General features: G+C 36.8%; 56 protein-coding genes and 1 riboswitch (1 of these 57 only partly in view). Of the genes, 40 read left to right on the forward strand and 16 right to left on the reverse strand.

From position 1 onward, the window contains the following. The 9 genes from ACIQLB_RS07125 to ACIQLB_RS07165 all read left to right on the forward strand — a co-directional run. Window positions 1–1,134, forward strand: a 1,134-nt coding sequence (locus ACIQLB_RS07125; RefSeq protein WP_400722910.1) for a BC_2427 family protein, incomplete at its 5' end; no start/stop codon positions are given. 136 nt (window positions 1,135–1,270) lie between these two features. Then, a complete protein-coding gene (locus ACIQLB_RS07130; protein ID WP_400722913.1) occupies window positions 1,271–2,050 on the forward strand; it encodes a CsxC family protein in 780 nt (259 codons plus the stop codon). 500 nt (window positions 2,051–2,550) lie between these two features. Further along, a complete protein-coding gene (gene mtaB / locus ACIQLB_RS07135) occupies window positions 2,551–3,900 on the forward strand; it encodes a tRNA (N(6)-L-threonylcarbamoyladenosine(37)-C(2))-methylthiotransferase MtaB (protein ID WP_400722916.1) in 1,350 nt (449 codons plus the stop codon). A gap of 352 nt (window positions 3,901–4,252) precedes the next feature. Further along, window positions 4,253–4,555, forward strand: a complete 303-nt coding sequence (locus ACIQLB_RS07140; protein WP_400722919.1) for a hypothetical protein — start codon at window positions 4,253–4,255, stop codon at window positions 4,553–4,555. Window positions 4,556–4,655: 100 nt separating this feature from the next. Next, a complete protein-coding gene (deoC, locus tag ACIQLB_RS07145; RefSeq protein ID WP_400722922.1) occupies window positions 4,656–5,327 on the forward strand; it encodes a deoxyribose-phosphate aldolase in 672 nt (223 codons plus the stop codon). 635 nt (window positions 5,328–5,962) lie between these two features. Further along, on the forward strand, window positions 5,963–6,448 hold the full coding sequence (locus ACIQLB_RS07150) for a DedA family protein (RefSeq protein ID WP_400722925.1): 486 nt from the start codon (window positions 5,963–5,965) through the stop codon (window positions 6,446–6,448). 270 nt (window positions 6,449–6,718) lie between these two features. Beyond that, the gene (locus ACIQLB_RS07155; RefSeq protein ID WP_400722927.1) at window positions 6,719–6,946 is read left to right on the forward strand and encodes a spore coat associated protein CotJA; all 228 of its coding nucleotides are present in this window, start codon (window positions 6,719–6,721) and stop codon (window positions 6,944–6,946) included. After that, a complete protein-coding gene (locus ACIQLB_RS07160) occupies window positions 6,939–7,202 on the forward strand; it encodes a spore coat protein CotJB (protein ID WP_134018446.1) in 264 nt (87 codons plus the stop codon). The genes ACIQLB_RS07155 and ACIQLB_RS07160 overlap by 8 nt, the downstream gene beginning before the upstream one ends. Before the next feature lie 85 nt (window positions 7,203–7,287). Continuing rightward, complete coding sequence (locus tag ACIQLB_RS07165) at window positions 7,288–7,857, forward strand: manganese catalase family protein (protein ID WP_370042103.1); 570 nt, start codon at window positions 7,288–7,290, stop codon at window positions 7,855–7,857. Window positions 7,858–7,919: 62 nt separating this feature from the next. On the opposite strand, the gene ACIQLB_RS07170 is transcribed toward ACIQLB_RS07165, so the two are convergent. Beyond that, complete coding sequence (locus ACIQLB_RS07170; RefSeq protein WP_400723119.1) at window positions 7,920–8,576, reverse strand: potassium channel family protein; 657 nt, start codon at window positions 8,574–8,576, stop codon at window positions 7,920–7,922. Window positions 8,577–8,599: 23 nt separating this feature from the next. Next, on the reverse strand, window positions 8,600–9,937 hold the full coding sequence (locus ACIQLB_RS07175) for a TrkH family potassium uptake protein (protein WP_400722932.1): 1,338 nt from the start codon (window positions 9,935–9,937) through the stop codon (window positions 8,600–8,602). Window positions 9,938–10,067: 130 nt separating this feature from the next. Next, window positions 10,068–10,209, reverse strand: a riboswitch (cyclic di-AMP (ydaO/yuaA leader). 251 nt (window positions 10,210–10,460) lie between these two features. Here ACIQLB_RS07175 and rpsU point away from each other — a divergent pair. From rpsU to recO, 13 genes are all read left to right on the forward strand, one after another. Beyond that, on the forward strand, window positions 10,461–10,634 hold the full coding sequence (gene rpsU / locus ACIQLB_RS07180; RefSeq protein ID WP_004227078.1) for a 30S ribosomal protein S21: 174 nt from the start codon (window positions 10,461–10,463) through the stop codon (window positions 10,632–10,634). A gap of 328 nt (window positions 10,635–10,962) precedes the next feature. Then, entirely contained in the window at window positions 10,963–12,291 is a 1,329-nt protein-coding gene (locus ACIQLB_RS07185; RefSeq protein WP_400722941.1) for an NfeD family protein, read from the forward strand. A 3-nt stretch (window positions 12,292–12,294) separates the two neighbouring features. Then, a complete protein-coding gene (floA, locus tag ACIQLB_RS07190; protein WP_053484661.1) occupies window positions 12,295–13,299 on the forward strand; it encodes a flotillin-like protein FloA in 1,005 nt (334 codons plus the stop codon). A gap of 27 nt (window positions 13,300–13,326) precedes the next feature. Continuing rightward, window positions 13,327–13,815, forward strand: coding sequence for a hypothetical protein (locus ACIQLB_RS07195; protein ID WP_400722944.1), 489 nt, complete (start codon window positions 13,327–13,329; stop codon window positions 13,813–13,815). Window positions 13,816–13,870: 55 nt separating this feature from the next. After that, window positions 13,871–14,131: a hypothetical protein gene (locus ACIQLB_RS07200; protein WP_400722947.1), complete on the forward strand. Its 261-nt coding sequence runs from the start codon at window positions 13,871–13,873 to the stop codon at window positions 14,129–14,131. Further along, complete coding sequence (locus ACIQLB_RS07205; protein ID WP_400722950.1) at window positions 14,121–15,239, forward strand: sporulation protein YqfD; 1,119 nt, start codon at window positions 14,121–14,123, stop codon at window positions 15,237–15,239. Before ACIQLB_RS07200 ends, ACIQLB_RS07205 begins: the two co-directional genes overlap by 11 nt. A 2-nt stretch (window positions 15,240–15,241) precedes the next feature. Beyond that, window positions 15,242–16,198: a PhoH family protein gene (locus tag ACIQLB_RS07210; RefSeq protein WP_400722953.1), complete on the forward strand. Its 957-nt coding sequence runs from the start codon at window positions 15,242–15,244 to the stop codon at window positions 16,196–16,198. Window positions 16,199–16,497: 299 nt separating this feature from the next. Beyond that, window positions 16,498–18,618: an HD family phosphohydrolase gene (locus ACIQLB_RS07215; protein ID WP_400722956.1), complete on the forward strand. Its 2,121-nt coding sequence runs from the start codon at window positions 16,498–16,500 to the stop codon at window positions 18,616–18,618. Between the two features lie 8 nt (window positions 18,619–18,626). Continuing rightward, window positions 18,627–19,100, forward strand: coding sequence for an rRNA maturation RNase YbeY (gene ybeY / locus ACIQLB_RS07220; protein ID WP_400722959.1), 474 nt, complete (start codon window positions 18,627–18,629; stop codon window positions 19,098–19,100). Beyond that, window positions 19,101–19,451 carry a diacylglycerol kinase family protein gene (locus tag ACIQLB_RS07225; RefSeq protein ID WP_400722962.1) on the forward strand — a complete coding sequence of 117 codons (351 nt, stop codon included), beginning with the start codon at window positions 19,101–19,103 and terminating at the stop codon, window positions 19,449–19,451. Window positions 19,452–19,555: 104 nt separating this feature from the next. Next, window positions 19,556–19,969 carry a cytidine deaminase gene (locus tag ACIQLB_RS07230; RefSeq protein WP_400722965.1) on the forward strand — a complete coding sequence of 138 codons (414 nt, stop codon included), beginning with the start codon at window positions 19,556–19,558 and terminating at the stop codon, window positions 19,967–19,969. Continuing rightward, window positions 19,956–20,873 carry a GTPase Era gene (gene era / locus ACIQLB_RS07235; RefSeq protein ID WP_400722968.1) on the forward strand — a complete coding sequence of 306 codons (918 nt, stop codon included), beginning with the start codon at window positions 19,956–19,958 and terminating at the stop codon, window positions 20,871–20,873. Before ACIQLB_RS07230 ends, era begins: the two co-directional genes overlap by 14 nt. Window positions 20,874–21,291: 418 nt before the next feature. Further along, window positions 21,292–22,086, forward strand: a complete 795-nt coding sequence (gene recO / locus ACIQLB_RS07240) for a DNA repair protein RecO (RefSeq protein WP_400722971.1) — start codon at window positions 21,292–21,294, stop codon at window positions 22,084–22,086. A gap of 42 nt (window positions 22,087–22,128) precedes the next feature. On the opposite strand, the gene ACIQLB_RS07245 is transcribed toward recO, so the two are convergent. Continuing rightward, window positions 22,129–23,547, reverse strand: a complete 1,419-nt coding sequence (locus ACIQLB_RS07245) for an S-layer homology domain-containing protein (RefSeq protein WP_400722974.1) — start codon at window positions 23,545–23,547, stop codon at window positions 22,129–22,131. A 1,209-nt stretch (window positions 23,548–24,756) separates the two neighbouring features. On the opposite strand from ACIQLB_RS07245, the gene ACIQLB_RS07250 reads away from it, so the two are divergent. Further along, window positions 24,757–26,502 (forward strand): HD-GYP domain-containing protein, encoded by a 1,746-nt coding sequence (locus ACIQLB_RS07250; RefSeq protein ID WP_400722977.1) that lies wholly within the window; start codon window positions 24,757–24,759, stop codon window positions 26,500–26,502. Window positions 26,503–26,551: 49 nt separating this feature from the next. On the opposite strand, the gene ACIQLB_RS07255 is transcribed toward ACIQLB_RS07250, so the two are convergent. Beyond that, window positions 26,552–27,937: a glycine--tRNA ligase gene (locus ACIQLB_RS07255; protein ID WP_400722981.1), complete on the reverse strand. Its 1,386-nt coding sequence runs from the start codon at window positions 27,935–27,937 to the stop codon at window positions 26,552–26,554. A 452-nt stretch (window positions 27,938–28,389) separates the two neighbouring features. Here ACIQLB_RS07255 and ccpN point away from each other — a divergent pair, with 452 nt between their 5' ends. The 13 genes from ccpN to ACIQLB_RS07320 all read left to right on the forward strand — a co-directional run bounded on the left by ccpN (window position 28,390) and on the right by ACIQLB_RS07320 (window position 38,580). After that, window positions 28,390–29,022 (forward strand): transcriptional regulator CcpN, encoded by a 633-nt coding sequence (gene ccpN / locus ACIQLB_RS07260; RefSeq protein WP_400722984.1) that lies wholly within the window; start codon window positions 28,390–28,392, stop codon window positions 29,020–29,022. A gap of 19 nt (window positions 29,023–29,041) precedes the next feature. Beyond that, a complete protein-coding gene (locus tag ACIQLB_RS07265) occupies window positions 29,042–29,854 on the forward strand; it encodes a pyruvate, water dikinase regulatory protein (RefSeq protein WP_400722987.1) in 813 nt (270 codons plus the stop codon). A gap of 207 nt (window positions 29,855–30,061) precedes the next feature. Then, window positions 30,062–31,894, forward strand: coding sequence for a DNA primase (dnaG, locus tag ACIQLB_RS07270; protein WP_400722990.1), 1,833 nt, complete (start codon window positions 30,062–30,064; stop codon window positions 31,892–31,894). Window positions 31,895–31,926: 32 nt separating this feature from the next. Next, on the forward strand, window positions 31,927–33,054 hold the full coding sequence (gene rpoD / locus ACIQLB_RS07275; protein WP_053484645.1) for an RNA polymerase sigma factor RpoD: 1,128 nt from the start codon (window positions 31,927–31,929) through the stop codon (window positions 33,052–33,054). 252 nt (window positions 33,055–33,306) lie between these two features. Next, window positions 33,307–33,870, forward strand: coding sequence for a hypothetical protein (locus tag ACIQLB_RS07280; RefSeq protein ID WP_400722993.1), 564 nt, complete (start codon window positions 33,307–33,309; stop codon window positions 33,868–33,870). A gap of 463 nt (window positions 33,871–34,333) precedes the next feature. Further along, on the forward strand, window positions 34,334–34,684 hold the full coding sequence (locus ACIQLB_RS07285) for a c-type cytochrome (RefSeq protein WP_400722996.1): 351 nt from the start codon (window positions 34,334–34,336) through the stop codon (window positions 34,682–34,684). A gap of 181 nt (window positions 34,685–34,865) precedes the next feature. Beyond that, window positions 34,866–35,558: a tRNA (adenine(22)-N(1))-methyltransferase gene (locus ACIQLB_RS07290; RefSeq protein WP_400722999.1), complete on the forward strand. Its 693-nt coding sequence runs from the start codon at window positions 34,866–34,868 to the stop codon at window positions 35,556–35,558. Window position 35,559: 1 nt separating this feature from the next. Next, the gene (locus tag ACIQLB_RS07295) at window positions 35,560–36,681 is read left to right on the forward strand and encodes a Nif3-like dinuclear metal center hexameric protein (protein WP_400723001.1); all 1,122 of its coding nucleotides are present in this window, start codon (window positions 35,560–35,562) and stop codon (window positions 36,679–36,681) included. A 15-nt stretch (window positions 36,682–36,696) separates the two neighbouring features. Next, on the forward strand, window positions 36,697–36,921 hold the full coding sequence (locus tag ACIQLB_RS07300; RefSeq protein ID WP_400723004.1) for a hypothetical protein: 225 nt from the start codon (window positions 36,697–36,699) through the stop codon (window positions 36,919–36,921). A 117-nt stretch (window positions 36,922–37,038) separates the two neighbouring features. Further along, complete coding sequence (locus tag ACIQLB_RS07305; protein WP_400723007.1) at window positions 37,039–37,281, forward strand: DUF2164 domain-containing protein; 243 nt, start codon at window positions 37,039–37,041, stop codon at window positions 37,279–37,281. Window positions 37,282–37,495: 214 nt separating this feature from the next. Continuing rightward, window positions 37,496–38,029 (forward strand): NADPH-dependent FMN reductase, encoded by a 534-nt coding sequence (locus ACIQLB_RS07310; protein ID WP_400723010.1) that lies wholly within the window; start codon window positions 37,496–37,498, stop codon window positions 38,027–38,029. Window positions 38,030–38,315: 286 nt separating this feature from the next. Continuing rightward, window positions 38,316–38,456, forward strand: a complete 141-nt coding sequence (locus ACIQLB_RS07315) for a PhzF family phenazine biosynthesis protein (RefSeq protein ID WP_400723013.1) — start codon at window positions 38,316–38,318, stop codon at window positions 38,454–38,456. After that, entirely contained in the window at window positions 38,404–38,580 is a 177-nt protein-coding gene (locus ACIQLB_RS07320; RefSeq protein ID WP_400723016.1) for a hypothetical protein, read from the forward strand. The genes ACIQLB_RS07315 and ACIQLB_RS07320 overlap by 53 nt, the downstream gene beginning before the upstream one ends. Window positions 38,581–38,649: 69 nt before the next feature. Here ACIQLB_RS07320 and ACIQLB_RS07325 read toward each other — a convergent pair whose 3' ends face one another. The 5 genes from ACIQLB_RS07325 to ACIQLB_RS07345 form a co-directional block, all read right to left on the reverse strand. Then, window positions 38,650–38,829 (reverse strand): hypothetical protein, encoded by a 180-nt coding sequence (locus tag ACIQLB_RS07325; protein WP_400723019.1) that lies wholly within the window; start codon window positions 38,827–38,829, stop codon window positions 38,650–38,652. A gap of 260 nt (window positions 38,830–39,089) precedes the next feature. Beyond that, on the reverse strand, window positions 39,090–39,329 hold the full coding sequence (locus ACIQLB_RS07330) for a hypothetical protein (protein ID WP_400723022.1): 240 nt from the start codon (window positions 39,327–39,329) through the stop codon (window positions 39,090–39,092). Between the two features lie 56 nt (window positions 39,330–39,385). Continuing rightward, window positions 39,386–39,922 carry a tubby C-terminal domain-like protein gene (locus ACIQLB_RS07335; protein ID WP_400723024.1) on the reverse strand — a complete coding sequence of 179 codons (537 nt, stop codon included), beginning with the start codon at window positions 39,920–39,922 and terminating at the stop codon, window positions 39,386–39,388. A 121-nt stretch (window positions 39,923–40,043) separates the two neighbouring features. After that, the gene (locus tag ACIQLB_RS07340; RefSeq protein WP_400723027.1) at window positions 40,044–41,309 is read right to left on the reverse strand and encodes a dicarboxylate/amino acid:cation symporter; all 1,266 of its coding nucleotides are present in this window, start codon (window positions 41,307–41,309) and stop codon (window positions 40,044–40,046) included. A gap of 288 nt (window positions 41,310–41,597) precedes the next feature. Further along, a complete protein-coding gene (locus tag ACIQLB_RS07345; RefSeq protein WP_400723029.1) occupies window positions 41,598–42,647 on the reverse strand; it encodes a TRAP transporter substrate-binding protein in 1,050 nt (349 codons plus the stop codon). Window positions 42,648–42,759: 112 nt separating this feature from the next. Here ACIQLB_RS07345 and ACIQLB_RS07350 point away from each other — a divergent pair, with 112 nt between their 5' ends. Next, window positions 42,760–44,340 carry an ATP-binding protein gene (locus ACIQLB_RS07350; RefSeq protein ID WP_483869704.1) on the forward strand — a complete coding sequence of 527 codons (1,581 nt, stop codon included), beginning with the start codon at window positions 42,760–42,762 and terminating at the stop codon, window positions 44,338–44,340. Window positions 44,341–44,552: 212 nt separating this feature from the next. Continuing rightward, window positions 44,553–45,254, forward strand: coding sequence for a response regulator (locus ACIQLB_RS07355; protein ID WP_400723032.1), 702 nt, complete (start codon window positions 44,553–44,555; stop codon window positions 45,252–45,254). 225 nt (window positions 45,255–45,479) lie between these two features. Here the strand turns inward: ACIQLB_RS07355 and ACIQLB_RS07360 are convergent, their stop codons facing one another. Both ACIQLB_RS07360 and vrrA read right to left on the reverse strand, forming a co-directional pair. Further along, window positions 45,480–46,448: a 4-hydroxy-3-methylbut-2-enyl diphosphate reductase gene (locus ACIQLB_RS07360; RefSeq protein WP_400723034.1), complete on the reverse strand. Its 969-nt coding sequence runs from the start codon at window positions 46,446–46,448 to the stop codon at window positions 45,480–45,482. Between the two features lie 73 nt (window positions 46,449–46,521). Beyond that, window positions 46,522–47,064 (reverse strand): VrrA/YqfQ family protein, encoded by a 543-nt coding sequence (vrrA, locus tag ACIQLB_RS07365; RefSeq protein ID WP_400723037.1) that lies wholly within the window; start codon window positions 47,062–47,064, stop codon window positions 46,522–46,524. Between the two features lie 333 nt (window positions 47,065–47,397). Between vrrA and ACIQLB_RS07370 the strand changes: the two genes are divergently transcribed. Beyond that, window positions 47,398–49,086 carry a methyl-accepting chemotaxis protein gene (locus tag ACIQLB_RS07370; RefSeq protein WP_400723041.1) on the forward strand — a complete coding sequence of 563 codons (1,689 nt, stop codon included), beginning with the start codon at window positions 47,398–47,400 and terminating at the stop codon, window positions 49,084–49,086. Window positions 49,087–49,307: 221 nt separating this feature from the next. On the opposite strand, the gene ACIQLB_RS07375 is transcribed toward ACIQLB_RS07370, so the two are convergent. The 5 genes from ACIQLB_RS07375 to ACIQLB_RS07395 all read right to left on the reverse strand — a co-directional run bounded on the left by ACIQLB_RS07375 (window position 49,308) and on the right by ACIQLB_RS07395 (window position 55,608). After that, the gene (locus ACIQLB_RS07375; RefSeq protein ID WP_400723044.1) at window positions 49,308–49,487 is read right to left on the reverse strand and encodes a FeoB-associated Cys-rich membrane protein; all 180 of its coding nucleotides are present in this window, start codon (window positions 49,485–49,487) and stop codon (window positions 49,308–49,310) included. A gap of 10 nt (window positions 49,488–49,497) precedes the next feature. Continuing rightward, window positions 49,498–51,477, reverse strand: coding sequence for a ferrous iron transport protein B (feoB, locus tag ACIQLB_RS07380; protein ID WP_400723047.1), 1,980 nt, complete (start codon window positions 51,475–51,477; stop codon window positions 49,498–49,500). Next, entirely contained in the window at window positions 51,474–51,701 is a 228-nt protein-coding gene (locus tag ACIQLB_RS07385) for a FeoA family protein (protein ID WP_400723050.1), read from the reverse strand. Before ACIQLB_RS07385 ends, feoB begins: the two co-directional genes overlap by 4 nt. 123 nt (window positions 51,702–51,824) lie before the next feature. Further along, window positions 51,825–52,529 (reverse strand): response regulator transcription factor, encoded by a 705-nt coding sequence (locus ACIQLB_RS07390; RefSeq protein WP_400723053.1) that lies wholly within the window; start codon window positions 52,527–52,529, stop codon window positions 51,825–51,827. A gap of 361 nt (window positions 52,530–52,890) precedes the next feature. Continuing rightward, complete coding sequence (locus ACIQLB_RS07395; RefSeq protein ID WP_400723056.1) at window positions 52,891–55,608, reverse strand: ATP-binding protein; 2,718 nt, start codon at window positions 55,606–55,608, stop codon at window positions 52,891–52,893. 375 nt (window positions 55,609–55,983) lie between these two features. Here ACIQLB_RS07395 and kdpA point away from each other — a divergent pair, with 375 nt between their 5' ends. Beyond that, window positions 55,984–57,671 carry the 5' portion of a potassium-transporting ATPase subunit KdpA gene (gene kdpA / locus ACIQLB_RS07400; protein ID WP_400723059.1) on the forward strand. 16 nt of this gene lie beyond the right edge of the window, so the window shows 1,688 of its 1,704 coding nt (coding positions 1–1,688); the start codon lies at window positions 55,984–55,986; its stop codon lies off the right edge, out of view.

Here is a 57,671-nt window from a genome sequence, read left to right on the forward strand (position 1 = left end):
GTAGCCCATCTAGATTCCGATCGTGAACTACTTATTCCTTTTGAAACTAATGTAGGGGATGAAATGAATGATCCTCTTGATTCAGAAGATACAGATGAAACCAAGCCTGTGGAAGAACAGAATTTTGTAGCTTGTCTAGATTCCGATTGTGAACTACTCATTCCTTCTGAAACTAATGTAGGGGATGAAATGAATGATCCCCTTGATTCAGACAATGCGGAAGAAATCAAGACTGTAGTAGAACAGGATTTTGCAGCACAACTAGACTCTAAATGTGAAATTTGCAGTCCTTCTGAATCCGATGTTGGCAAGAAAATAATAGGTCTTATTGATACAGAAGAGATGGAGAATAACAATTTTACAGATCGTGTTAATGCATTTCCTGAGTCAGTACAAGGGAAAGTATATTCTAAAACCAAAAAAAGCCCATTCTCTACTCACGTAGAAATTGATAATTTTCTTCATGCTCCTATCTGTGGTGAGGTTGTTAAAAATACATTTGATTTTCTTGATCCAGACAATCATCTTACTCCGCAATTTGAAACCAAACTATTTAGTACTACAACGGATTATCCTGTACAACCTGATTGTCGGTTGGTTCACTCAAAAATTAATCAAATTATATTTTTAATGAAAACGGATACTGATGATAAAAATAATCAGAAGAGTAATCCGTCTAAATCAGTTGTAGTTCCCTTACATAACACACAATCAATTAAAAAAGGAGAAACCAATTATCACTCTTACAGTTCCGATGACTTTATGCACATAAGAGCTCCAGTTGTAGTAGGGGAATATAAAATAGAAATATGCCTTGAAGAGAATATCGTATTTGAAAAAGGGATTGTGGGAGTTAAAGATATCTCGAATGAGGTAGTATTAACCAATTGTAGATTCGTTCCTAATCAGTTTTCTCAATCATTAGGTAATGGGACATGTTCAGCATTGAGGGGGAATTTGTTTATTGAAGGTTATATTCATCAGAGTATTGAATATACAGCATCTCCCATTGGGAATGCAGTACCTGCACAAAATGAGTCATTAATTCATTCAAATCAAATGTGTCAAAACATAGTATTAGAAATAATCATCCATATGCTACAAGCACAGAAAATTCGAGTGCCAAGGATCTAAAAGATGCTTGAACTTTTATCTCTGCTCAAAAAACTCTTTTTAAAAAAACTAGTGTATATGTCCATGTATGGATTAAATACCTACATATTCTAGCGATATGAGTACTCTCATAAAAAAAATGAAAAGAGGGAACATTTTGAGTGATCAATTAGATAGTCAAGTTAATCAAGTTTGTAAAGCAGAGCCTTGCCCAGTGGCATCAACTGAACAAATGCCATTAACTAGTGCTACTACTTCAGTAGTCGCTACACCGATTACAGCTCCAACTATTAAAGTTCCAGTGGTACTTTCAGAACCAACAGTTCAAATCGTTGTGGAGTCGGATATTACGCTCACTCCTGCAGCAACTGAAATCAAAAGAGTGAAAAAAAATGTATTCTTAAATCAAGTTAAATTAGTACCGGTTGCTTTTGCACGTATTGACAACACTGACTTTTTTGCGGTAACAAGAGCTAAATTATTTGTAGCAGGACATATTCGCAAAAATATAGAATATGCTTCATCTGCATGTAATGGGGCACTTCGTGATAGAATTGCCGATGTTCCATTTTCTGGTTTTACAGACCTTACTTTCCCACAAACACCTGGAGGCACTACTCCGATCTTAGGAATTTCCGAGTTTGCCGAAGCGAACTTCCTTAATGAAAAAACGCAAATGGATGCTCGATTGGATAAGGCTTTCTTCCAAAATCTAGTTAAATACAATGAGCAGCCATTTGGCGAGTTAGTAGCTGCAAACTTCTTTGAACTTGATTTCTCACCAATTATGGCAGCACCAGAAGGTACTTTCAGCACATTGCGTGAAAAAATTGTGCTGGAGCTTACTGTAAAAGTACTGCAAGTTCAACAAGTCCGCCTTGGAGCTGGCACTAATGTAATCACTCCTAATCTTTTCGGCCTTACTCCTCCTTGCTAAACTCTAGTTTTTAGAGGAGCAGAACAAGTAAAGGTAGTTCTCTATAAAAAATGTATTTGGAAAAACAACCATGGAATATATACTGCACTGATAAAATCCAATATTTGAGTAGGCAGTTGAAGGTTAGGGTGAATCTAATTTTCAACTGCCTTTTTGCAATTTAATAACCAAAGGGATTGATTTCTTACAGAGGTGTATTGGGAGGAGCTAGAGGGTTGTAAAATGATGTGGGGAATAGCAGGTGCCTTAATTAAAATAAATGGGCAAGAAGGATAAAATAGCTGTTTTTGGTTATAGTGGAACAGCCTATTAACAAGCAGGTACTCAATACTGAACTGCCCCGTAAAAGTTAGACATCAATCTAACTTTAAACGGGGGTTTTTTATTCAAAAATTTAAGCTTAGCCAAAAAGCTAGGCTCATCATATTTATTTGTGCTATTATAAGACACGTTGATAATTTAATTTATTGTAGTGTACTCTTGAAAGGATGATATATATTATGAGTAACGAGCGACCGAAAATCGTGAGTTTCCATACTCTAGGTTGTAAAGTGAATCATTATGAAACAGAAGCGATTTGGCAGCTATTTAAAGAAGAAGGCTATGAACGTACGGAGTTTGATCGTCAAGCAGACGTTTATGTCATTAATACATGTACAGTAACAAATACAGGGGATAAAAAATCACGTCAAGTTATCCGTCGAGCTATTCGTCAAAACCCAGACGCTGTCATTTGTGTTACAGGATGTTATGCTCAAACATCTCCAGCTGAAATTATGGCGATTCCTGGTGTTGATATTGTTGTAGGAACACAGGATCGTACAAAATTACTTGGCTACATAGACCAATATCTTACTGAACGCCAACCAATTAATGCTGTACGCAACATTATGAAAAATCGTGTTTATGAGGAATTAGATGTGCCTGCATTTACAGACCGTACACGCGCATCTTTAAAAATACAAGAAGGCTGTAATAACTTCTGTACGTTTTGTATTATTCCGTGGGCACGTGGGTTGATGCGCTCTCGAGATCCTCAAGAAGTATTGAACCAAGCCAAACAACTAGTGGACGCGGGGTATCTTGAAATTGTTCTAACTGGTATTCATACAGGTGGTTATGGACAAGACTTAAAAGATTACAATTTAGCTCAGCTACTACGTGATTTAGAGGCAAATGTGAAAGGCTTAAAACGTCTTCGTATTTCTTCGATTGAGGCAAGTCAATTAACAGATGAAGTGATTGAAGTTTTACGTGAATCAAAAATCGTTGTTAATCACTTACACATTCCAATCCAATCTGGCTCTGATACAGTTTTAAAACGTATGCGTCGTAAGTATACAATGGAGTTCTTCGGTGAACGCTTAACTAAACTACATGAAGCTTTACCAGACTTGGCTGTCACTTCTGACGTAATCGTAGGTTTCCCAGGAGAAACTGAGGAAGAATTCATGGAAACATATAACTTTATACGTGATCATAAGTTTTCGGAATTACACGTATTCCCGTTCTCTCCACGTACAGGTACACCAGCAGCGCGCATGGAGGACCAAATTGACGAGGACATTAAAAACGAACGTGTTCATCGATTAATCGCATTAAATGACCAATTAGCAAAGGAATATGCTTCTCGCTTTGAAGATCAAGTACTAGAGGTAATTCCTGAAGAATTCGTGCATGATGGAAGCGATGAGGCAGGACTTTTAACTGGTTATACAGATAATTACTTAAAAGTAGTCTTTGAAGGTCCTGAAAGCCTAATCGGTCAACTTGTGAAGGTGAAAATTACTCAAGCTGGATATCCACATTCTAAAGGACAATTTGTTCGTGTATTAGAAACTGTAAAATAATATAGGGTAACTATGAATAAAAACACCGTTCAATTTTGGACGGTGTTTTACTATATGTTCAATTAAAGATATCACGTATTTTTCCTACAAATAACATGCTAAAATAGTATAAAAGTGTAATTAGCTTACACTAAATGTTTATTTAAATGAACTGAATTTATCTCAGCTTAAAGGAAGTTGGTAAACAGCATGTACAAAATTGGATGAGTTGGACTAAAGCCTTCTATCGCACAAATATTAGACTTAGCAGAAGAATATTATTGAAGTTGGTGTTGTACTAGGAACAGCTCCGATAATCATTCGTATGGGTACACTAATTCCACTTAATACTATTCGTAGTCAATGGAGGGCAGTGGTCATTTCTTTGATGGGCATTATTGTTGGTGCAAGTTTAATTCTTCTTTTGATTCCTATGATTTTTGATTATGAAAGCGCTGTTGCGGGAACAGGTCCACTAACTGGTGGAATTATTGCTTTTCTTGTGACCTCTGAAGGGTTAAAAGAAATGGGCATGACAAGTCTTGTGACAATTTCAGCTTTAATACTATCGTTACAATCTCTATTTGGTATGCCGCTTTCGCAATTGAGGAGCATCTATCGTTGGCTTTCCAAAATCTTTAATTACACAAGTTTAATGCTTTTTAAAAATAATTAGAAGTCATCTAACTTCAGTAAGAAATTAGACGGCAACGTTAAAAAATGTTATGATTCAGAGAGGTACGTACAACTTGTTGATAGAGGAGAGTTTAATAAAAATGGAACAAAATTTCGCGCGTATGATTGATCACACGTTATTAAAAGCTGAAGCAACAAAAGAGCAAATCGAAAAACTATGTGCAGAGGCAAAACAATTTAACTTTGCTTCTGTTTGTGTAAATCCAACTTGGGTGAAATATAGCAGCGAGCTTTTACAAGGCTCAGACGTTTTAGTTTGTACTGTAATTGGCTTCCCTTTAGGTGCTAACACGCCAGCTGTTAAAGCGTTCGAAGCGAAAGATGCGATTGCTAACGGTGCAAAAGAGGTAGATATGGTTATCAATATCGGTGCATTAAAGGATAAAAACTATGACCTTGTGCAAGCAGATATTGCAGCAGTTGTTGAAGCGGCAAAAGGCAGCGCACTTGTAAAAGTAATTATTGAATCTTGCCTTCTAACTGAGGAAGAAAAAGTAAAAGCATGTGAACTAGCTGTGGCAGCAGGTACTGACTATGTGAAAACATCAACAGGTTTTTCTACTGGAGGCGCGACAGCAGAAGATATTGCCTTAATGCGTAAAACAGTAGGCCCAGATTTAGGTGTAAAAGCTTCTGGCGGTGTACGAAGCTTAGAGGATATGAAAAAGATGGTTGAGGCTGGAGCCACTCGTATTGGAGCAAGCTCTGGTGTTGCTATTATGAACGGATTAATTGCAGATTCTAATTATTAATAATAATAAAAAATACTTATAGTAAATGTTATGGGGCTGTTCGTTATGGACTAGCCCCATGTGCATGTTTACGATTCTAGTATTGTACAATGCGTGTGTCGTAACCTCTTTAATCCCCGCAATTTGAAATCCCTCAACATTAAAACAAGTTGATAAATCTCCTTAATTAGTGATGATTTATATCAAAAATTTTATCCAATTGATTCATTGTAATTGTTTCATCCACAATACCCCTCTTTTTAACTCAGAGTAGATGATGTATTATGAAGAGTAATTGCAAAAAATGATAGGGAGAAATTTTATAATTTTATGGTTTTATCAATATAAATATCTATGCTATCTAAAAAGTCCTAATTTGTTTATTGGACTGATTAATTTTTTCTTTATAAGAACATTGTATAGATACGGAACAAATTCTTACATAATCTAGTAACATCGATAACATAGAAAGATTGAATGTGTATTGCTGGGTCGTTCATCCATTATTACTATTATTTAATCTTAATTGCCTCTCCGTTATTAATAATCATTCCAGGGGTTTAATTCTTTAGCGGAAAATGGGGAAATATATGATGTTTGATGATAATGGTAACGAATAAAGGTAACGAATTGTACTAAAAAAGGAGAAACTATCCGTGGAATTCATAAGCAGTTTTATAAGTCAATATGGATATCTTGCAATATTTTTACTATTATCTTTAGGGATAATTGGCTTACCCGTTCCCGATGAGATCTTGATGACGTTTGTGGGATATATGTGCCATGAAGGGCATTTAAGTTTTCTATTGAGTATACTTTTAAGCTTTCTTGGCTCAACTACTGGTATGATTATTAGCTATTTAATTGGAAATAAATTAGGGAAACCTATAGTGTTGAAATATGGAAAATGGATTGGTCTCAATAATAAACGGTTTACTAAAGTTGAACGATGGTTTCATCGATTTGGACCATGGACAATTATTATAGGATATTATGTACCAGGTATTAGACATGTAACAAGTTACATGTCTGGAATAACCCAGATGAAGTTTAGGACTTATCTTGCTTTCGCTTGTTTTGGAGCTTTAACATGGGTAATTATTTTTATTTCTATAGGATATTTTTTAGGTGTAACTATATAAAGATTTTGGTCAAATTCTAAATGCATAATAGGTACAAAAACAGCCGCATTTTTCAAAAAGCGAGCTGTTTTTTGTGTTCGTATTGATCTTGTCAAGTGATCGTCTAAATTTTGTTTGAGCATGACATTAACTTCTTTCTGCAGAAGTCTCCCACCAAGTTCAATAGTAACGGTTATGGGACTTCCTCCAGATCATAACACTAGTCTGAATAATAATTTAATCTACCTCATATACTCCACTGATGTAATGGATTATAGAAGGGAGGATACAATGTTTTCGCAATATAAATACTGGAAGCCTTTTATTAGCCGATACGATCCATGTCCACCTATAAGAGTTAAAAGTTTTTCTACACCGCCTCAATTATATATGGGTTTTCAACCGCCTGGGCTACCACAATATCAAACCTCTAGAGAAGCTCTCAGATCTGGCACGTTATGGCCTCAATTATTTAGCCCCTATCCAAATCCTCAAGAAGGAGGGATAAAGAATGAGTAAAGAGATGCCACCCGAATTTTATAAGCTACTTGAAGAAATACAAGCCATTGATTTTGTAATAGTGGAATTAAATCTTTATTTAGATACTCATCCTCACGATTATGATGCTATCCAGCAATTTAACGAAAACACTGAAATAAGTATGCGACTTAAGGTTGAATTTGAGCAAAAATTTGGTCCACTTATGAATTTTGGGAGAAGTTATTCAAATTATCCTTTTAATTGGGTAGATACACCTTGGCCATGGCAAGTCTAACTTCTTTCAGCGAATGTTTTTTGTAGCGTTCTGGAAGCAATTATGTCTCGGCATAATTGATTATGAGTAACTAGGAGGAATTTTTTTGTGGTATTACGAAAAGAAGCTCCAGTATCCAGTAAGGGTGAGTACATGTAACCCTATGCTAGCTAAGTATTTAATTGAGCAGTATGGTGGTGCAGATGGAGAATTAGCAGCAGCACTTCGATATATGAATCAGCGCTATACTATTCCTGATAAAGTGGTCGGTTTGTTAACAGATATAGCAACAGAGGAATTTTCTCACTTAGAAATGATTGCCACGATGGTCTATAAACTTACGAAGGATGCTACTCCAGAGATGCTAAAAGAGGCAGGTCTTGGAGAACACTATGCAAATCATGACAGGGCATTATTTTATCAGAATGCAGCTGGATCACCGTTTACGGCAACTTATATTCAGGCTAAAGGGGATCCGATTGCTGATTTGTATGAGGATATTGCAGCTGAAGAAAAAGCACGAGCGACATATCAGTGGATTATTGATTTATCTGATGACACTGATTTGAATGATAGCCTGAAATTTTTACGTGAACGAGAAATCGTCCATTCTCTACGTTTCAGAGAGGCTGTAGAGATTTTAAAAGACGATAGGGATAGTCAGAAAATCTTTTAAAAGTATCCAGAAATAAAAATAGGCTGTTCAGAAAAAACTTCTTTTAACAGCCTAATTGATTGCTATTCAATATTTGAAAATGAAGCAAGATCCTTCCGATGACCAATCATGACTAATATGTCTTCTTCTTCAATAATTTGCTCAGGAGAGGGGGAAATAATAATGTTTCCTTCTCGAACAATAGCAATTACACTTACATTATACTTCGCTCGAAGATCTAAATCTCGAAGATTTTGTTTCGCCATTTTTGAAGGAATCATAATTTCTTCTATACTGTATTCTTTTGATAATTCAATATAATTTAGCATATTAGGTGAGAGAAGCTGATTGGCAACTCTCTCTCCCATATCTCTTTCGGGATAGATAACCCAGTCGGCTCCTACTTTTTCTAAGACTTGCCCGTGTCTTTTTCCAAGAGCTTTTGCAATCACTTTTTTGATTCCGAGTTCTTTTAATAAAGATACGGTTAAAATACTCGATTGCATTTCACTTCCGATTGCAACAATGACACAATCAAAATTGCCTATTCCAATAGAGGTAAGGGCCTTTTCTTCAGTCGTATCAGCGACTACTGCATGTGTTACATATAGTTCGGCATCTTCGACTCTTTCTTCGTTAATATCAATTCCTAAAACTTCTTGCCCAGCTTCTTGTAATTTGCGAGCTACACTTGTTCCAAATCTACCTAGACCAATTACAGCATATTGTTTAATAGTCATCATTCAGCACTCCCTTTGCGTGTTTACCCAATCATTATATTTCCTTTAGGATGACGGAATGCCTCAGATTTCCGTCGTTTTGTAATGGCAAAAGCAATAGTTAATGGACCTAATCTACCTGCAAACATTGTAAGTATGATAATTAGTCGGCCAACAGGTGATAACTCAGTAGTTAAGCCCATTGAAAGTCCAACTGTACCAAAAGCAGAGGTTGCCTCAAATAAATACATCATAAAACTATGACTTTGTTCTGTAATACTTAAGCTAATTGTGACGAGTACAACTATCATCATTCCACACATTGTGACAGTTAAAGCTTTTAAAATTGTTTCGTTAACTATTCTACGTCTATAGAGGACAACATCTTCTTTTCCTCGAATTTGTGACCACATCGTGGCAACTAAAACAGCGAAGGTTGTTATTTTTATTCCCCCAGCAGTTGAACCAGAACCTGCTCCAATGAACATTAGTAGAATTGTTAAAAATAGTGTTGAATGTGTTAAATCACCGATAGACAGTGTATTAGACCCGGCAGTCCTCGGTGTAACAGCTTGGTATAATGAACCAAGGACTTTGCCCCATTCAGATAATGGTCCGAGGGTACTACTATTTCCATATTCAAATAAGAATATTAAAATAGTTGAGCCTACTGTTAAAATAAGTGTTGTGGTTAATACAATTTTTGTATGCACGGAAAGGCGTTTTGTATTTCGATATTCATATAGTTCATTGATGACGATAAATCCTAAGCCACCAATTGTAATAAGTGTACAAATAGTTAATACGATAAACGGGTCATCTACATATTCTGTTAATCCTTTAAAGCCCCCCATTATATCAAATCCAGCGTTGTTAAAATTCGAGATCGAATGAAATAAACCAAAATAAATAGCTTGACCTACAGGCATGTCAAATGAAAAACGGATAGATAAAATTAAACCACCTATCATTTCAATTAGTACTGTAAATAACAGTATCCTTTTAACTAATTTAACAAGACCGGCAATTGATATATTATTGAAGGCCTCCTTTAATAAAAGTCGTTCTTTTAAAGAAATTTTTTTTCCTAAAATTAAAAATACTAATGTTGCAAACGTCATAAAGCCTAATCCACCAATTTGGATAAGTGATAAAATAACTAATTCTCCAAATACAGAAAAAGTATCACCGGTATCTACAACAACCAATCCTGTTACGCATGTTGCAGAAGTAGCAGTAAATAAGGCGTTTAAAAATGTAAGCCCTTCACCATTCTCTGTTGCTATAGGGAGAGTCAATAAAAATGTTCCAATTAGGATAATAGCTGCAAAACCGAGTACGAGTATTTTTGGAGGATTTAATTTATTTTTAATTGTTTTCATCATATTCTCCTTAATGCTTGTGAAAAAATTTTTAACTCGACACTAAAAATAAGACATAATAAAAAGACCAACTGTTTTAGTATTTTATGAAAGCATAAAAATAAACATACTAATAATGGTGGTCTAATATGACCTCCTTCGCTTAAGCCGACGAAGTTAGCTGACGGGTAGAATGGCGAAAGAGTGTCTCATCCCTTCTGCAAATGCAGGATTAACCCCAAATATTGGGTCCTCCGTTCTCATAAATTATTGAGATTAGGCAGATATTTAATTGAATGTGATTATTCTACGCCCATATTCTATTTTTTGTAAACCCCGAATTATTAGGAAGAAATATTTATATTTATTGTTGTCCAAAAGTAAGTTGAAAATTCTTAAGGTAATAACACCAAAAATTCATCAGATTAATTCGTATACTTTCTATTGACCATTTTTAGACAATACGTTATAATTCTTTAGTACACAACAGTTGGTTATTTGCCTACTTGTGTATTGACGTGTGTTCGGAGGGAGGGAAAGAGAGATGTCAAAAACTGTCGTTCGCAAAAACGAATCGCTTGAAGATGCTCTTCGCCGCTTCAAACGTACTGTATCAAAAAGTGGTACAATTCAAGAAGTTAGAAAGCGCGAGTTCTACGAAAAACCTAGCGTTAAACGTAAAAAGAAATCAGAAGCTGCACGTAAACGTAAGTGGTAATTTAATTTCCCATTAAAAATCCCTACGTTCATAACACGCAATTGTATGATTCACTGAGCAGACAAAAATATACCTGAAATTAATCGTGTTTCGATTAATTTCAGGTATTTTACTTTAAGAGCTCTCAAATTTACGTACATATTGGAGAAGCCGAATGTGATCCCTGAGATTCATTCGGCTTTTATGTTATATACTAATTCTATATACGGTTATTAAAGCCCCGTAAATTAAAAATTCATTGTATAATAAAATTATTAGGATTTCTGAAACTTTTCGCATAGTTAGTCGTATATACAGGAGAGAAGCATGTTAGAAGGGAGGGAAAAAGATGCGAAGACGAAGAATCCTCAGTTATTTATTAGTTATTTGGATGATATTTTTGTTAGCGTTTCCATTAACGTCGGCTTTTGCAAGTAGTAAGGTCTACCACATACCTATTCATAATGAAGTAGAACGAGGACTTCACGCATTTTTAGAACGAGCTTTTAAAGAGGCGGAAGAAAATTATGCAGAGGCGATTATTTTAGACATTCATACGCCTGGCGGTTTCGTGAATGCAGCAGGTGACATTGCTATGCTTATGGATGCAACAGATATACGTACGATCGCGTATATTAACAAAGATGCGCATTCTGCAGGTGCCTTTTTAGCCTTACATGCGGATGAAATCTATATGGTGCCAAATGGAACGATCGGGGCGGCTGCAGTTATTGACTCAGCAGGAAATGCAGCAGACTTAAAGGCTCACAGTGCATGGGTTGCTCAAATGGAGGCAGCTGCAGAATCGAAAAACCGCATTCCAAAATATGCACGAGCAATGGCTGATGCATCTGTTGATTTACCAGAATTTCGAGCAGAAAAAGGGAAATTATTAACTTTATCTGCTTCGGAGGCAAAAAAGGTTGGCTATTCTAATGGGACGGTTTCGAATTTCCAAGATCTTTTAGAAGAAACGCAATTAAAAGGCAGTGACATCGTTCCAGTTGAACCTACGTTTGCTGAAAAACTTGCTCGTTTTATTACGAATCCGATTATAGTTCCAATTTTATTGTCGATTGCAAGTTTGGGACTTGTAGTTGAGCTATATTCGCCAGGTTTTGGTGTTCCAGGTATAATGGGATTGTCAGCACTTGGATTATTTTTCTTCGGTCATATGGTGGCAGGCTTGGCAGGTTATGAAACATTACTTTTATTTATTGTAGGCTTGGCGCTTGTTATTGCGGAATTTTTTGTCCCCGGGGGTATTGTTGGTATTTTAGGTGGTGTGCTAATATTACTAAGTCTAATACTGGCAGGTGCGAACATGATGCAAATGATTATAGCGATTTTCATTGCGCTTGTTGTAGCGATAATAGGAATGGTGATCCTGATGAAATTTTTCGGTAAAAAATTGCATGTTTTAAACAAGCTAGTCTTGATGGATGCGACAACGACGGAAGAGGGCTATGTATCTAACGTGAATCGCACAGAGCTGCTTGGAAAAGTGGGTACAACGATTACACCACTTCGTCCAGCAGGTACAATGCTATTTGGTAATGAACGCATTGACGTAGTATCGGAAGGTGGCTATGTTGATGCCGAGAAACATGTAGAAGTTATTAAAGTAGAGGGCTCACGTATTGTTGTGAGACAAACAGAAAAAGAGATGGAGGAATAACAAATGGGATTTGATTTGGCTTTAATAGGTCCAATTGTAGGGCTAGTCTTATTATTCATTGTTGTCGCGGTATTCTTTACCTTTGTACCAGTGGCGTTGTGGATTTCTGCACTTGCTGCAGGTGTCCGCGTTAGTATTTTCACATTAATCGGTATGCGTTTACGTCGTGTAGTCCCATCACGAATCGTAAATCCATTAATTAAAGCGCATAAAGCAGGTTTACCTGTAACGATCAATCAACTTGAAAGTCACTATTTAGCAGGTGGTAATGTTGACCGTGTAGTAAATGCGTTAATCGCGGCACATCGTGCAAATATTGAGTTAACATTTGAACGTTGTGCGGCAATTGATTTAGCTGGACGTGATGTATTAGAAGCGGTACAAATGTCTGTTAACCCGAAAGTTATTGAAACACCATTTATTGCAGGTGTTGCTATGAACGGGATTGAAGTAAAAGCGAAGGCACGTATTACAGTGCGCGCAAACATTGAACGTTTAGTCGGTGGTGCTGGTGAAGAAACGGTTATTGCCCGTGTAGGTGAGGGGATCGTTTCTACAATTGGTAGCGCCACTAGTCATACGACAGTTCTTGAAAATCCTGATATGATTTCTCAAACAGTATTAGCAAAAGGCTTAGATTCTGGGACAGCATTTGAAATCTTATCGATCGATATTGCCGACGTTGATATCGGCAAAAACATTGGTGCTGAATTACAAATTGAACAAGCGCAGGCTGATAAAAACATTGCCCAAGCGAAAGCTGAAGAACGTCGTGCAATGGCTGTAGCGAACGAGCAAGAAATGATTGCACGCGTACAAGAGATGAAGGCAAAAGTAGTAGAAGCAGAAGCTGAAGTACCACAGGCGATGGCAGAAGCTCTACGTTCAGGTAATCTTGGTATTATGGACTACATGAACTACCGCAACATTCAAGCAGATACAGCTATGAGAGACTCCATTTCTAAAGTAAGCTCAGATAAAACAGAATCAAATGAACCTAACGAATAAAAAAACTGAAAGGAGCGGTACTTATAAATGGAACAATTAATTATAGTCGTGATAATTGCCATAGTCAGCTCTATTTTCGGTAAATCAAAAAAGAAAGAACAAAAACCAATGCCTCCTTTCAATAAGGGTTCACATGTTGAGCCTCCTGTTATAACAAAAGCAGAGATGACTCCAGCGCAACGTCCTACTTCTAAACCACAGAGCTTTGAAGATTTTGCGCGTGAATTTATAGGTGAATGGAAAAATGAACAGCCTAAAGTTGAAGAGCCGAAAAAAATTGTCGAAGAAACAGTGAATAAGGAAGTTCCGAGCTATGCAGCTCCACCGTTAATCCCAACTGAGAAAATGAGTCGTACTACGAATAGAGAAAGTATCGGTCGTTTGGCAGCTGGGAAAAAAGTTGTGGGAGTAGCTGAATCACAATCGGCTTTTCAATTACCAAGATCAAAAAAATCATTCATGCAGGCTGTTGTAATGGCAGAAATTTTAGGTCCTCCAAAAGCAAAAAGAAAATAACTAGCATGTCCTCCTTTTTCGATGCATATATTGCCGAAGAAGGAGGCATTTTTTTATGAGAAAACTATTTCAATTAACGCCACTACTTGAATTATTACAATATGAAACATTAAAAATCATTGGGCCATATCATTTTCTACATGCTGATGCTTCATCATGCTCTTTTATCTATGCAGATTACCATATTACTGTGCGTGGAAAATCAGTGGAAATTAATGCTCTTAAAGAAGAAATGCTTCATCTTTCTGTAGAGGATTTACAGGAGCTTCATATGAAAATGACAAAGGATATGGGTGTGAGCGATAATGTGGAATAATCGGCCAATTATCATACGTATAAAGCGCCATGAAAATGTTCATCCTTTTATTCAAGCGTTGCATGCACAACATGTGCCATTAAAGCGTATTGTCTTTCGTGAGCAAGAGGTGGCCTTTGAAACGACTATGCACTATCTACCGAAAATCCGCCGTGTACGAAGGCGTTACCGACTTAAAATGGCTGTCTATTATGCTGATGAACTTCAAGTTTTTCGAGCGCAGCTTTGGACTTTGCTTGGTCTAGCGTTGATGATATTAATTCCATTGCTATGTGCACAGATTATTTGGCGTATTGATATTGAAGCGGCAACACCAGAGTTAGAGGAACGTCTGGGAAAGACCTTTGAAGATACATTTCAATTAGAAACACCCATTTCTAAAAATGACTTACCCTCAGATGCGGTCATTCGTCAGAAGTTACTAGAAGGGCATCGAGATCTTTCATGGGTGCATATTGAAAAGCATGGTGGACGTGTAATTTTACGACCTCAGGAGTCCCCGAAACAAACAAAACAAACGAATGAAAAATTAGCGACACATTTAGTGGCAACAAAAAGTGGTGTTATTACTCACTTTAATATTCAAAATGGTGAACGGAAAATTTCAGTCAACGATACTGCTTATGAAGGTGATGTTCTCGTAAGTGGCGTAATTGAAAGTGGTGAAGATCAAGTCTTTGTTGGGGCAAAGGGAGAGGTCTACGCTGATTATTGGCTCGAATGTTCATTTAAAATTCCAAGAAAGCTAACGATGGAAACGCTACAACAGAAGCAGTGGCGTGTACTAGTGAAAGGCATTCATCAAGAAAAAGAAAAAATTGACTATGTGCAAAAGAAAGATTTACCTAATTGGCTCGATCCATATGTTTCAGTTGTTGAGGAGCAGTACACTAAAAAAATGCAAGTAGAGCTTGATGAATCCAAAGTAGATTCATTGCTCCTACCATTGCTTCATGAAAAGGTCCTACGTTCATTACCTGCGAAAACGGTTATAAAAAAAGAAAACCTTTTACAGGTAAAGTGGGGGAATGGTACAGTTGAAGGGAAAGTTCTATTTTTAGTCAATGAAAACATAGCCAGTCCAATACAAGGCCCACAAGGAGAATGATTATGTCAGAACATTTAACTGTATTACAAGTGGATAATCCAAACGAAGCGGTTATGCTACTCGGAATTTCCGATGCAAATATGAAATTAATCGAAGAGGCTCTACACGTCCACATCATTACACGTGGTGAACAAATTCAGCTTACTGGTGAAGAGGATGCAAAGGAACAAGCGACATTCCTTTTACATGCTCTTTTAAAGGTCATTCGTAAAGGAATTAATATTGATCAGCGTGATGTTGCAACAGCTATTGAAATGACACAAAAAGGAACGATTGAATATTTTGCAGAACTTTATGATGAAGAAATAGCACGCACGACGAAAGGAAAGCCTATTCGTGCAAAAACAATCGGTCAACGAGAATACATACAAGCAATCCGTCATAAAGACGTTGTTTTTGGTATCGGTCCAGCTGGTACTGGGAAAACGTATTTAGCGGTAGTTATGGCAACGCAGGCGCTAAAAAACGGGCACGTTAAGCGTATTATTTTAACACGCCCTGCAGTTGAGGCAGGAGAGTCTCTAGGCTTTCTTCCGGGGGATTTGAAGGAAAAGGTAGATCCTTATTTACGCCCTCTTTATGACGCTTTAAACGATATTTACGGGACAGAACAAACTCAAAGACTTATTGAACGAGGCACAATTGAAATTGCACCTTTAGCGTATATGCGCGGCCGTACATTAGACGACGCCTTTGTTATCTTAGATGAAGCTCAAAATACGACGCATCAGCAAATGAAGATGTTTTTAACGCGACTAGGCTTCGGCTCAAAAATGGTCATTACAGGCGATAAAACACAAATTGATCTACCGAAAAATACGGAATCTGGGTTAATCGTAGCAGAACGTACACTAAAGTATGTAAAATCAATACATTTCCAAATTTTAGAACAAGGCGATGTAGTACGTCACCCAATCGTAGCAAAAATCATCAAAGCCTACGAAGAACAGCAACTTTAGAATTGCGCAAAGCGCAATTCTAAAGTATGCACCGAAAGTGAAGTGAAACGGAACGGCAGGTGCAACGGTTTTTAGAGGTCTGCACCGAAAACGCAGCGTCAGGGCAACTAGATTTTAAAGTCTACAAAGAAAGTAATGCGACGGATATAAAATTTAACAAACGTGAAAATACTTGGAAAATGGAAAAAATTGTGACAGCTATACAAATTGTATAGCTGTTTTTTTTGCTTTCTTATACATTTTTCGGGAAAAATGTTTTTTGAATTGGTATGATAGTAGGTAGATAGAGGAGGTGCCAGATGGAGAAACAATTAAAAAAATTTACAGAACTTATTGGCTTCCGCTACTTTTTAATTGTCGTTCTCATCTTAACAGGAGCCCTACAATTTGCTTTTATGTATGGCAATGTTAAAGGTGTTACATATGATTTTAAACCATTACAACTAGCGCCTGAAACAGTACGTTCTACTAAAACGATAGAAGATACTTATAAAACACAACAGGAACGAGAAAAAGCAACAAATGCGGTTGAACCAGTCTATCAATTTTCTGCGGATGTTGCTAAACAGCGAGCTGCGATTGTAACCTCTTTATTTGATTATGTTCTTGATGTAAAGGCGGATGTTGAGAGTGGCAAAGAACCTATTCCGATTGCCGACCAAGTGGCGCAGCTCCGCAAAAAGTTTGAATCAATAGATTCAAATCAAATGCCAATTATCTTTACTGATTCACAGCTAGAAGGTTTGTTAGTACAAAGTGAAGCAGATTTAAAAAGAACAAGTTCGCAACTATCAAAACTCGTGCAGGAATATTTACAAAAATCCATTCGATCAGAAAATGTGTTTGCGTCTCAAAATGATTTTGAGGTAAAAATTCGTGGACAACGAGGCTACCCAGATAAAATATTTAATACGGTAGTTTTAATTGGACGTACGAGTATTATCGAAAACGAGACGATAAACGAAGAACAAACGAAAATTCGAAAGGAACAAGCGAAGGAATCGGTTGAACCAACTCGAATTCTTCAAGGTCAAATTATCGTACAGGAAGGTCAAATTATTGATAATGAAGCGTTTCGTCAATTAGAGCTTCTTGGTATGGTGAGTAATAAGGCATCGATGAAACCGATTGCAGGGCTGATTATTTTAATCCTTCTGGAAATGACGTTCATGTTTGTTTTATTTGAACGTTGGGATATAGATGAGCACAAGAAACGTAATGCCTTGTTGGTAACAGTAATTGTTTATAGTTTATCCATCCTGCTGATGAAATTTATAAGCCTAGTCTCAGGTGGCTTCGATGTTACTGTAGCATTCCTTTTCCCAACAGCTTTGGCAACAATGCTTGTACGGCTATTAGCGGATGATCGTGCTGCGGTACTTATTACGGTTATGACAGGGGCATCTGCGGGTGTTATTTTTCAAGAGGGTTATTCATCTGTCATGCAGATGGAAATTACATTGTATATAATTTTTGGAGGCTTTGCGAGCTTATTCTTTTTGGGCAGTGTAGAAAAGCGTTCGCATATTCTACATGCTGTAGGTGTCATAGGGCTAGTAAATATGTCGTTTATCGCATTTTATTTACTGATGACACAATCATCCTATGGCATGTCAGAGTTGGTGTTTTACTTTATCGCTGCAATGATATCGGCTTTATTTTCAGGGGCTCTTACAATGGGGCTTTTACCATTCTTTGAATCAGCATTTAGTTTATTGTCGTCGTTGCGTTTAATTGAATTATCGAACCCAAATCATCCATTGCTGAAAAAATTACTAATGGAGACTCCGGGAACATATCATCATAGTGTAATGGTGGCGAACTTAGCAGAGGCAGCATGTGAGGAAATTGGAGCGGATGGCTTACTAGCTCGTGTAGGATGTTATTATCATGATATTGGTAAAACAAAACGTCCTGCCTTTTTCATCGAAAATCAAATGTCTGGTATTAACCCACATGATTCATTGTCCCCAGAAAAAAGCGCGGAAATTATAATCGCGCATACAACTGATGGGGCTGAAATGCTAAAACGTTATAAGATGCCACAGGAAATTATCGATATTGCCTTACAGCATCACGGATCTAGTCTGTTAAAATACTTCTACTTTAAAGCGAAGGAAGAAGGAAAATGTTTTGATGATACAATGTACAGATATCCAGGTCCGAAACCACAAACGAAAGAAGCGGCAGTTATTAGCGTTGCAGATAGCGTTGAGGCAGCGGTTCGATCGATGAAGGAACCGAATGCAGAGAAAATTCAAAAGTTGGTGCGAGCAATTATTGATGATCGAGTACAAGACAATCAATTTGATGAATGCGATATTTCAATAAAAGAGTTAAAATGTATAGAGCGAGTACTTTGTGAAACGTTGAATGGAATTTTCCACTCACGAATTGAATATCCAAAGGCAGATAAGTAGGAGGATCTATGATTTTAACAATTGATTTTACAGATGAAACAAATGAAGTGACTGCTGAGTATATGGAGCTTGTTGAAAAGCTTTTACAGCATGCAGCGAAACTTGAGAATATTGAACCGGAAACAGAAGTGTCAGTGACGTTTGTTACAAATGAAGTGATTCAAGAAATAAACCGAGAATATCGTGACAAGGATCAACCGACAGATGTTATCTCGTTTGCCCTAGAGGAATTAGGTGAGGGAGAAATGGAAGTAACATTTGAAGGGATGCCTCGTATCTTAGGAGATATTATTATTTCAACGGATCGTACAAAAGAACAAGCAGAGGAATATGGGCATACATTTGAGCGGGAATTAGGCTTTTTAGCGGTTCATGGTTTCTTACATCTACTTGGCTATGATCATATGGAGCCAGAAGATGAAAAGGTGATGTTCGGTAAGCAGGATGAGATTTTACAATCTTTCGGCTTAGGACGAGAATAAATGAATATTCGCAAATTCGTACGCTCTTTTGGGTATGCCTTTAAAGGTATCATGACAGCCTGTACTGAGCAAAATTTCAAGTCCCACTTGCTAAGTGCTGGAATAGTTTTGATTGCTGGCTATTTTACGGATTTATCACGTATAGAATGGTATATTGTGTTGCTATTAATAGCACTAATGTTAGTACTTGAAATGATAAATACTGCAATTGAACGAGTAGTAGATTTAGCTTCACCTAACATCCATCCACTTGCTAAGCAGGCTAAAGATCTTGCAGCAGGCGCAGTACTTGTATTTGCGATATTCAGTGCTATAATCGGATTACTCATATTTATACCGAAATGGTTTTGATATTACAAAAATTATTCGGTCATGGAATAGTAGCAGTTGTGCTGAGAAATTATGATTTATTCAATTACGCCAAGGCGAAATTGAATATGTAGAGGTGAACATTAATGACAATTGATATGCATGCATTACTGGAAGAATCAAAAAAAGCGCGTGAAAAGGCTTATGTACCTTATTCAAAATTTAAAGTTGGCGCGGCGATTTTAACGAAAAATGGAGAGGTTATTCATGGCTGCAATGTTGAAAATGCTGGCTATAGTATGACCAATTGTGCTGAACGTACAGCCTTTTTCAAAGCCGTGTCAGAAGGTATTTATGATTTTGAGGCGATCGCTATTGTAGCTGATACGGATGGACCATGTGCGCCATGCGGAGCTTGTCGTCAAGTGATGATGGAATTTTGCAAACCATCTATGCCTGTATATTTAACAAACTTAAAAGGTGATGTCACGGTAACGTCTGTAGGCGAATTACTACCGTTTGCATTTACAACGGAGGATTTAGAGAATGCTGGAAAATAACAATGGCTACAAGTCAGGTTTTATCTCCATAATCGGTCGACCAAATGTAGGGAAATCAACATTTTTAAACCGTGTCATTGGTCAAAAAATTGCAATTATGAGTGATAAACCACAAACAACACGAAATAAAGTACAAGGTGTACTAACAACAAATGATAGCCAAATGATTTTTATTGATACACCAGGAATCCACAAGCCGAAACATAAGCTAGGGGATTTTATGCTAAAGGTTTCTAAAAATACATTGCGTGAAGTGGATGTTATTATGTTCATGGTCAATGCAGAGCAGAAACTTGGAAAAGGTGACGAATTCATCCTTGAAATGCTGGCGGGTAATCCAACGCCTGTCTTCCTAGTGATTAATAAAATCGATCAAATTCATCCCGATGAATTAATGGGTATTATTGAGAGCTACAAAGATCGTTATGACTTTGCGGAAATAGTTCCGATTTCAGCGTTGCAAGGGAATAATGTAGAGAATTTATTAACAACATTAACGAAATATTTACCAGAGGGTCCACAATATTATCCAGCTGATCAAGTAACAGATCATCCTGAGCGTTTTATTATTTCAGAGTTAATTCGTGAAAAAGTGTTACATTTAACGCGTGAAGAAATACCTCATTCCATTGCTGTTGTTATTGATAAAATTCGCCGTGATGAGGAAAATGAAGATAAAATCCGTGTAGCAGCAACGATTATCGTGGAAAGGGATTCTCAAAAAGGGATTGTCATTGGTAAACGTGGAGCGCTATTGAAAGAAGTAGGGATACGTGCAAGAAAAGATATTGAAATGCTTCTTGGTTCAAAAGTGTATTTAGAGCTTTGGGTAAAGGTACAAAAGGATTGGCGAAATAAATCAACACATTTACGTGACTTCGGTTTCCGTGACGATGAATATTAATAGGATATGCTGTTAAGCTAAGAAGCAACTTTATAACATTCCTATTTGTCGCTGTAGTTTTAACTTCTTTCAGCTTTTGTAGCGAAAGCGAAGCATCAGCTACAGATGTTTTTTGTAACGTAAGTGAAACGGCAGTTGCAGAAGTCTCACACCTCTATAGGTGGTGAGATGAATGCAGATTCAAGCTACTTTTTAGCGGATGCCCAAATCCCCACTGAAATAGAGGAACTCTCAGTCTAAGAACGCCACGTCCTGTGGCATTACCGAAATGACCGACATCGTGTCGGCCCTCGTGCAGGCCTAAGCACAAAACCGATTCCGGACGCAATTTTGCCGAGGCATAATTGATATGGAGCTGTCCAATAATTTATTGGACAGCTCTATTTTCATGCGATGCTTGTAGAAAGGAGGGAGATCGATGCTTCATAAATGGGAAGGAATTGTCCTAAAGGTGCGTGCCTACGGAGAATCAAATAAAATTGTAACATTACTAACGAGAGAAGCAGGAAAGGTTGCCACGATGGCTCGAGGTGCGAAGAAGCCTTCCAGTAGATTAGCATCTGTGACACAGCCATTTACTTATGGCATGTTTATGGTACAGCATCATACTGGTATGGGAACCTTACAACAAGGTGAGCATCTCAATTCGATGCGTCATATTCGCGAGGATATAATGGCAACAGCCTATGCAAGTTATATAATGGAACTTGTCGAGCGTGTAGTAGAAGAGGGGAAAGCTGAGCCCCTTGCATTTGATGTGCTCCTTCAAGCATTACAAGCAATTGAGGAAGGTTATGACCCAGAGGCCATTACATTGTTCGTAGAATGGAAAATGCTACCCTATACAGGTGTGCAACCTATATTACATGCTTGTGCTGCTTGTGGTGCAGTAGATGGTGAATTTGCATTTTCTTTTGTGCAGGGAGGTTTTTTGTGTCATCGTTGTTATCAACATGATCCTTATATCATTCGATTAACACCGACTCAGCTTAAGCTTATCCGGATGTTCTATACTGTACCGATTGACCAGATTGGGAAATTAGAATTAAAAAAGGAAACAAAGTATTTTATTAAAAAAATAATCACTACAATTTATGAAGAGCAAACAGGAATTCGTTTTAAGACTAAAAAATTTATCGAACAGCTTGAGAGAACGCCTGAATTTCAGTTAAGAACAAGTGCTGATCAAGAAAAAACGCCAGAAGACCATTAATATTGATCTTCTGGCATTTTGCTTTTTTCACACTACAATATATTAATAGTCTTCTGAATCATCCATAAATTCGTAACGAGCAACCCATTTATTAGCGATTTTTAGAAATTCAATATACAGGTAAGCAGTTTCACCATTTTTACCTGTAATATGTAAAATAGCGGGACCTTCTGCTAATGGTGTAACATTTACTTTCTTTTCCTTTATTGAAGCTTTCACAGCTGCTGGTTCAGAATTAAATTTTTCTAAGGCAACTTGTGTTGGCTCGAACGATAAATCACTACTCGAAAATGTTAACTCATCTGTAACTTGATACAAATCAATACTACGCACGAAATCATACGTATCAACATCAGCAGCCATCGTTTGTTGTTGAGTACCATTAGTGAAAGTTAGAATATATTGCCCGTTTTTAAAGATAGAAAGTGTAGCTGAATTATTCGTTGATTTAAAACTATATAAATTAGAAGATAGGGTTTGACCATCCGCAGTTTGAATACTAACCCCTGTTGGAACAAATTTTAAATCGCTTTCCATTAAGTTGAGCGGTAAATCTTCTACATAATCCTCTTCTTTCACTTTTTCAAGTGTTGTTTGTAGCTTACCATTTACGTTTTTCACATGTACTAAGTAAAAGAAGTCCATAAATTCTTCGGAATCTTCCTTAAAGCCCGTAATAACTAATTTTCCCGTACCTACTTTTAGCGGTTTAATTGTAATGGACTCTGTCATATAATCTTCTTCATCTTCACTCCATGTAAAGATATCCTCTGAAGGGTTAATACCGCCATAAGAAGCAAAGATATAGTCTTGCTTAAATTGACTAGCAAAAACTGTAGTGTTACCTTGAGCTTTTTCAGCACGAACAACAAAAAGTGCTAACTGTGAGCGTTTAACATTGTTTTGTGGTCCAAAGGTAGAAGGGGTTGTACCTTTTGTGATGCTGTTGGCAAATAGCGTTTTTATATATGGTTCGTATTCACTGCCTTCATTGACATCATCGAAAGGAATGTCAATGCCGTTTGTAATTGGTAATTGAAAGCCTTTCACAATCATTTTTGACATTTGTCCACGTGTAATATTTTTAGTTGGGTAGAAATAGCCGTTCGATCCGCTAATAATACCTGCATTTGCTAAAGCAGCAATCGCACCATAATTTGCATCGCCAGGTTTTATATCCTTAAAATTAGGATTTTTTACATGGACCGTATCTAGCTTTAAAATACCAGCTAAAATTTTCGCAGCTTGTGTACGAGTAATTGAATTAGCGGGTTTAAATGTGCCATCTGGGTAGCCTGATATAATGCCGCGTTGGGCTAAGTTAATAATAGCTTTGCCTTCCTCAGTTGACGCATTTATATCGGAGAATACCGATGTAGCATGTGCTGGGGGTGCAATGACAATAGCGCTTGTTGCTAGTGCTGATGCCATTGCGATGTGATAAAAACGATTGTTCTTCAAATAATTTCCTCCAAAGTACATAAAAAATATTTATAGCTAGGACCAACCTATAACAATGGGTTGAATGTAATAGGTTGGAACCTCCATGAATTGTTAAATTATTGTTATTTAACATTTAAGATTAACTATAATACTTTATTTATATCAAAATGATGAAGCTGAGAATAGAGGGAATTTTATACTGCTAAAAATTAACATGGTAAGATGGCTTGTTCATCAACATGGAGTAGATTTTATTTCTGTTCCGACTAGGGTGCTTTCAGGATCGAACGATAATCTGTTTTGGAACAGGGGGCTTATCTCTAATCCAATATACCAATCAATAAAATACGTATTAACAAATGTCATCTCCGACTTTTGATGGTGAGACAAAAGTTGGGTATAATACATAAAAATGATTAATTTTCAATGTTTACTAATGTAAAAATGAGTAGTTATTTTTCTTGTATGGTAATATTTGTATATAAATATTGAATTTTTGCTAATAGAATTAGGACAAATTGATTAATCATTTATAATTTATAGAAATATTATTTATGAGATAAATTTAACTATAAATTATAATTATGTGCTTTTAAGCCCTTTGTATAGGACTTTATATCTTTTTAATTTCAACTTAATAGCTGTTGTTAAAAGAATGTATTAGATATAAATTACTAATTTTGGAATGGTTTTTAACATAAACATAGTATTAACTATTCATTCAAGTACCATAAACTAGTTGAAAAGGCATTTTAATCTATGATATTGTAAATGATATAGATAATGATATTAAACTTCTTTAAGCGGGTATACGCTGAAAAGAGGAACTCAGGCTAAGAACTTCACATCCTGTGAAGTTCTTAGCCTGAGTGACCAACGTCGTGTTGGCCTAAAGCCGATTCCGGACGCAATTATGCCGAGGTATAATTGATACTATTCTTATATTACTTATACGTTTCGTACCCATTGAAACTAGGCCAATTTATATAAATCTGACATAACATATAAAATGTAAAACAAGCCTCTATCAGCAAAAGCGTTTTAACTTCTTTCAGCAATTATTTTCGGTAGCGAAAGCAAAGCGTCAGCTACAAATTTTTTTGTAACGTAAGTGAAACGTCAGTTACATATGTGAAAGAAGTTAAAGCCGATTCGGGACGCAATTATGCCGAGGCATAATTGATGAACAACGCAGTCTTATCGAAGAAGGAGGGAGTCACATAATGCTTGAACATTGCGTATGTGGCAGAAAATATGCTAAGAAAAGTGACGTTAAGTATTGATGAAGTTGAAGTAAATGATATTTTAGCTGAAGATATATTTTCTGATTATCGTTTACTAGCTAAAAAAGATCTAGTTTTAACGGAACGAATTATTGCCTTACTTAAACTTAGAAAAGTAGACGAATTATCTGTTTATTTACCAACCGATTCAGTCCGAATTGTGCATGATTTAAGCGTTCAGCGTACAAGGGATTTCGAGGATGTATTCGCACCACTAATGGATAAAAAGGATGAGGTAGATGAATATAAAGATACAGTAAGTAACCTTTTTATGACTACATTAGAGAATGTTGTGCATGAATTACGCTATGGTCAAATTTTAAAAAGCATCCAAGATACTGCTTATGTACGAGGTGTTTTTGAAAAAATTTTAGAAAAAAAACATCGCTATGAATTACTCATGCAATTAAAAGAATGGGATGAGTATTCTTTTGTTCATTCATTTGATGTTTTCGTTTTAGGTACAATTTTTGCACGTTATTTAGGTTTAACAGATATTGAAACACTAGCAAGGGGCTATTTGTTCCACGATATTGGGAAGGTATTAATTCCACAAGAAATATTAAATTTAAAACGAAAATTATCAGAAGATGAGTTTGACATTGTTAAAACTCATACGACTAAAGGTTTTGAGTTGCTCATAGAAAATGGGGAAGAGGATATTGCCTATTTAGCACGTGATCATCATGAGCGCTTTGCTGGTCAAGGTTATCCGAATCGGCTTTGTGAGGATGATATGTGTGAGGGAGTTCAATTACTGCAAATTATTGATGTTTATTCAGCAATGACATCAAAGCGAGTATATCATTCGGGATATGCTGCAACAGATGCATTAGCTGTTTTATATCGTGATCGACATTTATATAACGAGAAATTTATGCACAAATTTGTAGAGTGCTTAGGGATTTATCCTGTCAACTCAGTCGTTCAATTATCTGATAATCGAAGTGCACAAGTAGAACTTGTCTATGATTTATTCCCAACGTTACCTAAAGTTAAGCTGTTGGATGAACAAAAGTCTATGATTTTACCTTTGAATTATAGTGTGAAAATTTCGAAAATGATTGATTATCGTGCTAACAGCTTTGAAGAAATTTTTAACTTATTTATAGAACAATTAATTCGCTGTGACGAAAACAGCTTAAGAGTCTACTTTAATAAATTAATAGATCATTTACATCCTAAAGAAATTGTTTTAAAAATATTTTTACCGGCCTTTCGAATTCTACGTTTATTAACGAGAGAAATTCAAACGGATATGACAAAATATAGGAATTCTATTAATATTCTTAAAAAATTATTAGAAGAGCAATTAAATGTATTGTATATGGATTATCAGCATGAACAAACGACTATATTAGTTGTGGAAACTTCGCTTCGTGAAAATTTCTTCATAAAACTTGTGCAAAGTATTTTGTATATTGACAAAATTGTGCCGTTTTTTATTAATCCAGATGATGACCAGCGCATTACACAATTAATGGAACATTGTAACGTAAATATAGCTTACTTTATTGAGGATAAACTAACCGTCGATAAGAGAGTTCGCCCAATGCGAGAAGGAACGTTCCTTTTTTATTCGCTTGTAGATATTGAGGAATTACTTATTAGCTTAGTCGGTATGAGTATGAAAAGGTTTTCATTTGAGGAGAAGATGCAAGAGCGCTTGTTTTCATCATTAAAGACATAACAAGAGGGAGTCGCTTAAAATGCGACTCCCTCTTTATATACTTATGAATTTAGAATTGAAGATGTTTTTCAATGTATGCTTTAACATCTGTAATTGGCATACGAACTTGAGACATTGAATCGCGATGACGGACTGTAACTTGACCATCCTCTTTTGAGTCAAAGTCGTATGTGATACAGAATGGTGTACCAATTTCATCTTGACGACGGTAACGTTTACCGATTGATTGAGACTCGTCAAAGTCAACTGGGAATGCTTTGCGAAGATCTGCCCAAACATTTGTAGCTTCATCTGAAAGCTTTTTAGAAAGTGGTAGTACTGCTGCTTTAAATGGCGCTAGAGCAGGGTGGAAGCGTAAAACTGTACGCTTATCATCGCCTTCAAGCTCTTCCTCGTCATAAGCATCGCAAAGGAACGCTAATGTTACACGGTCTGCACCTAGAGAAGGCTCGATACAATATGGAACATAACGTTCGTTTGATACTGGATCAATGTAAGTGAAATCTTCACCAGAATGCTCCATATGCTGTTTTAAATCGAAATTTGTGCGATCCGCTACGCCCCATAGCTCGCCCCAACCGAATGGGAATTTAAATTCGATATCAGTTGTAGCATTTGAGTAGTGAGACAATTCGTCGTCTTCATGATCACGAAGACGCATAGACTCTTCTTTCATGCCTAAATTTAATAACCAATTTTTACAAAATTCTTTCCAGTATGCGTGCCATTCAAGGTCCTCACCTGGCTTACAGAAAAATTCCAGTTCCATTTGTTCAAATTCACGTGTACGGAAAGTGAAGTTACCTGGAGTAATTTCGTTACGGAATGATTTACCGATTTGTGCAATACCGAATGGTGTACGTTTACGCATAGAACGTTGTACGTTTTTAAAGTTCACGAAAATACCTTGTGCTGTCTCTGGGCGTAAATAAATTTCGTTAGTAGAAGATTCTGTTACGCCTTGGAATGTTTTAAACATTAAATTAAATTGACGAATATCTGTAAAATCAGCTTTACCACAATCTGGGCACACTACGTCATACTTAATCATCGTTTCTTTCATTTGATCAAATGTCATACCGTCGACAATGATTTCATCGCCTTTTGCTAGTGCGGCGTCCTCAATGATTTTGTCAGCACGATGGCGCGCTTTACATGCCTTACAATCGATCATAGGGTCATTAAAGTTACCAACGTGACCAGAAGCTACCCAAGCTTTTGGGTTCATTAAAATTGCAGCATCTATCCCAACATTGTGCTCTGATTCTTGGACAAACTTTTGCCACCATGCTTTTTTAACATTGTTTTTTAATTCAACACCTAGTGGACCGTAATCCCAAGTGTTTGCTAAGCCTCCATAGATTTCAGAACCTGGGAAGACAAAGCCGCGATGCTTCGCTAATGATACAATTGTTTCCATTGATTTGTTAGCCATAAAAATAGCCTCCTTCATAGTTTTCACAAAGTGAACATTAATTTTGTTTTAGCAAATTTATAAAATTCACTAGAGATATTTTTTTAATTTAGTAAGGACTAAATTAAAAATAGCACCCGTCTCCGGGCACATTGAATGCCCAGGGACGAGTGCTATAACCCGCGGTTCCACCCTGATTGTTTTAAACGTGTTGTTTAAAACCTCTTTTCAAAAAGTTAGCTCAAGGAGTGCCTTTTCTCTGTTGCTATGTAGACTTTCACCATCTTCTACTCGCTTTAATATGGAACAGATACTTTTTTCCCATCATCGCCTGTATAACGCAAATCGCTCGAAAATACATCTAGAGCAAGCGTATGTGTCAATATTGTAGCATGTAGTTCTTTTCTTCGCAATAATTATTAAAATAGTATATAATAATTGAGCATAAGTATAACACTATTAGATTTGAGGCGGTGAGTCCAATCGAACTCAATAAACGTCAGGAAGACATTTTACAAATTGTGAAAGAAAACGGCCCAATTACAGGCGAACATATTGCAGAACGTCTCAATCTGACAAGAGCAACTTTAAGACCAGATTTAGCTATACTCACAATGGCGGGCTTTTTAGATGCTAGACCTCGTGTTGGCTATTTCTATTCAGGTAAAAAAGCATCCGTTACATTGATGGATAGTATTAACAATTTAAAGGTGAAAGATTTTCATTCAGGACCAGTTGTTGTACCGGAAACAATGACTGTTTATGATGCAATTTGCTTCATGTTTTCAGAGGATGTTGGAACACTCTTTGTCGTAGATAAGAATGAATTTTTGACAGGGGTACTTTCTCGTAAGGATTTACTACGTACAAGTATTGGCACGCAGGATTTAAACAAAATTCCTGTACATATAATAATGACACGTATGCCAAATATTTCGTACTGTGAGAGATCGGATTCTTTAGTTGTAGCAGCGAATAAACTAATTGAACGAGAAGTTGATTCACTACCAGTAGTGGAGCCACAAGAAGGTGGATTAAAAATCGTTGGTCGTCTTACAAAAACGACGATTACACGAGCATTCTTATCACTAGCACAGAATGTCTAAATATTTGAAGGAGAGCAGCATGAAAAGACTACGGGTTTTTGTTGTATCTGATTCAGTCGGTGAAACTGGTGATCAAGTAGCGAAAGCAGTTATTAGCCAGTTTCGACCTGGTTTGGAAAACACGGTAATTCGTCGTTTTCCTCATATACAATCAGAGGAGCTCATTCGGAAAATTGTATGCCTTGCAGCGAAACAGAAGGCATTTATTGTGTACACGCTTGTTCGCCAGGAAATGCGATCGCTATTACATGAACTGTGTGAGCAAGAAAAGATATATGCTGTCGATATTTTAGGGCCTGCTTTAAAAACAATGGCAACTTTTGTGGAAGAATACCCATTAGAAGCACCAGGAATTGTTCACCAGTTAGATGATGATTATTTTAAAAAAATTGAAGCTATTGAATTTGCAGTAAAATATGATGATGGTAGAGATCCACGTGGTCTATTACAGGCTGATATTGTGCTAGTTGGTGTTTCACGTACCTCTAAAACACCGTTATCACAATATTTAGCACATAAACGCTATAAGGTAGCGAACGTACCTTTAGTACCAGAAGTGGAGCCACCAGAAGAACTATTAAAAATTGATCCGAAAAAATGTATTGGTTTAATTATTTCTCCTGATAAATTAAACTCAATAAGAAAAGAGAGATTAATATCTCTTGGTTTGAATGATGATGCTATCTATGCGCAGCATAATCGAATATTAGAAGAAATCCAGCATTTTGAAAAAATTGTCGCTAAAATCGGTTGTAAGGTTATTGATGTGACAAACAAAGCTGTTGAGGAAACAGCGAACGTCATTATTGAACATATCTCGAACTGTAAATAAGAAACGAATGATGATAAACCACCTCGGTTGTAAGAGGCGGTTTTTTTGAGTCGGTTGTGAAAATAGTATAGATAAAAACTAATTTTTGTTTTATAATAATAAAATTGTGGTAAAAATATTTATTAAGAGAAAAATCCTATTTTTTTGTCGAGAAATAAAGGATTTTTAAATCGGATAGCGAATTGTGTTTTATAACGTAATTTAAAGATGGTGATGAATTTGGCAGGGAAGATTCCTGAAGAAGTGATTGAACAGATTCGCACACAATCGGAAATTGTTGATGTCATAAGTGAATACATGCAGCTTACAAAGCGTGGGCGAAATTGGTTTGGCCTCTGTCCATTTCATGGAGAACAAACGCCATCTTTTTCTGTGTCTTCAGACAAACAAATTTTTCATTGCTTTGGTTGTGGTGCAGGCGGTAATGCCGTTACTTTTGTCATGGATATAGAAGGTATTTCTTTTCCTGACGCAGTCGTGAAACTTGGTGAACGTGTGGGCATACATTTAGATGTTGGGCCAAGTTTACCTGAAGTAGCGAAAAAGGTATCTAAAGCGGAAGAAAGGATGAAAGAAGCACACGCTTTTGCAGCAGATTTTTTTCATCATTTACTGTTAAATACTGAAGATGGTGAAGAACCTTTAAATTATTTGCTAGAAAGAGGATTTACAAGGGAACTTATAGAATCTAATAGCATTGGATGGTCTCTTCCTAGCTTTGATGCATTAACGATATTGCTTGAAAGAAAAGGTTATAACTTACAAGAAATCGCGGAAAGTGGTTTAGTTATCAAGCGTGAAGGAGAAGAACGCTATTTTGATCGTTTTAGAGGGCGTATTATGTTTCCTATTCGTGATGAGAACGGTAAAATTATAGCATTTTCAGGACGAATTCTTGCATCGACTGGTGAAGAGGCAAAATATTTAAATAGTCCAGAAACACCGATTTTTCAAAAGAGTGAAGTGCTATATAACCTAGATAAAGCACGAACCTCAATTAGAAAAAATCGTCAAGTAGTATTGATGGAAGGGTTTATGGATGTTTTAGCAGCTACCTCTGTTGGCGTAACGAATGCTGTAGCAACAATGGGCACCTCGCTTACGAATCAGCATATCACAAAGCTAAAGCGCTTAGTAGAGCAGATTACGATTTGCTATGACGGTGATAATGCTGGTTTTGATGCGGCAAAAAGAGCGGCACAGTTACTTCAAACGGAACGTATGAAAGTCAATATTGCGGTGTTACCAGATAAGCTAGATCCTGATGAATACATTCGTAGTTTAGGTGGACAAGCATTTAAAGAACAAATTTTGGAAAACCCTCATGCGTATATTGCTTTTATGATGATGCATGCTAGACGAAATAAGAACTTTCAGTTTGAAAATGATACGCTTCAATATATTCAAGAAGTTCTTGAACAACTGGTAGGTAGATCATCACCAGTTGAACGAGATCTGTATATAAGACAGCTATCGAATGAAACAAACATCTCGGAAGAAGCGATTTATGCTCAATTCCGAAAGCTAGAGGCAAATCAGGTGCGTTCTGCAAAAGTAGAAATGCCTGTTCCAACGCCTTCGATGCCGGTCACTCAGCAACAAAAGCCTATGGACGCAGCTGAACGTGCAGAACGTTTATTACTGGCTCATATGCTTCATAATATAGATGTAGTGGACAGGGTATTACGTAGTGAGCAAAAAGATCCATTTGCACGAGATGCCTATATGGCAGTTTTTGTTCGCTTAGTAGGATTTTATGAAGAATATGGTCATCCTGATTATCAGCGTTTTGTTGAGATATTGGATGACTCTGAATTACGTAAGATTGTAATGGAAGCGGCTTTAGCGGAACGGGATCCCGACCAAGCAGAGGCAGAGGTCACAGATTCAATACGTCAGCTGCAAAAATATAGAATTGAGCAAGAAATTCAACAAAAGATGCATGAGTCAAAGGAAGCGGAGAAGATGCATGAGTATGCGCGTGCACTTGAAATCGCCCAACAGATTATTCATTTAAGAAAATCGTTATCGGCGATTTAATCCGATTCGGTTGTTTAGAAGGAGGAAGGTTTATGGCGGACAAGTCAGAACGTTCAAAAGAGGTAGAAGTAGAAATTACATTAGATGAAGCAAAAAAAATACTACAAGAAAAAGCAAAAACAGAAGGTGAAATTTCAATGAAAGAAATTTCAGAGAAACTAGCGCCTTATGAATTGGAGAACGAAGAGATTTTCCACTTTGCTGAGGATCTTGAAAAGGCTAAAGACATTCAAATCATTGGAAAAGAAGAGTTTGAAGAAGAAAGCTTAATGAAAGAAGAAGCAAGCGAAGAGACTTTTGATTTAAATGATTTGAGTGTACCACCGGGTGTTAAAATAAATGACCCTGTACGTATGTATTTAAAAGAAATTGGTCGAGTTGATTTACTTTCTGCCGAGCAAGAAATCGCATTAGCGGAACGTATTGAGCAAGGTGACGAAGAAGCACGTAAACGCCTAGCAGAAGCGAACTTACGTCTTGTTGTATCGATTGCAAAGCGATATGTTGGCCGTGGAATGCTATTCCTTGATTTAATTCAAGAGGGGAATATGGGGCTTATCAAGGCTGTTGAGAAATTTGACTACCGTAAAGGCTTTAAATTCTCCACTTATGCAACATGGTGGATTCGCCAAGCGATTACACGTGCAATTGCGGACCAAGCACGTACAATTCGTATTCCAGTGCATATGGTAGAAACAATTAATAAATTAATTCGTGTACAACGCCAATTACTACAAGACTTAGGTCGCGAGCCATCTCCAGAAGAAATTGGCGAAGAAATGGATTTAACACCTGAAAAAGTACGTGAAATTTTAAAAATTGCACAAGAACCAGTATCTCTTGAAACACCGATTGGAGAAGAAGATGATTCACATTTAGGAGACTTTATTGAGGATTCTGAAGCTCAATCTCCGTCTGACCATGCAGCTTATGAATTGTTAAAAGAGCAATTAGAGGATGTGTTAGATACATTAACTGACCGTGAAGAAAATGTCCTTCGCTTACGTTTCGGTTTAGATGATGGTCGCACACGTACATTAGAAGAGGTAGGGAAAGTATTTGGTGTAACACGTGAACGTATTCGCCAAATTGAAGCTAAGGCTCTTAGAAAGCTACGTCACCCTTCTCGTAGCAAACGTTTAAAAGACTTCTTAGAATAAAAATAAACAGTTTAGGGCTATCTAATTAGTGATGACTAATTGGGTAGCCTTTTTTTATGCTTCTATTGAATCAGGAGAATACTCGTATAAGCAAAGTCTATCAAAAGAAAATATTGTTTCGGATATGTTTATATTGTGTATTAGAATGAGGCAATGTTCATATTTTTGCTACTTTATACAGATGTGTTTTTGAAAATTTTGAGATAAAATTGTAATAACAACCATTATAAAGCAATGTTTGGAGCAAAAATTATGACAAATCCTCGAAAAAAAATAATCTTGAATGAGATTTTGTTTTGGAAGCAGAATAAGCTATTACCAGAGCATTACTGTGACTTTTTAGCGGCTCTATATGCAGAGGGGGCAGATCTAGAGGAGTTAGAACCAGTACATCATAAACAAGCTATATTGCCTTCTGAAAAGAGAAAGCTGCTACTTGTAATTGCGGGTATATGTATTGCTATGATTACTCTACTTTCTATTTACTTTACAATATCATCCTTAATGATAATTTTAACGATTGTCGTTGGCATAGCATCTTTGATATTATTTCGGACGGCGTTTCGAATGGCAAGAAAAAATGATTTATTAGCTCCTGTTTTCCATCTGTTGGCTGCTATTTTATTGTTTAGTATGTCTATTCGAATTTACACTACATATTTTAATGGAAATAATATTGCATTGTTTTGCTTGATTGCAGCAAACTGTGGGGTTTGGCTTTGGTCAGGTTTAAAAATGAAGCTACTTTATTTCACGGTCTCAGGTGTCCTAGGTTTACTAGCACTGATTAGCTATTATATCATAAACTTATTATAAGAACTCTCTTTGTAAATTAGTTTCGCTAACAACAACAAGAATCTGTTTGCTTTCAAATAGCTTACGGATTCTTTTTTTGTATCAAAACTGTGTCTGTAATTGATAAGACATTTACTCCCTGTATATGCTCTATTGGTGAAGACTATAATCGTGAATGAATTAATTCAATAACACATATTAAAAAAGATATTTTGATTTTCTTGGTATATGAATGCGCAAAGAGAGGAAAGATAACAGCGTGTAAGGAAGCTAGATGTAATTGCTAAAAGGGTGATAGATAGTCCAAATATTGGGGATTTCAAGACATATTTTATCCAATAGTTACAGAAATGTCGAATTTGTTACAAACAAAGGAAAACTTAGCGAATAGGCTTTTCGTTTTATGGTTAATGGAGTACAATATTAGATGTTGACTGATTCTATATTATCATAGAAGTAGATTTAAAATGAGGAGGGGAAACATATGAAAAACAATCCAGTCGTTCCTTACATCTTAATTTTAGCATTTGGTATTGGTCTTATTTTCTTTTTGTCTTTAACAGGTTCAGAAAACAAAAAAGAAATCGCTGCTGAAAAAGAGGGTGGTGGCGAAAAAACAGAAGCTACTGATGACGGTGCTGCATTAGTACAATCTTGTATTAGTTGTCACGGTGCTGACTTAAGTGGTGCTTTTGGTCCAAATCTACACGGCAAAGATGAAGCTCGTATCGTAGAAGTTTTAACAAAAGGTATTCCAGGCACTCCAATGGAGCCTAACATGAAAAACGAGGCGGAAGCAAAAGCGATCGCTAAGTACATTTCAACTCTAAAATAGTCTAAAAAAGTAGCTGTACTGAAAGCGTTTAATCGCAATCGGTACAGCTACAATTTATTTATCTTCATTTCAGTTAATGAAATAGGGAGTTGCTCAAAAATTTGAGTCAACTCCATTTGTTTTTTTTCACGACATCATACATACTAAGAATGGACACTATTTAAGACAGGCGGTAAAAAAAATGAATGCACAAAAATTATCAAAGCGATTAGAAACAGTAGCAAAATATGTACACTCTGGTGCGGTTATAGCTGATATTGGCAGTGACCATGCATATTTACCATGCTATTTAATTCATAAAGGTATTGCTTCTTATGCGATAGCGGGGGAAGTTGTGAAAGGACCATTTGAATCAGCAGTTGGACAAGTGAAAAAGGAAGGCTTAACAGAAAAAATTACAGTACGACTTGCGAATGGCTTAGCGGCAGTGGAAGAAGCTGATCACGTAGATACAGTTACTATTGCCGGGATGGGTGGACCTCTTATTGTCTCCATTTTGGAGAAGCATCCAGAAAAATTACAAGGGGTAACAAGGCTTATTTTGCAGCCAAATATTCATGCTAAAGTGATTCGCGAATGGGCGTTAGCACATAATTGGGCAATTCAGGACGAAGAAATTTTAGAGGAAGACGAAAAAATTTATGAAATTCTTGTATTGCAAAGAAGCTCAATGACGTTAACGGAACCGGAAATTTTATTTGGTCCGAAATTAATGCAACGAAAATCACCATCATTTATAAAAAAATGGTCTCGTGAAAAAGAAAATTGGCAGCGTGTATTACAGTCCATTGAAGGGGCAGATCAAACACCTGAAATTGAAGAAAAACGTGCAGAGTTAGTAGCTCTACTCAATTTAGTGGAAGGGGTTCTATGAGATGAAAACAGTTAACGGTCAGGAAGTTATACAATTGTTCGAATCATGGTCGCCTAAAAAGCTAGCCTGTATGGAAAATGACCCAATTGGTCTTGCGATCGGCACATTAAATAAACCTGTAAGTAAAGTATTAGTCACATTAGATGTTAATGAAGCAGTAGCTAATGAGGCTATTGCTCAAGGATGCGAGCTAATAATAGCGCACCATCCACCGATTTTTAGACGACTTTCAAATATTCGTACTGACAATCCAGCAGGGCTCTTATATGAAAAGCTTATAAAAAATGATATTGCCGTTTATGCAGCACATACAAATCTAGATGTGGCTGAAGGTGGAGTCAACGATTTACTAGCAGATGCTCTACAGCTTGAAAACTGTTCTATTTTAGAAAAAACATATGCTGAAAATATGTTGAAGCTGGCAGTTTTTATACCGACTGCAAATGCCAATGATTTACGTGAGGCATTAGCAAAGGCAGGAGCAGGTCGTATTGGAGATTATGAAGCGTGTAGCTATACTACATTGGGAGAAGGGCGTTTCCGTGCACTAGAAGGTGCAAATCCACATGTAGGTTCTATTGGTGAATTACATGTTGAAGAAGAAGTGAAGGTAGAAGTAGTATTTCCAGAATCCATAAAAAATCGTGTATTAAAGGCAATGTTAAACGGACATCCATATGAAGAACCTGCCTATGATATCATTCGCCTAGACCAGCAAACGAATGTAATGGGCTTAGGTCGAGTTGGTTATTTACCACAAGAAATGACTCTTCATGAATTTACGCAATTTGTAAAGGGGCAGCTAGACGTACCTGCTGTCCGAGTTGTTGGTGATTTACAGTCGAAGGTGAAAAAAGTTGCGCTTGTCGGTGGCGACGGCAATAAATATATCTATTCTGCGAAACGTGCTGGGGCAGATGTATTTTTAACGGGAGATATGTATTTCCATACGGCCCAGGACGCTCAAGCAATTGGTCTACAAATAGTAGATCCAGGTCATCATGTGGAGAAAGTGATGATTGCAGGAGTAGCTAAAAAGATGGCGAGAATGTGTGAGGATAAAAAATATTCTGTTGAATTTGTCCAATCTACTATTGATACAGAACCGTTTTTATTCGTGTAAGAGAGGGGAATAGTTGTGGCGAGTGAAAGACCTGCTGGCAATAAAGCCGGCAAGTTATGGATGATGATTGGTTTGCTAATTGCTGTGTTTGGGGTAGGTATGACATTTATGACGAATACGATAAATGCCAAAAAAATTGATGCCATGACCGAGCAATGTGAAAAAGATGGTGGAGAAGCCATCGTCTCAAAGGAAAAGAATTTTCTATCAACAAACTATTCATTTAAATGTAAACAGTAATAATAACAAGGCTGAATTATAGTATTAAATATAATTCAGTCTTTTTGTGTATGCATGGTTTAATTTTAGAGTGTTATGATAGGTGAGTATAAATGGCAATGAGAGGAGAGTTTTGGATTGTTTATTCGTTTAACAAAAGAACAACAAGAAACGATAATAGCTGATATTCAACGATTTTTCTACAATAATCGAGATGAGGATATTACAGAATTTGAAGCAGAAAGAGTATTAGACTTTGTAAAGGAAAATATTGCTCCACATATTTATAATGCGGCTATCTCGGATACAAAATATGTTGTAGAAAGACAATATGCATCGATTGAGGATGAACTTGCAGCATTAGAAAGACCAATTAAATAAATCTATTCGAATTAAATGATTGGAAATTTTTATAAATATATGATATTTTTATCTTGGATTAAAGATAATTTAATTCAAAGTAAGGGATGGTTTAATTAACCATATGTGTATTGAATAAAGAAATGGATTCTTGTACAACATGGCTAGGAGATCCGTTTTTAATTCAAATGAATAATTCGGTCACACTTTGAGGGATAAACCAAGGAGGAACAACATGTTGAAAATTGGGGTAATTTTAGGTAGTACACGTGAAGGTCGTTTAAGCCCACAAGTTGGCGAATGGGTAAAGGAAGTAGCAGAAAAACGCGGTGATGCGGAATATGAAATTATTGATATCGCGGATTTTAAACTACCACTTTTAGGTGAGCCAGGAGGAGATACTTCAGGGGTAGCTGCTTGGTCACAAAAAGTCGCTGCCTGTGATGGTTTTGTATTTATCGCTGCAGAATATAACCATTCCATTACTGGGGCACTAAAAAATGCATTAGACTACTTACGCGTGGAATGGAATAATAAGGCGGCAGGTATAGTTTCTTACGGTTCTGTTGGTGGTGCAAGAGCAGCAGAACATTTACGTGGTATTCTTGGTGAATTATTAGTAGCGGATGTTCGCGTACATCCTGCTTTATCATTATTTACAGACTTCGAAAACGGCACGATTAAACCAAAGGATGTACAAACAGATTCAGTAAATCAAATGCTAGATCAACTTATTCCATGGGCAACTGCATTAAAAACAATTAGATAAGGTCCTAGGCAATATGTACAGTAAAAAGTGCATATTGCTTTTTTTATGCATTTAGAGACATATGTCTGAGTGAAGTATTGTCTCAAACTTAGATAGATGATGTTGATGCTACCTTATGACTAAATTTTTTAAAAGGTCATTGTGGTGGGGAATTTCCAAAATCGGCGTTGTGGCAAAAAGCTTCTGCGTTAATTCTTTTTATAATAGGGGATATTTTTTAAGAACAGCTTACTAATATTAGAAATAAAGGAATTTTTATGCAGTAGATTCGTATCTATTAATTGATATGCACGCACGACATTTTTCATCACCTTATTCTGGAACAATTGAAGATATAACTACAGGTACTCCCTCTGGTGTTATGGGAGCATATTTTGCAGAGTATATTGATCGAAAAAGCTCAATTGCCGAAGACACTAATCATTGAACAAGGTCAGGAGCTTGGAAAGGATGGAAGTGTGCATGTTCATATAAAAAGTGATGATGGTAAATTGACTATTTCGATTTCAGGAACCGCTGTATATGTGAAGGAGTTAAAGGTGCAAATATAAAAAAGAGGGCTGCTTAAAGTAAACTCATTACTTAAGAAGCGGCTCCTTTTTGAAATATCATCCATTCCATTAATGTTTTATTTCTTCAATGACCTTTTCTTTTAAACCTGCATCCATTGAGGAAAGCTTAACGTTATTTGTAAGACGTTCTTGTAATTCTCTTTCTGTCATAATACCGCGTTCTTCTAGAATTTGAACAAGTAGATCTAACGTCATTAAATTTTTAATTTCTGCTGCTTTTGTATTCATGTTAAATGCCTCCAAATGTATAGTATTTCTACCTCTTTAGTGTACTCCTTTTTTAGAAGGTCGGCGTAAAATGGTCAAAACAAAGCGAATTTATTTCGTGTCCCGGAATATATTGAATGATTCTAGCAGTAGTGAAAGACAAAAAAGAACGAGCTAGCTTTTATGAGAAATCAGCGACAAGTAGTTGTAAAATGCAATAAAGCAAATTAATAATTTCTATATCAAAAAACTCCTAACAATAGGAGTTTATTTTTCATTATCTATTTAAACGGGTATGTATTTATGTTAATTAGGAGCTTACTCTCCGTTGATAGAACTTTGTTTTCCGTTGCTAGAGTCGTCCGCTTCGCCGCCAAAACTGCTTTTTCCGCCGCTAGAGCCGTCCACTTCGCCACTAAAACTGCTTTTTCCGCCGCTAAAGCCGTCCGCTTCGCCGCTAAAACTACTTTTTCCGCCGCTAAAGCTGTCACTCCGAAGGACTTGCGAGTGAAGCGGATCATCAAACACCTCTAGGAAAGCGCCGAACGGAAACCAACCCCACTCTATGATAAGCCTCCTAATTACTCATTGAGAATAAAGCCTGATACAGAGTTGCTAGCAAAGCAACAAAGAGCGTATCGTCAGAATTAAAAAGTTTAAAAGATATACCAGTACGCACAAGTTCAGTTTCTATATTACTAGCGCTAGCTATTTTTTCATCATTACAATATAAATAGGCGGTTGAAGTAAAATCCTTTTCAAAGCGAAAAGCTAGTCCATCCATTGTAAAAGAGTAGGAGGATTCAAGTAATTGAACCGTCTTCCGTTGTATCGTTAAAATTGATCCATCTGGCATAATAAGCTGATGGCTAACACCCTTTGTTAATAGTGTAGATTGCACTTGAAAAAGTAGTGCCCCTAAAGTAGTGCGTGTTTCATAGCGATGTGGCAAAGACTGCTGTGCAGCTACTAGCATGACAGCATTGATTACTTTGCCAACGGATGAACGCTCTACTTTTTGTAGCACACAAACCGTCTCATTTTGTTCATTTACAATAGGGATATTTGAAAAGCTTTCGAAAGCTTTTGGGTAGGTAAGGGTAAATGTAGTCATATATAAACCTCCAATTTACTTACTATACGAGTAAGCAGTACAGGAGGTTTCATATTGAAAAGAGAAAATAAAAAAGGCTGACCGATAATGTGAATATTACACTACCGGACAGTCTTTCATTTTATTGTTGAGTTGTGACTTCTCCTGCAAGAGCACGTTTTTCCTGCTCTGGATCGAATTCTTTTTCCATTTTTGAAACGACAACTGTTGCTACACCATTACCAATTAAGTTTGTAACGGCGCGGGCTTCTGACATAAAGCGATCGACCCCGATTAAAAGTGCAATCCCTTCTACTGGAATCATAGGGAATGCTGCTAATGTTGCTGCGAGTGTAATAAAGCCTGAGCCTGTTACACCAGCCGCACCTTTTGATGTTAGCATTAAAATAGCAAGTAATGTAATTTGATGCCAAATATCTAAATCAATTCCATAAGCTTGTGCGATAAAAATAGCCGCCATGGATAAGTAAATGGATGTACCATCTAAGTTAAAGGAGTACCCCGTTGGAATGACAAGACCAACAACCTGTTTAGAGCAACCATAGTTTTCTAATTTGCGCATCATCGAAGGGAGGGCAGATTCTGATGATGATGTCCCAATAACGATAAAAATTTCATCTTTAATATATTTAATAAACTTAAAGATACTGAACCCGAAGTAACGTGTAATAAGACCAATGATGACTACGATAAAAATAAACATTGTAATATAAACGGAAAGCATTAAAAATCCTAAGTGTCCAAGTGATTTAAGTCCGAAATTTCCGATTGTGTAGCTCATTGCACCGAATGCACCAATCGGGGAAACCTTCATGACCATATTAACAATTTTGAAGAAAATATCTGCTACTTGTTCGAAAAATTTAATAACTGGTTTAGCTGGTTCACCGATAGCAGCAGCAGCTAAGCCGAATAAAACAGCTGAGAATAAAACTGGTAATAACTCTCCATTTGCAAGTGCTCCGACAACATTATCAGGTATAATTTGCATAATAAATGCACCAATACCATGCTCTGTAGCTGCTGCTGCCTCTGTATATTGGGAAACATCTGCACCGTTTGCAGCCGCTGTATTAAAGCCTTTACCAGGTTGTACAATGTTGACAACGATTAGGCCGATTGCAAGTGCGAAAGTAGAGACAATTTCAAAATAGATTAATGCCTTTCCGCCAATTTTACCAACTTTTTTTACATCGCCCATACTACCAATTCCAATAACAACTGTTAAGAAAATGATAGGAGCTATTAACATCTTAATTAATTTAATAAAAATATCCGCTAATATTTTCAACTTCGCTCCGAACTCAGGGAACGTAGCACCTACAATAATACCTAGCACAATAGCAATCAGTACTTGTACAGTTAAGTTTTTAAAATTTATACGCATAAAGTTCTCCCCTTACACTATTTATGAATTTTATGTGAACGCTTTCATGACGTTATCATAGCTGAAATTTTCCGACAATAGTCTTTATGACCGTAAAGTTTCTATTGTTCATTTTGTTCATTTTTAGTTAGAAAATCGATAAAGTTAGTGATAGCAAGGGTTTGGAGCTGTTTTATAGTAGTTTTATAATTTGGTAATCTATTATAATACAAAAGAAAAAAATCCCCACGCTTGTGAGGATTTTATCATTAATGAACAAAAGTATTGATCCCACAGTGAAGAAATACTTTAAGGGGAAACAATTTTTTCAATTTCCGATAAAACATCATTATTTTGTACATTGTTTCTATAAAAATCATAAACAGGTGCTAGTTTTTCTTTAAAGCGTTTGCGTTCCTTATTGCTCATCGTATAAATCTCAAAGTTATCCTGCTGCTCAAGTTTTTGCAAATCTTCTTTGTTTATTTCTACCGCTTGCTCAAATTGCCAGTCTGTTGTTTCTTTCATAGCCTCCATAATCTGTTTTTGAATTTTTAAAGGTAAAGACTTCCAAAACTTTTCGTTCATTAAAACGGTGTATCCTAAAATGCCATGCTTTGTTAATGTCATATGCTTCTGTACTTTATAGAAACCTTTAGAATAAATATTAGACGCTGTGTTTTCTTGAGCATCGATGGCATTCGATTCTAAATCAGTAAAAACTTCGCTGAATGGAGTAGGGATTGGTGTAGCCCCAACAGCCTCGAATTGCTTTTCAATAGTTTTACTTGGCATTGTACGGACACGTAATCCTTTTAAATCTTCAAATGTATGAATAGGGTGATCGACAGAGGTTAAATGTTTAAAGCCATTATGCCAAAAGCCCAGTCCTTTTATATGAAAAGGTTTAAGCTCATTTAACAATTGTTCACCGATCGAACCTGTAAGAACTTCATGAACTTCATCATCCGTATTAAAAAGGTAAGGTAGATCGAGAACTTGCCAGTTTGGTATATAGGATGTCATCTTTGAAAAAGTAGGGATAATCATTTCTACTTGTCCATTTTGCAAAGCTTGAAACTCATTTTCATCATTAAACAAGGAGGAGTTTGGATAGACGTGTACCTTCACCTCACCATTTGTTTTTTCCTCAACAAGCTCGGCAAATTTACTTGCCGCTTGTCCTTTTGGTGTATTCTCAGCTACAACATGACTTAAATGAATCGTAATTTGTGTATCCAAGCCTTTTTGCTCATCGTCATAGGGGAGAGGCTTGGCGAATAGTAAGCCCTGTTGAACACCAATCGCTATCGTTAAGAGTAAAACGGTTACTATTGTTCCAATAATAAATTTTTTCATCTATTACACCTAATTTATTCGTATTTTCTGATGTTTTTGTTATTCTAACATATGGAGTAAGCTAAAATATAGTAAGAGGGAGGGGGACATCTTGAAATTTCAAAAATTATCGATGAAGAGAAAAATCATGTCTCTGACTTTTTTCATTCTCATGCTCTCCTTTAGTATAGGTGGAACATTTTTGCTAGGGTTTGTCATGAATGAGCAAAAGGATAAGCTTGGAGATCAAGCTTTACTTGTGGCAAAAACAGTATCACAGCTTCCTGAGCTGAAAACTTACATATCAAATAATAATTTTAACGAGGCTACGAAACACATAAATCCTGTAGTGGAGGAAATACGTGATATCAATGGTGCACAGTATATTGTTGTACTGGATATGCAAAGGCGCAAGTACTCACATCCAAATACAGAGGAGATTGGGCAAGTCTCGGAGTCAGGTGATCTAAATGCTGCGTTTTCTGAGCATTATTATACATCCATCGCACATGGTGAGCATGGAGATATGGTACGAGCATTCGTCCCGATCATGAGTAAAGAAGGAAGACAAATAGGTGTAGTAGTAGTTGGCTATAGTGTTTTAACTGTTGCCGAGTTACTACAATCTATTCAAACAGAATTAATGATTACTATCTTATTGTCTCTTTTCTTTAGTGCATGGGGGGCCCATACTTTAGGGCTTCATATGAAAAAGCAAATGTTTGGGCTAGAGCCCCACGAAATTGCTAAAATGTATGTAGAACGAACAGAAACCTTTAACGCGATGCATGAAGGGATTATTGCTATTGATAATGACTTGACAATCACAATATTTAATGAAAAAGCATGTGAAATATTAGGTGTTCACAAACAAGCGTCAACATTAATAGGGAAGAAAATTTTTGACGTTTTACCTGATACACGATTACCGGAAATTTTGGAGCTAGATCAACCGATTTTCAATCGTGAGCTCTATATTAATGATCATAGTATTATGAGTAATCGTATTCCTATACAAGTTAATGGGAAAACGGTTGGAGCTGTGGCCATGTTTAAGGATCGTACAGAAGTGAAAAAGCTTGCAGAGGAATTAACGGGTGTTAAGGCGTTTGTACAAGCATTACGCGTACAAACACATGAGCATAAAAATAAATTGCACACAATTGCTGGTCTTTTACAGCTTGGACATCATAAACAAGCACTTTCTTACTTAACGCAAGTAAAAGAAGAACACGATGAAATTACCAACTTTCTAAATGAACGGATTAAAAATGAAAATATTTCAGGGCTATTACTTAGTAAAATTTCCTATGCAAAAGAACAGGGAATTCTACTGGAGATTGACAGAGAAAGCCGTTTGTCAACATTTCCTAACAATCTAGATCATCATGATTTCGTTATTTTATTTGGTAACTTAATTGAAAATGCTTTTGATGCATTAAGGGATGTACAAATTGAAGAAAAAGTTGTCCATGTTTCTGTTGATGAGGATGAGGATGTGTTGGCAATCTTAGTAACAGATAATGGTATAGGCATGACAAATGAAGTAAAGGCACATATTTTTGATAATGGCTTTTCAACAAAAGAGAAAAAAGGTCGAGGCATTGGACTTTTTTTAATAAAAGAAATTGTACAAAAAGGAAGGGGAGAAATTGAAGTCATAAGTGAACCGAATAAAGGAACAAGCTTTTTAATAACTTTTTACCATACTTAATAGGCTCATTACCAAAGCTGAGAATAAGGTTTGTTAAAACGTATACCTTTTGATTGGAGTAAAGAAGTCAAAATGGAAATCAACCCTATGGAGAATTTAGTTGGAGTAGAAGCGAGAAATTCTATGGGAACAGTGTGACGCTCTCTTAGATAGCTTCCTTAAGTGAATATTTACACATATAGAGATAGAACAGAGTGTATGGAGGACTAACAGTGACACAAACAAAGGTTTTATTAATAGAGGACGATCCAATGGTGCGAGAGGTTAATCGCCAATTTATTGAGAAGATAGCTGGATTTGAAGTAATTGGACAAGCCTCAAATGGAGTTGAAGGGATTGCCAAAATTCGAAAACTTAAACCAGAATTAGTATTTATGGATATTTTCATGCCAGAGCAGGATGGAGTGACAAGCTTACAAAAAATCCGTGAACTCAAGTTATCAGTAGATGTAATTACGGTAACTGCTGCTAATGATATGGAAACTGTAAAACAGGTCCTGCATCTTGGCGTCTTTGATTATATTATGAAGCCTTTTTCATTTGAACGAGTGCAAGGAACGCTAGAAAATTATTTGCGCTTCAAAAAGCAAATGCAAACGGAGCGTGAGCTAACACAAGGGGAGCTTGATCAGTTATTCCATTATCATGGTGGGCATAATGAGGTTCAGCAATCAAATGTCTTACGGTCAGAAAAAAGCTTACCTAAAGGTTTTAATCGTACAACACTTGAGAAAGTTGTGAACTATTTGCAATCTGTAGAAGGAGCATCGGCAGAAGAAGTAGCCAGTGGCGTAGGTATTGCACGAGTAACAGCAAGACGATACTTAGATTATTTAGAGAAGCAAGAGGAAATTACGATGGATGTGCATTATGGTGGCATTGGTCGTCCGGTCAATTATTATTTTAGTAAATAATGAGAAATCCTGATTGTCAAAATAGACAATCAGGATTTTTTTACTGTTAAAGTAACTATAGATTTTTAAGTTGTGGATAACCAAAGGCATAGTTTTCGTCTAGGCAAAAGCGCTACATCCTCGAGGTCGTTTCGATCCCTCGGACAATAGTGGTGGAGCGTTTACTTTTGCTTCGGGCTCTCCAGCGCTTGTCGAATGTAAACGAGCGCTTTAGCGCATTTGTTCTTAGTAAGGCATGATTTTGTCAACAGGCTTTGGCGTTTTAATTTTAGGTAAAATTTTATCTAATGTAACTGTACGCTCAATGATATGTGTTGATTCATCATTTTCATCGAATTGATCAAGGAATGAAATAACCTCTTTGACAATTGGTGTTGGCGTTGAAGCACCTGCTGTAACGGCGACGGAATTAATACCTTTTAACCATTCAATTTTTAGCTCAGAAACGTCTGCAATTCGATAAGATGGTGTCCCTGCAATTTCAACGGACACCTGCGTTAAACGATTCGAGTTATTCGATTTGGGATCACCAACAACAATAAGTAAGTCTGCTTCCCCAGCTTGCTTAGCAACTGCCTCTTGGCGTACCTGGGTTGCCAAACAAATCTCCTTATGCACTTCAATATGTGGGAATTTCTCTTTTAAACTATCCATTAAATGAGCGACATCCCATTGACTCATCGTCGTTTGATTCGTTACTAGTAATTTATCATTCGTTAAATTTAATGCATCAATATCAGTGGATGATTGCACTAAATGCACATGATCTGGTGCAACGCCAATTGCTCCCTCTGGCTCGGGATGGCCTTTTTTACCGATATATATAATATCATAGCCATTTGCTGATTTTTCACGAATTAAATCGTGTGTAACTGTTACGTCAGGACATGTAGCATCAATGGATACTAAGCCTTTTCGCTTCGCAATTTCACGAATTTCGGGTGAAACACCATGGGCTGTGAAAATAACAGTGCCAGTTTCAACTTGTTCAATAATTTCTAAACGATTCTCGCCATCTAATGTGATGATGCCATCTTCTTCAAAGGCATCTGTAACATGTTTATTATGCACAATCATACCTAAAATGTAGATAGGTCTTGGTAATGTTTTATCGAGTGCGGCGTTTCGAGCGATGACCATCGCATCAACAACACCGTAGCAATAGCCACGTGGATTAATTTTTAATACTTGCATGGTTGTGACTCCTTTCAAGCTTACCTATCTACATTATAACGGACAGGGACGGCGAATACAAAGAAACCTTCATCTACATAGGCGGCTGGAAAATACGGGGCTTAGATGGAAGTGGGTCAGCAGGAGTAAATGATGTATTTTGTCGAGACGCTTTTCGACTTTTAGTTGAACCTGCTCCTTCACTAGCCGCTGCTGCAGCTGCTACTGCTCCAGCCCCTGCGGCAGCTCCTGCAGCAGGAAGACCTTGAAATCCTTTATACAATTTTAAAAGTGACGGAATATTTTTTACCATTGGCATTGCTTGCTGAATGTAAGGCGTATATGTTTTCGCTGAGTTAAATAAGCTATTCGCCTGCTGCAAAAATGAACCGATTTTTGAAGGTTCCTGCATTGATGGCATTGGCATTTGTCCTCCAAATGATCCTATTCCACTGGCCATTGGGAAGCCACCCGGAATTTGTGGATTTGGGAATCCTCCAGGCCGGAAAAAGGACTGCGGTGACATTTGTGGAGGTGTTGGCATTTGCATGGGCATTTGCATCGGCATTTGCATGGGCATTTGCATGGGCATTCTCATGCCACCAGGATACATCGGGAACTGTGGTCTAAATACCATAACGATCTCCTTTCGATAGTGATTTTACATTGATGACATACCTGATTATAAATATGATATGCAGATGGGTAAGTTAGCGTTCGACACGCACAAATAAATAATTAAGGCGATTATAAATGTATCTCACTATACCCTGTAAGGTTTACTTATTTCATATGTAGTTAATAAGTGGTAAAAAATTCTTGAAAATTACACATTTTTTCACTTTTCCAGCCGTTTTGAAAGGTATAATGAATTGTTGGTAAATCATCATTTTAGAAAAAGAAGATTATTCTCCGAAATGTATTACATTAATATTTTTTAATAGCAGTGGTTATAAATAGGAGGTATTTTGTGACAATTAAAGTTAGAAGTATAGTGTCGTTTGGTCTTATTGTATTATTAGTTTTAGTTATGGGGATTTTTCAACAACAAAATGCCAAATCCCAACAAGAGCAAGTACATTTGATAAAAGAAAAAACACTTCAAACGACGTTATTAGCAGATGAGATGAAGTTAGCAGTTGTGCAGGTGCAGCAGTTTTTGACTGATATTAGTGCAACTAGAGCACTTGATAATTTAGATGATGGATTTGAGCAAGCCGAAAAATATAGCAAAATCTTTAATGAAGATTTGGAGCAAGTGAAAAAAATGCATCCGGAAGACCAGGAAAGATTAGCTGCGATTAAAGTAGCGTTTGATGAGTATTATAGTACTGGTCAGAAATTGGCTCATAGCTACATTCAAGGTGGGCCTGAGCTAGGGAATAAAATGATGCTTGAATTTGATACTATATCCGTTGAGATTAATGACAAAGTAGATTTGTTTCAACAAGAAAACATTACAGACATGCAAAATTCTTTAGCACATGTTGAAACGCTTATCGATGATAATGAGCAGTGGTTCTTATGGATGTTCTGTATTATTTTAATGATTTGTATAGTAGTTGGGATTGTATTCGTACGTTCTATCGTTGTTCCCGTCAATAAGCTAACTTCTGCAGCAAAAGTAATTGCTAAAGGAGATTTATGTCAAAAGGATATTGAAGTCAGAACGAAGGATGAAATTAAAGATTTAGCAGATTCTTTTAATTTGATGAAATCTAATTTACATTCTTTAATACATAGCATGACTGCAAATGTTGAGCATACAACATCAGCAGCTGAAGAGTTAGCAGCAAGTACAGATGAAATTTCAAATTCCTCTCATGATATTGCAAACCTTGTAGAGAGAATGGCAATTAGTGATCACCAAGCAGCTGTTACTGGTCGTGAAAGTTCGATAGCAATGGATGAAACTGCTCAAGGTGTTCAACGTATTGCGGAGGCTACTCAAATGCTTCATTCTAAAGCGGTAGACACACAATCTATTGCGAATGATGGTGAAAAAACGTTACATATCGCAGAAAACCAAATGTCGATAATCCAACAATCTTCAAATACAACAAATGAGCGAATTAAGCAGCTAAGCACACAATCAGCTGAAATTGTTAATATTACGAAAGTAATTACTGACATTACTGAGCAAACAAATCTTCTAGCACTAAATGCAGCGATTGAGGCGGCTCGTGCAGGAGAGCATGGAAAAGGCTTTGCTGTCGTGGCAGATGAAGTGCGCAAATTAGCAGAGGAATCAAAAGCATCTGCCAATCAAATAGTGGATGTAATAGCACTTATTCAGCAAGAAACGAAGGAAGTAGAAAAGGCCGTAAATGTAACAGTATCGCATGTCGATGAGGGTGTCACATTTATTCAAAATGCCCAAAATGCCTTTGATGGAATTTTAAAAGCGATTGGTGATATGACAACTCAGATCGAGGATGTGTCTGCTTCTACGCAACAAATTTCTGCAAGTACTGAAGAAATGGCAGCATCGGTCAATGAAATGTCCTCTTCTTCCAATTATGCTGCACAGCAATCTGAAACAATAGCATCGACAATAGAAGAACAAGCTGCGACTATTCAAGAAATAAATGCTGTTGCAAAGGCATTAAGTGAAGAAGCGGTGTCCGTGAAGAAAGAAATCAATAAATTTAAAATATAAGACTCATCGGCAAATCGAGTGGTTGATTTCCGTTCCGGCTGGGGGCGTCCGATGAGCCGCTGATCCCCGAGGAGTCGCCCAGCCTCCACTCCAATCAACTTATTCACATGGTATACGTTTTAGCAAAAAGCAATTTCAAAATTCCTGCCCTCCATGTCTAAAAGTGCACAAAAAAGCGAGGTAATCTCCAACGATAACAGTTTGGAAATACCTCGCTCTATTTATTTAGTAGTAAAATCTTTAAGTTTAGAAGGAGGGGCACAAACGTTAGAAGAACAACTCTTCTGTAATGAGCATGATGCGCATTTACCCTTCTTCTGCTTCTTAATGCTCTTATATAAGGTAATACCAGCATAGCCAAATATAATACTACCGATTAAGATATTAATTAACAAAGTCAATCTCTACACCTCACATCAATAAATTCCCAATACCATAAATCATAAGTGCAATAAGATAAGCTACAACAAATGGATATATGGTTGCAAATAAAGTCCATTTCACAGACTGTGTTTCCCTTTTAATTGCGCCTACTGTGGCTAAACAAGGCATGTAAAGTAAAACAAAGGCCAAGAATGTATAGGCGCTTAAAGCAGTAAAATGAGTTGTCATTGTAGAGGATAAAACACCTTCACTTACGCCATAAATAATCGCCATTGTTGAAACAATCACTTCTTTTGCCAGGAATCCAGCAATAAGGGATGCACCGGCTTGCCATGTTCCAAAGCCAAGTGGGATAAACAATACACCAAAAGCGCCCCCAATAATTGCTAAAAAGCTGTCATCCATATTGACATTCGCACCATGTGGTCCTAAATAAGAAAGAAGCCAAATAATAACGGAGCCAGCAAAGATAATAGTACCAGCTTTGCGGAAAAACCCTTTCCCTTTTTCCCAAGTGGAACGCCAAAGTGTTTTAAGCTGTGGTACATGGTAGGCTGGTAACTCAACGAAAAACACGGAGGTTTCATTTTTTAAAATCGTCATTGATAATATTTTTGTTACAATAAGCGCTACCACAATACCCATAACATATAGGGAGAATACTACTAACGATTGATGTGCAGAAAAGAATGCTGCACCGAACAAAGCATATACAGGTAATCTTGCTGAGCAGCTCATAAACGGCGCAACAAGAATTGTTAATAGCCGTTCTCTTGGCTGTTCAATTGTTCTCGCAGCCATTACACCTGGAACATTACATCCAAAGCTTACAATCATCGGAATAAAGGCTTTGCCGTTTAAGCCGAAAAATTCCATAAGGCGATCCATCACAACAGCAATTCTCGCCATATACCCTGAATCTTCTAATAGTGAAATAAAGAAAAATAGTACAAAGATTTGCGGAATAAAAACTAAAACACCGCCAACACCTGCAATTATTCCATCACATATTAAATGAACAATAAAAGGAGCTGCACCAATAGCTTCTAAGCCCTTAGTAACAGCATCCGAAAGAGGGCCGCTTACAAAGCCATCCAGGAAATCCGAAAGTGGGGTACCGATCCATGCAAACGTTGCTTGAAACATTAAAAACATAAGCGCTAAGAAAATCGGAATACCAAAAATCGGATGTGTTAGAATTTTATCTACTTTCTCTGACCATTGTGTTTCGCTTTTCTCTTGTATAATTACTTCGCTATAGATGTTAGAAATATATAAATCACGTTTTGTAGCTATAGTTTTATTTAATGGTGCACCTATTTGCTTCTCTAAAGCATCTCGCATTGCAGCTAGCTGTTCAAAGTATTCCTTCTCTTTCAAATAAGCGTCAACAGCGTCATTTCCCATTAAAAATTGAATAGTACACCATCTTCTTTGTTCTTCAGGAATATGCTGTAACAATGCTTCAATTTTTGCGATACCTTCTTCAATTAGATCATCATAGGTTAATGTAAAACGTTGTTGAGCACGATCTGAAGCTTGAATAGCAGCATAAATACCTTCAACACCTTTACCAGTACGAGCGCTTATTGGAACAACAGGTACTCCTAAAGAACTCTGTAATTTCTCGACATCAATTGAAATACCTTTCTTTTTCGCTACGTCTATCATATTTAAACAAATGAAAACAGGTTTTCTAAGTTCAAGTATATCTACAGTTAATTGCATATTTCGTTCGAAATTAGAGGCATCGATAATATTTAAAATTCCATCTACCTGATCTTCAAGTAAAAATGAAGTAACAACACTTTCATCTCTTGAAATCGGATTAAGCGTATATACACCAGGTAAATCAATAATTTCCTTTTGTAGTTTTTTTACTTGTCCTACTTTTTTTTCAACGGTTACACCACTCCAATTGCCAACGTATTCATATGAATTTGTCAACGTATTGAACAATGATGTTTTACCGATATTGGGGTTTCCTATTAAAGCTAATCTACTCATACTTGTTCGACCTTTATATCCATTAAATCTTTTTTTCTAAGTCCGATTTTCTGTCCTTGACATTCTAATATACAAGCTCCAGAAAACCATCCTTTTTGGACCATACAAACTTGACAGCCTTCCTTTATACCAAAAGCATTTAATCGTTTACATAAAATAGTGTCGATTTGCTGAAGATCTTTCACTTTAACTTTTTCCCCCAATTGAACCGCGTGAAGGTCCATGAGATCTACCTACTTTCTTGTGAGTGATAATCATTATCAAATAAATATTATCATTTTTTATCCAGTCAATCAATAATAAGTTTACTGTTGGAAAGTAAAGCAAAGTTAAAGCAAGATCAAACCTTATTCTTCATCGTGACAGCGAAGCATTCGGTACCCAACGCGGACATGTGTCTGGATTAACTTTTGATTAGCTGGATTATCCTCTATTTTCTTTCGTAGAGTAGCCATAAAAACTCTTAGACTTGGAACATCCGATTGAAGTGCGTTGTGCCAAACTTCCTTTAAAATAAAATTATGCGTTAAAACTTTGCCTACATGCTTTGATAAAATAACCAAGAGCTTATATTCAATAGGTGTCAAATGTACTTCTTTGCCATTTACAAACACTGTATTTGCCGCGTAGTTTATTTGTAAATGACCATTTACAAAGACAGGGGATTCATTTTCTAGCTGATGCTCAAACGACTTTCTTCTTAAAGCTACTCGAATTCGGGCTAATAGCTCTTCAACACTGAAAGGCTTTGTAACATAATCGTCTGCACCAGCATCTAAAGCATTGATTTTATCGTGCTCTTCGCCGCGTGCACTAACTACGATAATGGGTGTTTGAGTCCAACTTCTAATTTTCGTTATAAGCTCTACACCGTCTATGTCTGGTAGTCCTAAATCCAAAATAATAACGTCTGGATTCATGGCAAGAGCCTTTTGTAGAGCACTATGACCATCTCGTGCAATGTCGAATTCATACTGCTGAGTAGCTAGTGTCATTTTAATTAAATTACCAATGGCTACATCGTCTTCTACTACTAAAATTCGTTTATTCATTGAATTTCATTACTCCTTTTTGGCGCATCACCATAACGTGAGGTTGATTTCCGTTCCGACCGGGCGCTTTGTTGCTGACGCTCCGCTTTCGCACAGATAAAACATTTGTTGCTGACGCTCCGCTTTCGCACAGATAAAACATTTGTTGCTGACGCTTCGCTTTCGCACAGATAAAACATTTGTTGCTGACGCTCCGCTTTCGCAGAGCAGAGCTTCCTGGTGGCGTCCGATGAGCCGCTTTGGCCACATGATGTTGGTCACGAAGGCGTTATCACAGGACGTGATGGTCTTAGCCTTCGTTGCTGATCCCCAAGGAGTCGCCCATTCTCCACTCCAATCAACTTATATACACGACATACTTTTAAAAAATGTCATTCCTAACTTCTGGTAATGAGCTTTTTTTCAGTGAAAAATTAAAAATCGTTCCTTTTGGTCTATTATCCGAAACTGTTATTTCACTACCATGTAATTTTAAAATAGTTTGACATAGAGCCAAGCCTAATCCTAAGCCTCTTCGACTATCGCTACGCTGTACTTTTCCGGTAGTAAAAGGCTCAAAAAGGCTGGTTTTTATAGCATCATTAATGCCAGGGCCATCATCAGAAATGCTAAAGTGTACGAAACGTTCAGATTCTGTGACCTTTATAGTAATAACGCTACCTGATGGTGTATAGGTCAATGCATTATCAATAATATTAATTAGAACTTGAATAATCAGTCGCGCATCCATTACAGCAAATAAAAATTCTGGTTCAATATGATAGGATATTTCATGTGTATTGTTTAGACGAACGACATGTGTTAGTGCCTCTTGAATAATATCTTCTACAAGTTCCAATTGCATCTCTATAGCAAATTGTCCATCTTCTAACTTAGACACAGCAAGTAAGTTTTCAACCATTTGTACAAGCCATTTCGAATTTTTATAAATATCCTCATATATTATGCTTTTTTCATCCTCTCGAATTTGAGATGCATTGGATAGTAATATATCTGCATTACCAGAAATAGCAGTAAGCGGTGTTCTTAAATCATGAGAAACTGCGCGCAAAAGATTAGCACGCATCTGTTCCATTTGAGCTTCCCTAGCTACTTCTTCATTGAGTTTTTGTAAATACCACTTATCAAGTGCGAATGAAAAATCATTGATAATGGCATGCAAAATATTACGCTCAAATGCAGGTAATGGTGATTGTTTTGACAGGGCAATACCGATAACGCCTTTAACACTCCCATTTGAAATAACCGGTAAATAATAGCCACTCACTTCAGGAAATATATCAGTGGATACGCCTGCTACATGCTTATTATTGATAACCCAGCTTACAACACCATGCTCATTCGGATTCTCAAAAAAGGAAGCTATCTTATTATTTTCAATAGTAGATATGCTCTCAGCGCGGAAAAAAATAGAGTTCACAATTAAATTATTTTCGATTTCAAAAAATTGTACTGGTTTTTCTACTAACTTAACGATTTGTGACATGCCTTCAGTAATAATTTCTTCTATTGACTTAGCATGTTGAAGCCTACGATTTGTATCAAGGAGCACCTCCATTCGATATGATTTACGAACAGCTACAAGGGTTTGCTCCTTTATTTTTTTTGTTAAGCTACTTGTAATCACTCCTGAAAGGAACATGATAACAAAGGTCATCGGATAGTCGCGATGATAGGCGTTAAATGAAAATCGCGGTTCTGTAAAAAAATAATTAAAAAGCAGTACTGCTATGATAGAGCTAATAATGCTCATCATCCATCCTGATGACCAAATGGCAAGAATTAAGACACCTAAAATGTAGATAGTGATGATGTTCGAGTCGCTGACACCAATTGTGTAAAAATATAGCCCAACAACGGATACTATGCCAAATACTAATGCCATTTTTAATAAGTCGAGCCATTCAAATGACAGCTTATTTTTTACAGTAGGGAAGTAGAATTGTTCATTTTCTTGATCTGGGACTATGTGTATGGCTAAATTCGGCACAAATTCGTTGAGTCGATCACTAATTTTTGTGCTTGGTCGCCACCATTTTTTTCTCATGCTAGTTCTACCAATGACTAATTTAGTGACACCACTAATTTGTGCATAGTTGGCAAGGGCAGCAGCTACATCATCTTCCTGAACAATTACGACATGACCGCCAAGCTGTTCAACAAGCTTTATATGCTGCTGAAGTCGTTCAGAATTTGCATTATTTCTAGCATGTTCCTGTACGTTTTGAACGTAAAGAGCTGTAAATTTCCCGTGTAATGCCTGTGCTAATCGTGCGGTAGTTCGAATAACCTTAGCATTCGTAGGAGAGCTACTAATACCAACAAGTAAATGCTCTTCGATTTGTACATGATGCTTAATAGATTCGTCGCTGTTTACCTGCTTATAATTAATCGTATCTGCAGCTCTCCGTAATGCAATCTCTCGAAGTGACACTAAATTTTGTTTGCGAAAAAAAGATTCTAACGCTTTTTCAGCTTGTTGTTTTAAATAAATTTTTCCTTCTTGTAGGCGCTGGATTAACTCATCTGGTTCAATATCGACAATTTTTATTTGTTCGGCTTGATCAATTAAATAATCTGGAATACGCTCCCGTACTTTTATCCCAGTTATTTCTTCTACTATATCGTGTAGGCTTTCAATATGTTGAATATTTACGGTTGTATAGACATGAATACCTTTTGCAAGTAATTCCTCTACATCTCCAAAACGTTTCTTGTGACGCATTGTCGGAACATTGGTATGTGCCAATTCATCTATAATGACAATTTCCGGTTTGCGCTTTAATACTTCATCAATATCTAATTCCTGAAAAGGTTTCCCTTTATAAATTATTTTTTTCATAGGGATTTGCTCAAGTCCCTCTAGTAAAGCTAACGTATCTGGTCGAGGGTGTGGTTCTACATAGCCCACTACCACATCTTTACCAAGTTTTTGTGCTTGATGTGCTGCATCTAGCATTGCATAAGTTTTCCCTACTCCAGCAGCATAACCAAGAAAGATCTTTAGCTTCCCTATAAATTGTTCTTCCTGTTGAAGCCTCGCTAAAAACGTCTCTGGAGTTGGACGTGTATTTTCCATCCTCTTTCACCTCATTTGTATTATAGCGCTATCTTCCATTAAGAAAGTATTAAGATTTTCCCTCTTTATAGTTTCTTAATAGAAAAAGCGATTTCCTAACACTACATTAATTTGAAAGTCAGTATGATGAGAACATCCAATTAGAGAAGGGGTGTTTCGATTGATGGACTTTTATATGATTGGCTTACTCATCATAAGCTTTGCATGTCTGTATGCGTTGACGGCTTGGTGTTTCAAGCTTGTTGAAGAAAAGTAAGGGGGAATAAAAAATGTGGATTGTTATGGGGATTGTACTCGTGTTCCTTTTCGGTTATCTAGGGCATGCATTACTTTATCCTGAAAACTATTAATTAGGCTTGTAGGAGGTATTGCGGTATGTGGCAAATCGCCATCGTATTAATTATTTCTTTACCAATCGTTATTTTAACTGGTCACTATCTATTTCGAGTGACAATGCAACAAAAAACATGGCTTGATCCAATAACGGATAGATTTGATGCCGTAATTTATAGGATATGTGGCATTAAGCAAGTAGATATGACGGGTAAACAGTATGTGCTTTCGTTAATTTTGTCGAACGCCTTTATGGTGTTTATTGGATACGTTCTTTTACGAATTCAAGCTATGTTGTTTTTAAACCCAAATGATATTGACAATATGGAAGCAACACTTTCATTTAATACCATAATTTCATTTATGACGAATACAAATCTTCAGCACTATAGTGGCGAATCAGGACTAAGTTATTTATCACAAATGCTAATCATTATCTTTATGATGTTTACATCTGCAGCTACTGGTTATGCCGCTTGTATGGCTTTCTGCCGTCGACTTGTTGCGAAAACCGACACTATTGGTAATTTCTTTGTGGATTTTGTTCGTGTTATCACACGTGTGTTAATGCCTATTTCTATTGTTGTTGCCATTATTTTAGTATCTCAAGGTTCACCACAAACCTTGAGTGCGAATAAAACTGTACAAACAATAGAAGGTAAATTACAAGATATTGCACTTGGACCTGTAGCTTCTCTTGAATCTATCAAGCATATAGGAACAAATGGTGGTGGCTTTAATGGGGCGAATTCAACAACACCTTTTGAAAATCCAACGGTCATTTCAAATATTGTGGAAATGCTATCTATGATGTTATTACCGGGTGCTTGTGTAGTTGCATTTAGTTTAATGGTTGCATATAGAAAAAAGAAAACGATATTTGGAAAACAAGGGCTAGCCATTTTTGCGGCAATGAGTGTGCTGTTCCTAGTCGGGTTGGTGACAGCGTATGTAGCGGAGAGAGCGGGTAATCCAATCATTAGTGAGCTCGGAATATCGCAGGAGCTTGGAAGTATGGAAGGAAAAGAGATGCGCTTCGGGGTAGCGCAATCAGCGTTATTTACAACAGTGACTACCGCTTTTACAACGGGATCTGTTAACAATATGCATGATACATTAACACCGCTTGGTGGTCTTGTACCAATGTTTAATATGATGCTTAATGTAGTGTTTGGAGGCAAAGGTGTCGGCCTGATGAACATGATGATGTATGTGCTCCTGACAATTTTTATCGCCTGTTTAATGATTGGTCGAACACCTCAGTTTTTAGGCAAGAAAATTGAAGAGAAAGAAATGAAGTTAATTGCTCTTTGTATCTTGATCCATCCTGCTATTATTCTACTATTTTCAGCACTTGCAGTCGCAACAACAGCAGGGGTAGCTGGCATAACGAACCCAGGTGCACATGGTTTATCGCAAGTTTTATATGAATTTGCATCGGCCTCTGCAAACAACGGCTCTGGTTTTGAAGGATTAGCTGACAACTCAACATTTTGGAATGTGACGACAGGGTTTGCCATGTTTTTCGGACGTTATTTGACGATTATTATTCAACTAGCTATAGCGTCTTTACTTGCTAAAAAAATGTTTCATAGTGATTCGGTGGGAACATTGAGAACAGATAATACTATTTTTACATTTTTACTTGTTGCGATCGTTTTAATGATTGGTGCTCTTACATTTTTACCAGCATTAGCTCTTGGGCCAATTACAGAGCACTTACAACTTTA

The sequence above is a fragment of the Lysinibacillus sp. NPDC092081 genome (genome assembly GCF_044755845.1).
Classification (GTDB): Bacteria; Bacillota; Bacilli; order Bacillales_A; family Planococcaceae; genus Lysinibacillus.

Coding starts and splice junctions, on each gene's coding strand:
- vrrA (WP_400723037.1), bottom strand. CDS start 47,064: ATGGTATTTAGACCACAGTTCCCGATGTATCCTGGTGGCATGAGAATG.
- ybeY (WP_400722959.1), top strand. CDS start 18,627: ATGATTTTAACAATTGATTTTACAGATGAAACAAATGAAGTGACTGCT.
- mtaB (WP_400722916.1), top strand. CDS start 2,551: ATGAGTAACGAGCGACCGAAAATCGTGAGTTTCCATACTCTAGGTTGT.
- ACIQLB_RS07340 (WP_400723027.1), bottom strand. CDS start 41,309: ATGCGTATAAATTTTAAAAACTTAACTGTACAAGTACTGATTGCTATT.
- ACIQLB_RS07325 (WP_400723019.1), bottom strand. CDS start 38,829: ATGAATACAAAAGCAGCAGAAATTAAAAATTTAATGACGTTAGATCTA.
- floA (WP_053484661.1), top strand. CDS start 12,295: ATGGGATTTGATTTGGCTTTAATAGGTCCAATTGTAGGGCTAGTCTTA.
- ACIQLB_RS07345 (WP_400723029.1), bottom strand. CDS start 42,647: ATGAAAAAATTTATTATTGGAACAATAGTAACCGTTTTACTCTTAACG.
- ACIQLB_RS07315 (WP_400723013.1), top strand. CDS start 38,316: ATGCACGCACGACATTTTTCATCACCTTATTCTGGAACAATTGAAGAT.
- ACIQLB_RS07385 (WP_400723050.1), bottom strand. CDS start 51,701: ATGGACCTTCACGCGGTTCAATTGGGGGAAAAAGTTAAAGTGAAAGAT.
- dnaG (WP_400722990.1), top strand. CDS start 30,062: ATGGTGATGAATTTGGCAGGGAAGATTCCTGAAGAAGTGATTGAACAG.
- ACIQLB_RS07155 (WP_400722927.1), top strand. CDS start 6,719: ATGTTTTCGCAATATAAATACTGGAAGCCTTTTATTAGCCGATACGAT.
- ACIQLB_RS07210 (WP_400722953.1), top strand. CDS start 15,242: ATGTCAGAACATTTAACTGTATTACAAGTGGATAATCCAAACGAAGCG.
- rpsU (WP_004227078.1), top strand. CDS start 10,461: ATGTCAAAAACTGTCGTTCGCAAAAACGAATCGCTTGAAGATGCTCTT.
- ACIQLB_RS07195 (WP_400722944.1), top strand. CDS start 13,327: ATGGAACAATTAATTATAGTCGTGATAATTGCCATAGTCAGCTCTATT.
- rpoD (WP_053484645.1), top strand. CDS start 31,927: ATGGCGGACAAGTCAGAACGTTCAAAAGAGGTAGAAGTAGAAATTACA.
- ACIQLB_RS07350 (WP_483869704.1), top strand. CDS start 42,760: ATGAAGAGAAAAATCATGTCTCTGACTTTTTTCATTCTCATGCTCTCC.
- era (WP_400722968.1), top strand. CDS start 19,956: ATGCTGGAAAATAACAATGGCTACAAGTCAGGTTTTATCTCCATAATC.
- feoB (WP_400723047.1), bottom strand. CDS start 51,477: ATGAGTAGATTAGCTTTAATAGGAAACCCCAATATCGGTAAAACATCA.
- ACIQLB_RS07175 (WP_400722932.1), bottom strand. CDS start 9,937: ATGAAAACAATTAAAAATAAATTAAATCCTCCAAAAATACTCGTACTC.
- ACIQLB_RS07225 (WP_400722962.1), top strand. CDS start 19,101: ATGAATATTCGCAAATTCGTACGCTCTTTTGGGTATGCCTTTAAAGGT.
- ACIQLB_RS07205 (WP_400722950.1), top strand. CDS start 14,121: ATGTGGAATAATCGGCCAATTATCATACGTATAAAGCGCCATGAAAAT.
- ACIQLB_RS07330 (WP_400723022.1), bottom strand. CDS start 39,329: ATGATCCGCTTCACTCGCAAGTCCTTCGGAGTGACAGCTTTAGCGGCG.
- ACIQLB_RS07280 (WP_400722993.1), top strand. CDS start 33,307: ATGACAAATCCTCGAAAAAAAATAATCTTGAATGAGATTTTGTTTTGG.
- ACIQLB_RS07310 (WP_400723010.1), top strand. CDS start 37,496: ATGTTGAAAATTGGGGTAATTTTAGGTAGTACACGTGAAGGTCGTTTA.
- ACIQLB_RS07285 (WP_400722996.1), top strand. CDS start 34,334: ATGAAAAACAATCCAGTCGTTCCTTACATCTTAATTTTAGCATTTGGT.
- ACIQLB_RS07265 (WP_400722987.1), top strand. CDS start 29,042: ATGAAAAGACTACGGGTTTTTGTTGTATCTGATTCAGTCGGTGAAACT.
- ACIQLB_RS07160 (WP_134018446.1), top strand. CDS start 6,939: ATGAGTAAAGAGATGCCACCCGAATTTTATAAGCTACTTGAAGAAATA.
- ACIQLB_RS07335 (WP_400723024.1), bottom strand. CDS start 39,922: ATGACTACATTTACCCTTACCTACCCAAAAGCTTTCGAAAGCTTTTCA.
- ACIQLB_RS07395 (WP_400723056.1), bottom strand. CDS start 55,608: ATGGAAAATACACGTCCAACTCCAGAGACGTTTTTAGCGAGGCTTCAA.
- ACIQLB_RS07200 (WP_400722947.1), top strand. CDS start 13,871: ATGAGAAAACTATTTCAATTAACGCCACTACTTGAATTATTACAATAT.
- ACIQLB_RS07230 (WP_400722965.1), top strand. CDS start 19,556: ATGACAATTGATATGCATGCATTACTGGAAGAATCAAAAAAAGCGCGT.
- ACIQLB_RS07290 (WP_400722999.1), top strand. CDS start 34,866: ATGAATGCACAAAAATTATCAAAGCGATTAGAAACAGTAGCAAAATAT.
- ACIQLB_RS07170 (WP_400723119.1), bottom strand. CDS start 8,576: ATGACTATTAAACAATATGCTGTAATTGGTCTAGGTAGATTTGGAACA.
- deoC (WP_400722922.1), top strand. CDS start 4,656: ATGGAACAAAATTTCGCGCGTATGATTGATCACACGTTATTAAAAGCT.
- ACIQLB_RS07360 (WP_400723034.1), bottom strand. CDS start 46,448: ATGCAAGTATTAAAAATTAATCCACGTGGCTATTGCTACGGTGTTGTT.
- ACIQLB_RS07255 (WP_400722981.1), bottom strand. CDS start 27,937: ATGGCTAACAAATCAATGGAAACAATTGTATCATTAGCGAAGCATCGC.
- ACIQLB_RS07390 (WP_400723053.1), bottom strand. CDS start 52,529: ATGAATAAACGAATTTTAGTAGTAGAAGACGATGTAGCCATTGGTAAT.
- ACIQLB_RS07185 (WP_400722941.1), top strand. CDS start 10,963: ATGCGAAGACGAAGAATCCTCAGTTATTTATTAGTTATTTGGATGATA.
- ACIQLB_RS07295 (WP_400723001.1), top strand. CDS start 35,560: ATGAAAACAGTTAACGGTCAGGAAGTTATACAATTGTTCGAATCATGG.
- recO (WP_400722971.1), top strand. CDS start 21,292: ATGCTTCATAAATGGGAAGGAATTGTCCTAAAGGTGCGTGCCTACGGA.
- ACIQLB_RS07215 (WP_400722956.1), top strand. CDS start 16,498: ATGGAGAAACAATTAAAAAAATTTACAGAACTTATTGGCTTCCGCTAC.